Here is a 57,671-nt window from a genome sequence, read left to right on the forward strand (position 1 = left end):
TTCTCAGTGTCAGAGTGCCCGCGCTGAAAACGCCGCCACCGACGCCGGTGGTACTGCCGTTGTTGATGGTCAGGCTGTCGAGCGTGACCGTGCTGCTGGCTGCAATGCTGAAGATCCGGAAGTTCGGGCTGCCGGCCACGCGGGTCACGGTCACGCCGGCGCCGCCGTCGATGGTCAGATTCTTGTTGATGAGCAGTTGCGCGGTGGTCAGGCCGACGCTGGTCACACCGCCGGCGAAGGTGATCGTGCTGCCCACGCACGCATCGGCAATGATCTGCCGCAAGCTGCCAGCCCCACTGTCGTTGCCATTGGTGACCACCGTCGCCGGGCAATTGATGTTGAACGCACTCGACGTCGCGCCGGCAAGGCCCGCGCTCGCGGCCGTCAGCGTGTAGCCGTTGCCGGCATTGTCGATCGATAGATTCGGGAAGCTCGCGACCCCGGCCACCGCGGCGACTGACGCGGTGCCGCCCAAGGTACCCGCGCCCGGATTGGCTCCGAGGGCGATGTCCACGCTGGCCGTCGACGCCGTCTGGTTGCCGAAGGCATCGAGGATGCGCACGCTGACCGGCGGCGCAATCACGGCGCCGGGCACGCCATTGCTCGGCTGCTGCAGGAACGCCAGTTGGCTGGCGGCAGCGGCCGTGATGTTGAAGGGATCGGAGGTATCGCCGGTCAGGCCGACGCTGCTCGCCGCCAGCGTATAGCCGGTTCCTGCCTTGTCGATCGACAGATTGCTGAAGGTGGCGACGCCATTCACGGCGGCGACGGTCGTGGTACCGGCCAGGGTACCGCTGCCCGGGTTGGTCCCAATGGCCAGCGTCACATCGGCATTGGACGTGGTCTGCACGCCGGCCGCATCGAGGATATTGACGGTGATCGCCGGTGTGATGGCTGCGCCCGCCGCGGTGTTGCCCGGCTGGGTGCCGATCGCAAGTTGTGCCGGCGGGCCGGCAGTCGGCTGGAAGCTCGCATTCAACACCACGGTTCCGGCGGATGCCGTCGGCGTGTTCGACCAGCGCGACACGTAGATGGTGTACTGGGTACCGGCGGTCAGCGCCAGGTCGAGGATCTCCGAACGCAGTGTTGCCCCGGGCGCGGGTTCGTCATCGTTGCATGCGACCGCGGTGAAACTCCCGGGGTTGCCGCTGTACACGGTCATTATCGTGTCGGTGAAGCTGCCGCTGCTGGCCAGCGTATCGATGTCCAGCAGGCCATTGGTGGCGGGCGTGAAGGTCCACCACAGGGTGTGCGTGCCGATGCGCGGTCCCAGGATCGAACAACTGTGCGGCAAGTCGGTCGCCGAGACCGTGGCGTTCTGCGCAGCCGTCACCGTGTTGTTGTACGGCATGGCGCCGATCACGCGGGCGTTCGCCACCAGATCGTTGTCCGGCACCACCGGCGGCGCCGACCAGGTGAAGGCCACCGACAGGTTTCCGACCGTGCCCGGCGGTACCTGCACCCATTGCGAGACGAACACGTAGTAGGTGGTGCCAGCGGCGAGGTTGCTGCTGACCGACGAGCGGAAGTTGCTCCCGCTGATGTCGTCGTTGCAGGCGATCTGGGTGAAGGCGGAGCCATCGTGGGTATAGATGGCCGCCAGGGTATCAGGCACACCGGCAGACGGCGCGAAGATCGTGGTCGCGGCCGTGCTGACGGTGACGCGAGTGGCCACCGTCGGGGTGATGCGGTACCAGAGACCCTGGAATCCCGGGCCCGCGCCGCCGAACTTGCAGGAGTAATCCGGATCGGCCGACTCCTCGGACGCGAAGGACACGTTCGCCTCGACATCGGTGATCGTCACGTCCGCGACCACGTTTTCGGCGTTGACGAAGTTGTCGTTGGCCGGCGCGCAGGCGGCGAACTGGACCACATTGGAGGGCGCGGAGCGATCCCCGTTGCGCTCGGCGACGGCGCGGTACTGGTACACGCCGCAGGGCAGCGCGGTCTCGGGATGGGAGAAAGAACTGCCCGCCGGCAGCGTCTGGTAGTCGGCGAAGGCGCCGCTGTTGAGTCGACGCTGCAGGATCTGGCTGGTTTCGTCGGGGTTGGCGTCGCTCCAATCGAGGGTCACCGCCGTCGAACTGACCGGCGTTGCGACCAGGCTGGAGGGCGCCAGCGGGCAGTCGCGCGCGGTGCCGGTGTCCTCATTGGAGGGCAAAGACAGTGATGAGCCGTCCCAGGCGCGCACGAAATAGGTCTGCGGGCCGCAAATGACGCCGCTGTCGGTGAAGCTCACCGTCGGCACGGTCACGCTGCCCACCTGCACCGCCGGCGCGCCCGGGACATTGCGGTAGATCCGGTACTCAGTCGCTTCGGGCACCCCAGTCCAGCTCATGCTGATGCTGGTGCTGGTGGTGCCGGTGATGGTGAATCCGGAGGGCGGCGCGGCGAAACTCAGCGCGCCAACGGTCGCCACCGGGTCGACCCGCGGGTACTGCGGGCTGGCCGGGATGCGGTAGTCCAGGACCGGCTTGCCGGTGAACTCGAGCACATCCTCGAGCTGTGCCGGGGTGTAGACCAGCCCCCGGCCTTGCAGGAACTCGAGCACCACAGCGGCGCTGCCGGCGGCATAGGGCGTGGCCATCGAGGTGCCGCATTTGTCTTCCGCCACCGAACCATTCAGTCCGGTCGACGTGATCAGGCAACCGGGCGCGAGGAGGTCAACCAGTTCGCCCGCCCCCTGCACCGGCGTGGCATTGCTGTAGCAGCTGACTTTGTCCGGTGCGCCGTTGTCGGTGCAACTGCCGAACGACAGCGAGAAGCTGGCATCGCCGGTGGAACCGACGCCAATCGCACCGGTGATGCACGCGGGGCTGCCGACCATGTCGGTTTCGGCATCGTTGCCGGTGGCCACGAAGACCGCCGTTCCCTGGCCGTTGAGCGTCGCGAAGGCGCTGACGTAGGCAGCGCCATCGGCGTCGCAGGCGGCGTTGGTGGCGTAGTTGCCGCCGCCCAGGCTCATGTTCACCAGGTCGACCGCACCCGGCGTGGTCATGTTCAGGCCGATGATGTGGTTCAGCGCATTGAGGATGTTGGTGTCGCTGGTGTCGCCAGTGGTGAACACCTTGAGCGCGTGGAACTGCGCATCGGGAGCGACGCCCTGGGGGCCGGTGATGATGCCGGCCACATGGGTACCGTGGCCGTCCTGGTCCTCGGCGCTGGTGGCGCCGCCGATGCAGTCGTTCTCGGTGCGGAAGCAGGCCTGGCCGACGAGATCGTCGGCGAGAGCCGGATGCACCACGCCGGCATTGCTGTCGACGCCGGTGTCGATGATCGCGACCACCTGGCCGTCGCCGGTGTAGCCACTGGCGTGCAGCAGGGCGACATTGGTGACGGCGTTCGCCTCGACCATCGTCTTGCGCACCACGCGATCGCGGTTGATCGCGACCACCCCCGGAGTGCGCCGCAGGATTTCCAGCGAATTGCTGTTGATCTTGAGTGAGACGGCACGAATGCGATCGAAGCTGGCCACCTGCTCGAACGAGCCGACGGGCAGTCGAGCGAGCACCTGCTCGCGCGCACTGCGAACTTGCGCCGGCTGCGGCACCACATCGCGGGATCCCGGGGTTTCGAAGCTGACAATGACCCTTTCCGTGGGCGGCGTGCCACGCTCCTCGCTGGCGAGTGCCCGCAGCAGGTCCGGTGAAACCCGCGCCAGGGCTGCCTGTGCATTCGCACCGGCATGCGCCAGAAGCAGGGTCAGGGAAAGGGCCAGCGCGACGCAACGACGAAGCACAGGCATGCGGCGTCTCCATTCCAGTCGGACGGGGGCCCGGCGGCACCCGGACAAAGCATGCCGCAAATTCCGGTTCTCGGCATCCAGTGATCGGGCGCAGGCGCCCCTTCCGGTCGCTCCCTCCGCCGTCAGGCTGCCGCGCTTACAACCAGTCCTTCATCCGGAACCACAGCATGGCCAGCACCAGCGCCGGCGTGCGCAGCGCGCGGCCGCCGGGGAACTTGTGGTGCGGAATTCGCGCGTATACGTCCAGGCGCGTAGCCTGGCCGTGGATGGCCTCGGCGATCACCCGTCCCGCCAGGCCCGTGGCCGCGATGCCGTGTCCCGAGAAACCCTGGGCGAAATAGAGGTTGGGCGAGATCCGGCCCCAGTGGGGTGCGCGGCTCATGCTGATGTCGACATAGCCGCCCCAGACGTGGTCGACGTCGAGGTCTTTCAGCTGCGGGAAGACCTGGTGCATGCGCGCACGCATCCGCGGCCCGAGGGCCGGCGGGTCGATGCCCGAGTAGCTGACGCGTCCGCCAAACAGCATCCGGTGATCGGATGACAGGCGGAAATAGTCGAGCACGAAGTTGATATCGGCCACCGCCATGCCGTTGCGGATCAGCGCCTGCGCGCGCTCCGCGCCGAGCGGCTGGCTGGCGCAGATATAGGTGCCGACCGGCATGATGCGGTCTTCCAGCTGCGGCACCAGACCAGTCAGCCAGGCATTGCCGGCGAGAACGCCGAAGCGCGCGCGCACCTCGCCGCCCTCGCAACCGAACACCACCTCGCTGCCTTCGACGATGCGCGTGACGCGGCTGCCCTCGCGGATACGCACGCCCAGCGACAACGCCGCGCGCGCCAGCCCCAGGGTGTAGTTCAACGGGGGGAGGTGGGCGCTGCGTGGGTCATACAGCAGCGCCGCGTAGCGTTCCGTCGACAGCGTCTGCTGCAGCCTGGCGCGGTCCCAGAGCTCGGTGCCGGTGTAGCCGTAGTTCTCCACCAGGTCGTGCTGCCAGTGCTTGAGCTCCTCGACCTGGCGCGGCTTGATCGCCACGTGCGCATGGCCGGGCCGAAGATCGCAGTCGATCGCGTAGCGCCGGCAGCGCTCGGCGATCAGGTCGACGCCCTCGACCGACCAGTCGAACAGCTTGCGCGCATCGTCGATGCCGATCTGGCGGGCGATCTTCCCCATCTCGCAGCCGTAGCCGAAGATCGCCTGTCCGCCGCTGCGCCCGGATGCGCCCCAGCCCACCCGCTCGCCCTCCAGCACCACCACCGAGTAGCCGCGCTCGGCCAGTTCGATCGCGGTGGACAAGCCGCAGATCCCGCCGCCGAGCACCACCACATCCGCGCGCAGGCTGCCCTGCAGCGCCGGGTGATCGGGCGCGGCCTGGGCGGTTGCGGAGTACCAGGAGGGATGTGGGCCTGCGGCATGATCTGCCTCATTCAACGCGGGAACGTGACTCAGGCCCGTCGGACCGGTTAAACGCGGAGACGCTGAGGACGCGGAGAAGAGCAGGAGAAAAGCGGCAGGGATTTAGTGAGTGCGCCGAATCCCTCGCTTCAATGCTTTTCTCCGCGCCCTCCGCGTCTCCGCGTTTAACCGGTCAGTTGGAACCTCAAACCTGCCGCAAGTACCACTCGTATTCGAGGGTCGTGACTTCGCGGTAGAATCTCTGCTGCTCCTTGAGCTTCTGCTGGCCGTAGATGTGGCGGAACTCGGCGCCGAAGGTGTCGGCAATGAACTCGCTGCGCATGAAATCGGCGATGGTGTCGCGCCAGTAGAGTGTGCGCGGCTCGGTCTGTTCGTAGGCGTTGCCGACAATCGGCGGGCCGGGGTCGAAGCCGCCCTCCAGTCCGTGCAGCATGCCGGCGAGCACCGCGGCCGTCACCAGGTAGGGGTTCGCGTCGGCGCCGGCAATGCGGTGTTCGATGCGGGTGTTGGCCGGGTCGCTATGCGGGATGCGCATCGCCACCGTGCGGTTGTTGTAGCCCCAGCAGTCATTCAACGGCACGAAGGCGTTGAGCACGAAGCGGCGGTAGCTGTTGGCATGCGGCGCGAACATCAGCATGCAGTCGCTGGAGGTGCGCTGCAGGCCGCCGATGGCCGCGAGCATCGCCGGGCTTGGCGTCTCCGGCGTGCCGGCGAAGACATTGCGGCCTTCGCGGTCGAGCAGGCTGACATGGATATGCGTGCCGCTGCCGGCCTGGTCCACGAAAGGCTTGGCCATGAAGCTGGCGATCATCTTCTGCTGCCCGGCGACCGCCTTGATCGCGCGCTTGAGGTAGATCGCGTCATCGCATGCGGCCAGCGCGTCGGCGCGGTGCTTGAGGTTGATCTCGAACTGCCCCGGCGCGTACTCGGCCACCGCGGTGTCGGCCGGAATGCCCTGGGCGCGGCAGACGTCGGCGAGCACATCGGTGTAGGCCTGGTAATCGTTCAGGTCTTCCATGTAGTAGACCTGCGTGGTGCGGTTGCGCTGCCCGGTGGCCGGGTTGATCGAGGTCTGCGGGCGGCCGTCCACCAGGAGGTCCGCATCGAGCAGGTAGAACTCCAGTTCCACCGCCACCACCGGCGTCAGCCCCAGCGCCTGGTAACGCAGCAGGACCCGCCGCAGCACCTCGCGCGGGTTGGCGATGAACTGGCCGCCCTGCGCGTCCTCCATCGACAGCAGCACCTGCGCCATCGGCTTGCGCTGCCACGGAATCGGCCGCAGCGTGCCCGGCACCGGGCGGCAGATGCGGTCTTCGTCGCCGATGTCGTAGCCCAGCCCGGTTTCCTCCACCGTGTTGCCGGTGATGTCGGTGGCGATCAGCGACATCGGCAGGCACACCCCGGACTGATAGATCTTGCCGAGCGCATCGCGCGTCACCCGCTTGCCGCGCAGCAGGCCATTCAGATCGGGCAGGATCAGGTCGATCATCTCGCAGCCGGGAATCTGCGTCAGGACCGCCGCATCGGCGGCCGGCAGGGCGTGTTCGGACATGATCGAAGCACCGTCTGGAGGTCGCCCGATGCTAACAGAGCCGGGCGCGGCGTAAAAAATACTCATCAGGGGGAAGAGGCAGGAGCGGGGCTGGGGGCTAGGGGTTGGGGCGTGTGCGCGGAGTGGAGACGCAGACTTGCATGCTCCCCGCACGCGCTTGAAAGCGCACTCCGCGGACCATCGATCTGGCCACGACTCCTCGCGTACACGCCCCAGCCCCCAACCCCCAGCCCCGCTCTTTCTTCCCTCCCCCGTTGAAAAAAAACATCATCCCGCGTACCTTGCGGCAACTCGTAACGGGGCCCTCGCATGGCGGGACCAGCGCTCATTGGCGTGCCTTCCGATCGTCGACAGATCGAACCGCACCCGTTCCAGGCAGTCGGCGAGAAGTACGTCCGCGCGATCATCGACGCCCAGGTCGGCGTGCCGCTGCTGCTTCCCTCGCTGGATCCGCCGCTGGACCTCGAAGCGCTGCTGCCCCGGTTCGACGGGATCTTCCTGACCGGCTCGCCGAGCAACATCGAGCCGCATCACTACAGCGACGAGCCGAGTTGGGAAGGCAACCTGCACGATCCGCACCGCGATGCGACCACGCTGTCGCTGGTGCAAATCGCGGTGCGCCATCGGATTCCGCTGCTGGCCGTGTGCCGCGGGCTGCAGGAGGTCAACGTGGCCTTCGGTGGCACCCTGCTGCAGAAGGTGCACGAGACCATCGGCCACCACGACCACCGCGAGGACAAGACCCAGCCGCTCGATGTGCAGTACGCACCGGCGCATTCGATCACGCTGACGCCGGGCGGCATGCTCCACGCCGTCGCCGGCGCTGATGACGTGATGGTCAACTCGCTGCACGGCCAGGGCATCGCTCGTCTTGGCGATGGTCTGGTCGTCGAGGCGCGCGCGCCGGATGGACTGATTGAAGCAGTGCGCCTCGCCAGCGACGACACTTTCCTGCTGGCAGTGCAGTGGCACCCGGAATGGAAAGTGCGCGAGAACCCCTTCTACCTCGGCATCTTCGAACGCTTCGCTGCGGCGGTGCGAGCGCGGGCCGCATCGAGAAGCTGACATGGCCCGCAAGAAAGCCGCCAAGCGCCAGACCGAAGAGCAGCAGGAAAGCACGCTCAAGCTGTGGCTGAAGGAACGCCGGATCACCGAAGTCGAATGCCTGGTACCGGACCTCACCGGCAACGCGCGCGGCAAGATCATCCCGGCCGCCAAGTTCAGCCACGACTACGGCACCCGGCTGCCGGAAGGCATCTTCGCCACCACCGTCACCGGCGACTATCCGGACGAGTACGACGAGATCGTCGCCCCGAGCGATTCCGACATGTACCTGCGCCCCGACGCGGACACCGTGCGCATGGTGCCGTGGGCGTCGGATCCGACGGCCCAGGTGATCCACGATTGCTACACCCGTGACGGCCGTGCGCACGACCTGGCGCCGCGCAATGTGCTGCGGCGCGTGCTCGCGCTGTACGAGGGCCTGGGACTGAAGCCGGTCGTCGCGCCGGAACTCGAGTTCTTCCTGGTGCAGAAGAACACCGATCCGGACTTCCCGCTGCAGCCGCCTGCGGGCCGCTCCGGGCGCCCGGAGACCGCGCGGCAGTCGTACTCGATCGACGCGGTCAACGAGTTCGACCCGATCCTGGACCTGATGTACGACTACGCCGAGACCATGGAACTGGACGTGGACACGCTGATCCACGAGTCCGGCGCCGGCCAGCTGGAAGTCAATTTCCAGCACGCCGATCCGATGAGCCGCGCCGACAACGTGTTCCTGTTCAAGCGCTGCATGCGCGAAGCGGCGATGCGCCACGGCATCTATGCCACCTTCCTCGCCAAGCCGATGGCCAACGAGCCCGGCAGCGCGATGCACATCCACCAGAGCCTGGTGGATGCCGATGGCGACAATGTGTTCGCCGGCGACAAGAGCGGGCAGCACAGCCAGCTGTTCATGCACTACCTCGGCGGACTGCAGAAGTATGTGCCGATGGCGATGCCCTTCTTCGCGCCGAACGTCAATTCCTACCGCCGCCTGGCCATCGGCCAGGTGGCGCCGATCAATGTCCAATGGGGCTACGACAACCGCACCTGCGGCCTGCGCGTGCCGATGGACAGCCGCGAGAACACCCGCGTCGAGAGCCGCTTCGCCGGATCCGATGCCAACCCTTACCTCGCGATGGCCGCCACCCTGGCCTGCGGCTACCTCGGCATCGTCGAGAAGCTGCAACCGAACGAGCCACTCGCCGGCAGCGCGCAGGACAAGGGCTTCGGCCTGCCGCGTTCGCTCGAGGACGCGCTGATCGCCCTCAATGCCTGCAAGCCCCTGCGCGCGCTGCTCGGAGACCGTTTCGTCAACTGCTACGCCGCCGTCAAGGGCAAGGAGTACGAGACCTACCTGCGCGTCATCAGCTCGTGGGAACGCGAGTTCCTGCTGTTGACGGTTTGAGGGGTGGGAAATCAAGGGGGCTGGGGACTGGGGCTGAGGGCGAGTGCGCGGACGACACCGGAAAGAGAAGTCATCGGCATGCGCCCCCAGCGCTCTCCTTGAGTCCGGCCGCCCAGCCTGGCACCTCGGCGCCCTTGCCCCAGCCCCCAGTCCCCAGCCCCGCTTCTAGTCTCAGGCAAGCCACTACCCGGAGCCCTCCGATGCCCCACCCCGACAACCGCACCCTGCAGCAACTGGATGCCGCCTACCACCTGCATCCCTTCAATGACAACGCGGCGCTGGCCAAGCGCGGCACGCGCCTGCTGACGCGCGGCGAGGGGGTGTATGTCTGGGATGGCGAGGGCAACAAACTGCTGGATGCCTTCGCTGGACTTTGGTGCGTGAACATCGGCTACGGGCGGCCGGAGCTGGGCGCGGTGGCGGCGAAGCAGATGACCGAGCTGGCCTACTACAACAGCTTTTTCCAGTGCACCACCGAACCGACGATCAAGCTGGCCGCGAAGCTGGCCGAGCTGACGCCCTACGATCTGAATCACGCCTTCTTCGCCAACTCGGGCTCCGAGGCGAATGACACGATCCTGCGCATGGTGCGCCACTTCTGGGCGGTGCAGGACCAGCCGCAGAAGAAGATCTTCATCGGCCGCCACAACGGTTACCACGGCTCCACCGTGGCCGGCGCCAGCCTCGGCGGCATGAAGGGCATGCACGGCCAGGGCGGGTTGCCGATCCCGGACATCCACCACATCGATCCGCCGTTCTGGTTTGCCGACGGCGGCGACCTGTCGCCGGAGGAATACGGCCTGGTGGCGGCGCGCCGACTGGAGACCAAGATCCTCGAACTCGGTCCCGAGAAGGTGGCCGCATTCATCGGGGAACCGATCATGGGCGCGATCGGCGTGTACATTCCGCCGATGACCTACTGGCCGGAGATCGAGCGGATCTGCCGCAAGTACGACGTGCTGCTGGTCGCCGATGAAGTGATCTGCGGTTTCGGCCGCACCGGCGAGTGGTTCGGCAGCCAGTATTTCGGCTTCCGCCCGGACATCATGACCATCGCCAAGGGCCTGACCAGCGGCTACATCCCGCTCGGCGCCGCGATGTTCAACGACCGCGTGGCCAGCGTGCTCGCCAACCAGGGAGGCGAACTCGCCCATGGCTACACCTACTCCGGTCACCCGGTGTGTTGCGCGGTGGCGCTGGAGAACCTGCGCATCCTGCAGGAGGAGAAGATCGTCGACACCTGCAAGGCCGACACCGCCGCCTACCTCGGCCAGCGCTGGATGGAACTCGGCGCTCACCCGCTGGTGGGCGAGGCGCGCATCGCCGGCATGGTCGGCGCACTCGAACTGGTACCAAAGAAGGGCGAGCGCAAGTTCTTTGCCGAGCGCGGCAAGGTCGGCGTGCGCTGCCGCGACCTCGCGCTGAAGAACGGCCTGATCCTGCGCGCCACCTACGATTCGATGCTGCTGTCGCCGCCGCTGATCATCAACCGCGCCCAGGTGGATGAACTGGTCGAGAAAGCCTGGCGCGCGCTGGATGAAACGGCGAGGGAGCTGTGAAAAGCGGGGGATTGCAAAGCGGGGCAGGGGGTGAGGGACGCGCACAGCGGCTCCGAAAGAAGCGCTCGCATCCGTGAAGTCCGCGAATCACCTTGCAACAAGCCAGAACCGCGAGCCACTTCCCCTGCCCCTCGCCCCCTGCCCCGCTTTTCCTGGCCACTCGCCGTTGACACACCCTTCCCGCCGTGGGAAAAACGCTGCACTCTGCCACCGGCTCCGGCCGCACCATTCGTAGGAGATCAACGATGACCCTCCGCTTCAGTCTTCTCGCGCTGGCCTGCGCCGGCATCCTCTCCTGCGGCAAGGACGAAGCACCGCAGGCGCCGGCGCCAGCGGCGGACCAGAAGCCCGCCGAGCCGGCAACGCCCGCTGCCGAGGACAAGGTGCTCAACGTCCTGAACTGGTCGGACTACATCGCTGAGGACACCATCGCGAACTTCGAGAAGGAGACCGGGATCAAGGTCACCTACGATGTATTCGACAGCAATGAAGTGCTCGAAGCCAAGCTGATGACCGGGAACTCCGGTTACGACGTGGTGGTGCCGTCGCTGACCTTCCTCGCGCGCCAGATCCAGGCCGGCGTGTTCATGCCGCTGGACAAGTCCAAGTTGCCGAACTACGCCAACCTCGATCCGCAGATCCAGGCGCTGATCGCGCAGAACGACAAGGACAACATGCACTCGGCGAACTACCTGTGGGGCACCACCGGCATCGCCTACAACGAGGACAAGGTCAAGGAGCGCCTGGGCGAAGGTGCGGAGATGAATGACCTCAAGGTCTTCTTCGAGCCCGAGATCGTTTCCAAGTTCACCGACTGCGGCGTCTACGTGCTCGACACGCCGAGCGAGATCCTGCCGATGGCGCTGGATTACCTGGGCGAGGAGCCGAACAGCTTCGACCCGGCGGTGATCCAGAAGGGCGTCGACCTGATGCTCAAGATTCGCCCGCACATCACCCAGTTCCACTCCTCGCAGGTGGTCGACGCACTGGCCAACGGCGACGCCTGCCTCGCGCTGGCCTGGTCCGGCGACGTGCTGCAGGCCGCGGCGCGTGCCGACGAAGCCGGCAAGGGCGTGAAGGTGGGCTACGCCATCCCGAAACAGGGCGCCCCGGTGTGGTTCGACATGATGGCGATTCCGAAGGACGCCAAGCACCCGAACAACGCCCACGTCTTCATCGACTACATCCTGCGCCCGGACGTGATGGCCAACATCCAGAACTACGTGGCCTACGCCAGCGGCAACGCGAAGAGCAAGGAACTGATCAACCCGGAGATCCGCAACGACCCGCGCATCTACCCGACGCCTGAAGTCCAGGCCACGTTGTACAACCTCGCCGTCATCCCGCCGGAAGTGGACCGCATCTTCAACCGCGCGTGGACGACGATCAAGACGAATCAGTGAGGTCATTCCCAGGGAAGTTCGGCTGTCGCGCGGCTCGGTTGTGGGTTGTGGGTTCTGGGTTGTGGGCAGCGCGGCGGTCGATGTTCTTCCGAGGGGCACCATGGGCACGAAGGTCGGCTACCAGGATCTCGTTGTGTGGCAACGCGCGATCGACCTGGTGCCGACCGTTTATGCAGCTATCCGCAATTTCCCGCCGCACGAGAATTTCGCGCTCTCGGCGCAAATACGACGTTCTGCGGTTTCGATCAGCGCGAATATTGCGGAAGGCCAAGGCAGGCAGCATCGAAAGGAGTTCCTGCAACATCTTTCCATCGCCAAGGGCAGCCTGGCGGAATTGCACTCGCTGATGACAGTGGCACATCGTCTTGGATATCTCGACATGACGGCACTTGAAGAGCTGGAAACGGCACTATCCGGCGTCCGCAGGCCATTGACGGGACTCGTGGACACACTCGCCAAGTCACGTCGCTAGCGAGCTGCCTACAACTCACAACCCACAACCCACAACCGGACTCGAAACAGATGCAGCCCTCCAACGCAGCCGCGCTCACACCCAGGCCCGACTACCTGCTGATAGACACGGTCCGCAAGGAATTCGACGGCTTCGTCGCGGTCGACGATGTGTCGATCACGATCCGCCAGGGCGAGATATTCGCGCTGCTGGGGGCCTCGGGTTGCGGCAAGTCGACGCTGCTGCGCTGCCTGGCGGGCTTCGAGAAGCCCACGTCCGGCCGGATCATCCTGGCGGGCCAGGACATGACCGACCTGCCGCCCTACCAGCGGCCGATCAACATGATGTTCCAGTCCTACGCGCTGTTCCCGCACATGACGGTCGAGCAGAACGTGGCTTTCGGCCTGAAGCAGGACAAGGTGCCGAAGGATGCGCTGCAGAAGCGCGTCGACGAGATGCTCGCGCTGGTGCAGATGAGCAAGTACGCCAAGCGCAAACCGCACCAGCTCTCGGGCGGGCAGCAGCAGCGCGTGGCGCTGGCGCGTTCGCTGGCCAAGGGGCCCAAGCTGCTGCTGCTCGACGAGCCGATGGGCGCGCTGGACAAGAAGCTGCGCTCGCAGATGCAACTTGAACTGGTCAGCATCATCGAGAAGGCCGGCGTGACCTGCGTGATGGTCACCCACGACCAGGAAGAAGCGATGACGATGGCCAATCGCATCGCGATCATGGAAGCGGGGCGGATCCGCCAGATCGGCACGCCGGACGAGATCTACGAGCAGCCCAATTCGCGCTACACCGCCGAGTTCATCGGCTCGGTCAACCTGTTCAACGGCAAGATCGACAAGGACGAGAAGGACTTCATCACAATTGCCAGCCCCGCGCTGCCCGATCCGATCTACGTGGCCCACGGGGTCACCGGCTACGAGGGCATGGAGGTCGCCTTCGCCCTGCGCCCGGAGAAGATCAAGATCACCAAGGACGAGCCGGAGATGCCGCACAACAAGGCGCACGGCACGATCGAGGACATTGCCTACTTCGGCAGCCACTCGGTCTTCCACGTGCGGCTGGATGGCGGGATGAAACTGCTTTGCCATTTCGCCAATCGGCGCCGCTGGGACTCGGAAGGCTTCACCTGGAACGACAAGGTCTGGGTGTCTTGGGGTGACCTCGAAGGCGTGGTGCTGACGTCATGAGCGCCCGCACCGCGTGGTGGAAGCGAATCCTGCCGGCGCCGCGCTGGGCGCTGATCCTGGTCCCCTACCTGTGGTTGCTGCTGTTCTTCGCGATCCCCTTCCTGATCGCGCTGAAGATCTCCTTCGCCAAGGCGGCGATCGCGATGCCGCCGTTCACCGACGTGCTTTACTGGGTGGACGGCTTCCCGGTGGTCAAGCTGCGCGGCGAGAACTATCTGTTCCTGCTCGGCGACAGCATCTACCTCAACGCCTATCTCAGCTCGCTGAAGATCGCGGTGGTCTCGACCTTCCTGTGCCTGCTGGTGGGCTATCCGATGGCCTACGCGATCTCGCGGCTGCCGCCGTCCTCGCGCAACATCGCGCTGCTGCTGGTGATCCTGCCGTCCTGGACCTCCTTCCTGATCCGCATCTACGCCTGGGTGGGCATCCTCAAGCCCAACGGGTTGATCAACAACTTCCTGATGAACCTCGGCCTGATCGACAGCCCGATCAAGATGCTGCACACACCGGTGGCGGTCTACATCGGCATCGTCTACGCCTACCTGCCCTTCATGGTTCTGCCGCTGTACACCAATTTGATCAAGCACGACCACCGGTTGCTGGAAGCGGCATCGGACCTCGGTGCGCGGCCCTGGCAGGCCTTCCTGAAGATCACGCTGCCCCTGTCCAAGGCCGGGATCATCGCCGGCTGCATGCTGGTGGCCATTCCGGTCGTCGGCGAATTCGTCATCCCCGAGATGCTCGGCGGCCCCGAGACCCTGATGATCGGGCGCGTGCTGTGGCAGGAGTTCTTCAACAACCGCGACTGGCCGGTCGCTTCCGCCGTCGCGATGGTGATGCTGGCGATCCTGATCATCCCGATCGTCATCTTCCACCGCGCGCAGCAGAAGGAGATGGAGGGGAAGCTGACATGAGCGGGGCGTGGAGTCTGGCTAGAGCGAAAGGCGGGGCAAGGGGCAGGGGGCGAGGGGAATGCCTCGGCGCCACCCTGCGGCGCGAGGTGACTTGCACCAACTTGCAGCCTGGATCGAAGCGCAGGGCTCATCCCCCTGCCCCCTGCCCCCTGCCCCGCTTCAGGAAGCCCACCCCCGCCCGACCGCCTCACGGAGCCACCCCATGAACCAGGCGCGCAACTCCAAGTGGGGCTGGCTGTTTCTCGCGCTCGGCTTCTTTTTCCTGTACGCGCCAATGCTCAGCCTGATCATCTACTCGTTCAACGAGAACCGGCTGGTTACCGTGTGGTCAGGGTTTTCGACCAAGTGGTACGGCGCGCTGATGGAAGACGACCAGATGCTCTCGGCGGCCTGGGTCAGCCTGCGAATCGCCTTCTACACGGCTTGCGCGTCGGTGGTGCTGGGCACCATGGCGGCGATGGTGATGACGCGCATGCGTAGCTTCCGCAGCAAGACGCTGTTCGCGGCGATGGTCACCGCGCCGCTGGTGATGCCCGAAGTGATCACCGGCCTGTCGCTGCTGTTGCTGTTCGTATCGCTGTCGGCGTGGACCGGGCTCGATTTCGCGCGCGGGATGATGACCATCTGGGTGGCGCACGTGACCCTGTGCATGGCCTTCGTCACCGTGGTGATCAGCTCGCGCCTGTCGGAACTGGACCGTTCGCTGGAAGAGGCAGCGATGGACCTCGGTGCCAATCGGATCAAGGTGTTCTTCGTGATCACGCTGCCGATCATCGCGCCGGCGCTGATGTCGGGCTGGCTGCTGGCCTTCACCCTGTCGCTGGACGACCTGGTGCTGGCGAGCTTCGTCTCCGGCCCATCATCGACCACCTTGCCGATGCAGGTGTTCTCGTCCGCGCGCATGGGCGTCAGCCCGAAGATCAACGCGCTGGCGACGATCCTGATCGTGACGGTCTCGGCGGTCGGCGTGATCGGCTGGTATTTCATGGAACGCGCCGAGCGCAAACGCCAGCGCGAGATGCAACTGGCGGCGAAGCAGTAAGCAGCGCCGCTGGTCTTACGCAGTCCCAACGCAGGAATGCAGGCCGGGGTGCGCGCAGCGCGCGCTCCCCGGCGATGACTTTTCGGCCAGACCCAGCCGGGGAACGCGCCTGACGGCGCGTACCGCCGGCCTACATTGCTTCAGCGAGCGCTCGAACGCCCGCCGCCGCTGCGCTGCTGGCCGCCGTTGCCACGCGCGGGGACGCGCTGGCCCTGGCTGCGCAGGTTATGGCCGCGCGCGGCCGGCGCCGCGCCGGCGCGCTGCTGCGGACGGCGCTGGCCCTGCGGCTGGCGCACCTTCTCCACCTCGGCCGCAACGCGCTCGGGCAGCTTGAACTCGCCCAGCGGCTCGCGCTTGAGCGGGGTCTTCAGCAGGCGCTCGATGCCGCGCAGGTAGTTCTGGTCTTCGCGGCCGACCAGCGAGATCGCCAGGCCATTGGCGCCGGCGCGGCCGGTGCGGCCGATGCGGTGCACATAGTCTTCCGGAACGTTCGGCAGGTCGAAGTTGACCACCGCCGGCAGTTCCTTGATGTCGATGCCGCGCGAGGCGATGTCGGTGGCCACCAGGATCTGGATCTCGCCGCTCTTGAAGCCGCCGAGCGCACGGGTGCGCGCGTTCTGGCTCTTGTTGCCGTGCAGCGCGGCCGACTTGAACCCGTAGCTGTCGAGGAAACGCACCACCTTGTCGGCGCCGTGCTTGGTGCGGCTGAACACCAGGGTCTGGCGCGGCTCGTTGTGCAGCAGGTGCAGCAGCGCATCGCGCTTCTTGGCGTCTTCGATCAGGTGCACGCGGTGCTCGACGGTGACCGCCGTGCTGTTGCGCGGGCTGACGTCCACCTCCGCCGGGTTGTGCAGCATGGTCTGCGCCAGCTCGCGCAGTTCCGGCGCGAAGGTGGCAGAGAACATCAGCGTCTGGCGCTGCTTCGGCAGCTTCTGCAGGATGCGCTTGATCGCCGGCAGGAAGCCCATGTCGAGCATGCGGTCGGCTTCGTCGAGCACCAGGTGGCGCACGCCGGACAGCGACACTGCGTTCTGCTGCATCAGATCCATCAGGCGGCCCGGCGTGGCGATCAGCACATCGATCCCGCGCGCCGCCGCGGCGATCTGCGGGCGCTCGCTGACGCCGCCGTAGATCGCGGTGCTGCTGAGCTTGAGTTCATTGCCGTAGCGCTGGACGCTGGCCAGCACCTGGGCGGCGAGCTCACGCGTCGGCACCAGCACCAGGGCGCGCACGCCCTTGGGCACCACGCGCTCGCCAGCCTGCTTGAGCATCTGCAGGATCGGCAGGGCGAAGCCAGCGGTCTTGCCCGTGCCGGTCTGCGCACTGGCCATCAGGTCGTGGCCGGCGAGCACTTCGGGGATGGCCTTCACCTGGATCGGCGTCGGCGTGTCATAACCTGCGGCGGCGAGCGCGCGCAGCAGTTCGGGGCAGAGCCCCAGCGATTCGAACGTCATTGGAACCTCATCGGGAGGGTTGCGATCTCGATGCGGTGCCAAGGCTGCGCGGATCGCGAAAAAGGAGTGTTACGAGAAGCGTGGACTGCAAGACTGAACCACAGAAACACACGAGCGAGGCGGACCTTACAGGAGTCGCGTGGATAAAGCGACCGACGAGCGGTGCGTGGGGTGGCTTGCGTTCAGCGATGGCTTGCGTCAACGCCAGGGTCGATTCCGGATGAGCATCTGTCCGCAAAGGACGCGAAGCAGAGCGATGGTTGCCATACGTGGTCCGTCTGCCACCTCACGACCGGCGATCCCGCCCCTCTTTCCCGCTTTCCTTTGCGTCCTTTGCGTCCTTTGCGGACAACAAATGCGCAGCTCAGGGAGCCAGCCCCGGTTCCTGCATGGACCGCAATCAATCGCAGCGCCCCACCGCCAACGCCCCCGCCTGGTCCTCGCTGCCGTCGGCGAAGATCGTCTCTCCCTGCGCGGGGGCGAACTCGCTGCTGTTGCCGGCGGCATCGACGACGAGCGCGGTCAGCGGCAGCACGTTGGCGCCGTCCGGCGGGGTTAGCGTAAATGTGCGCGGGAGTTGCGCATCCATGGCGGCGATGCTGGTGCTGCCGAGGAACTGGCGGCTGCCGCCGCCGCAGGCTGCACGGTAGAAGTCCACCCGCAGCGGGTAGCCGGCGTTGGCGATCGCGGTGTCGACCTGGAAGTTGATCTGCGCGCTGTTGCCGCCGGCCGGCAGGAAGCCGCCTGGCAAGCTCAGCACCGCGAAGTTCTGCAGTCGGTTGCCGCCCTCATCGGCGTCTCCCGCATCGTTGGGTGTGGCGCCCAGGCCGCCGCCGCCGAAGGTGTTGTCGAACGCGATGCCGCGATTGGCGCGGAAGTGATTCAGCGGCGAGGCCACGCCGGTGCAGGCATCGGCAGTCAGCCCGGCTGCGCCGCCATGGGCGATCAGATTGGCCTGCCCGGGCGCGGTGCCGCCGATGGCGATGCTGCAGTCCAGGCCGCCGCCGATCAGCAGGGTCGGCTGCGGTTGGCTGGGGCTCTGCGGATTGAGCCCGTTGCCGATGGCGCGCAGGCCGCTGACATCGGTGCCGAAGAAGTTGCCCTCGATGCGCGTGCCGGCATAGGGCTGGGCGCCGGCCGAGGACAGCCGCAGCGCGCTGAAGCGGTGGCCGGAGATCACGTTGCGCGCGGCCGCGTCGCTTCCGCCGATGCGCGCGTTGGTCAGCGGCGAACCGGTCGAGATACCGTCGTTGGCGTTGTCGAGCGCCTGGTCCCCGGCGGCGCGCAGACCGATCAGGTTTCCTTCCACCCGCAGCCCGTCCGAGGCGACGAAGGCCGAGATGGCGGTGTTCAGCCCGCTCAGCAGGTTGCGCGCGCCGGGCGTCAGGCCGCCGATGACATAGGGCCCCGGCCCCTGGATGCGCACGCCGATACCGCGGCCGTTGGTCACGGGGATTGCCGGGAGCTGTCCGAGGATGTCGCTGCCCAGGTAACAGCCCTCCAGCCGGTGCGCACTGCTGCCGTGGAACAGCACCTGCGCGCCGAAACTGTTGATGACAAGGCCACGGAAAGTGCTGGCCGGCTGGTTGAATTCGCCGCCGCTGACTTCCAGCCCGTTCTGCTGCGTGCGGAACTGCGAGACACCGCGGATCTCGATCTTCAGGATGCCGTTCAGGCCGCCCTGGACGGGTGTCAGCGTGTTGGCGCTGGCACCGGGCTGGGTGTAGCCATCGATCAGCACCTGCGCCAGCACCGGGGGCAAGGCGACATCGCCGACGCCGATCAGCCAGTGGTCGGTCGCGGCCTGGTAACCGGCGTCACTCGTCGGCAAGGCAAAGGCGATGACATCCGAGTCGGCATTGGCATTCGCCCGCACCAACGCACCGCGCAGGCTGCAGTCGGCGGCTGCGGCGGTGCATGCGCCGAGGTTCGCATCGCTGCTGGTGTCGACGGTGAGGGTCTCGGCATGCAGGGCCGGCGTGACAAGCAGGGTCGACAGGACGGCGAGGCGGCGCATGGCGAATTCCGTGAAGGGGCTTGGGGCGCATACGCCGTTCTGCCCGCGCGCCTGACAAGCTCGCCGAACACGTCGCACTGCATTGGGTGGGGCGGTATCGCGCAGCGATTCACCGCTCAGCGACAGCGCTCAGCCAGTTCCCGCAAAGCCATGGACTCGATGTGCACCCGGCTCGGCAACGGAACCGCCGACTCGGCCGAGGCGAGTTCCGTCGCCTGCGCGCGGGCCACGGCGCAATTGCCCTGGCGCGCAGCAAGCTGCACCGAAACCGCCAGCCACTGCCGCCGCTCGACCGCTGGCAGCACCAACCCATCGCCGGCGCGGCCGGCGGCGTCCATCGCCGCTTGCGCGGCCAGCGGATCGTCCGCCAGCAGCGCAGCGCGCGCGCGCATCAGCCCGAGCGTCACGCGCTCGGCATGCGGCAAGGGGAAAGCCTCGCGATAGATCGGCTCCACGACATCCAGCCAATCGAGTGCCGCCTTCGCATCGCCCGCCTGCAGCGCCCATTCGGCCAGCAGCCAGCCGCCCTCGGCGCGGCGCATGATGCTGAATGCGCCCGGATCGGATTCGATCACCGCGAGCGCCGCCTGCAGCGCGGTCCGCGCCGTGTCCAGGTCGCGCTCGCGCAGGGCCAGCCAGCCGCGCTGGCGCCAGTAATTTTCGCGCTGGGTGGCGTCGACGCCCGCGGCATCGGCCAGCGGCGTTCCCAGCGCTAACAGCCGCCGCCCGGCAGCAAACTCGCCCCTGCGCCCGAGCACGCTGGCGGTGGCGGCCAGCGCGCTCAGCGCTTCGCCGGGCGGCGCATCGGGGCGTCCCGCGATCTCCTCGACCCGCTGCGACAGCCGCTTCAGCGCCTCGCCATCGGCCTGGTCGGCCTGCGCCAGCAGCAGCAGGCGCAGCCCGTCGAGCTGGCGCTGGGCGGCGCCCTCGTCCGACAGCCGTGCGGCGGCCTGCAGCGCCGCTTCCAGCACCGGCACCGCGGCCTCCGGGCGGCCCAGGTTGATCAGGCCCTGCCCGATCTGCGCCTGCGCCTGCCATTGCAGCAGCGGATCGCTGTCGGGCAGCGCCAGCAGTCGGCGTGCGGCTTCGCTGAGGAACTCGCTGGCCTTGGGATCGCGGCCGAGATAGGCCTCCGGGCTGGCGGCGCCGATCACGTCGAGCAGCGCCAGCAGATGACTGCGGGCGCGCTCGGCCTGCGCCTCGGCACGCCGGGCCTGTTGCCAGGTGGCGGCAGCGCCCGCTGCCAGCGCCAGCAGCACGCCAAAGCCCGCCCCCAGCGGCCAGCGCCGCTGCCAGGCCCAGCGGCGCAGGCGCGCGCGCCGGCTGCCTACGCCGCTGCGCAGCTCGCGGCCGGCCAGCCAGTCGCGCAGATCGTCCGCCAGCAGCGCCGCGCTGGCATAGCGGTCCTGCGGGCGCGCCTCGGTGGCGCGCGCGGCCACCGATTGCAGCAGCGGATCGCGATGGCTGCCCAGGCACCAGTCGCGCAGCAGCACACCGAGCGCGTGGATGTCGGCGGCGGTGCCGACGTTCTCGCCGCGCAACTGCTCCGGCGCGGCATAGCGCGGGGTGCAGGCCTGCACCCCGGTCAGGGTCAGCGCCGCATCGCTGTCGTCGAGCAGCCGCGCGATGCCGAAGTCGAGCAGGCGCACGCGCCCGTCGCGGCCCAGCCGCAAGTTGGCCGGCTTGATGTCGCGGTGCAGCACCAGTTGCGAGTGCGCATAGGCCACCGCATCGCTGGCATCGGCCAGCAGCCCGACACGGGCTGCCAGCGACAGGGCCGTGCCGGCCTCTTCGAGCAGCGGCCCGTCGACCAGCTCCATCGCCAGCCAGGGGCGGCCGTCGCTGTCGATGCCGGCATCGATCATCTGCGCAATGTGCGCGTGCTGCAGGCGCGCCAGCACCTGCCATTCGCGGCGGAAGCGGCGCTCCGCCAGGGCGCTGCGTGCCCCGGGGTGCAGCAGCTTGAGCGCGACCCGCTGGCGGAAGCCGGCGTGCTCGCGCTCGGCCAGCCAGACCACCCCCATGCCGCCGCGGCCAAGTTCCTGCAACAGGGTGAAGCCACCCACCGTCCGCGGCGTCGCTGCTGGGCTGGGCGCGGCATCGTGCAGACGCAGCAGCCCGGCCAGTTCCTCGGCCAAATCGGCGTCCTCGGCGCGCAGCGCTTCGAGGTGCGCAGCGCGCTCAGCGGGCGGGCGCTCGCTCAACGCGTCGAACCCCGCGCGCAAGCGCGCGAAGCGCGAGGCCGGGGCGCCCTCCTGCACCAGCTCAGGCGCCATGCGCCAGCCCCGGCGCGCAGCGCGCGCGCAGCCAGGCGCGGGCGAAGGCCCAGTCGCGGTAAATCGTGCGCTCGTCCAGCTCGAGCACGGCCGCCACCTCGGACACCTCCAGGCCGACGAAGCAACGCAGCTCGACCACCTGCGCCATCCGCGGGTCCTCGCGCGCCAGCGCTGCGATCGCCAGGTCCAGGTCGAGCACATCGGTATCGGCGTCGATCGGCAGCCCGACCGCATCGATCAGCTCGACGCGCTGCGCACCGCCACCGCGCTTGTCGCGCTGCTGCGCCCGCGCACGGTCGATCAGGATCTGGCGCATCAGCTTGGCCGCGGTGGCGTACCAGTGATGCGCGCTGTCGAACTGGTGCTGGCCGCCGCCGAGCAGGCGCAGCATGACCTCATGCACCAGCGCGGTGGGCTGCAGCGTCAGATGACCCTGGTGTCGCCGCAGCTGGCTCGCCGCCAGCCGCCGCAGCTCGTCGTAGACCAGCGGCAGCAGGCGGTCGAGCATGCCGGCCTCGCCCGCGCGCCAGCGCTGCAGGCAAGCCTCCACATCGGTCATCGTCGGGTCCTGCAGGTGCATGGCTCGATTATCCCGTTTGTGCGGGGGCGAAGTGCGCATCGCGCGGGACAAGTTTGCGCGGCGCCGGTTGGGGGAGCACGGGGCACGGGGCACGGGGCACGAGAAAGCAGCCCCTCGCGTCGAACTGCTTCTACGTGCCCCGTGCCCCGTGCCCCGCTCTGCTTTGTCCCCTCGGCGTGTTCCTTGCTATGTTGCGGCGCAATGCAAGCTGCCGTGTGAATGCCCGTGTCCGTCGACAGCGCCCGCGTGCGCGCCATAGCCGAGTTGGCCCGGTTGGCCATCCCCGCCGAGCAGGAAGCCGCGCTCGCAACCGAGCTGTCCGCCGTGCTCGATCTGTTCGAGGCCCTGGCCGCCGCGCCGGTGGACGATCTGGCGCCGCTGGCGCACCCGGGCGACCCGACCCTGCGCTTGCGCGCGGACGTGGTGACCGAGGGCGATGCGCGCGAAGCCTTCGCCGCGATCGCGCCGAGCGAGAGCGCCGGCTACTACCTGGTGCCGAAGGTGATCGAATGAGTGCCGAACTGGACACCGTCTGCGGCCAGTTGGCCGCGCTGGAATCCGGCGCCAGCACGGCCCGCGCGCTGGCCGAGCGCGCGCTGGAGCGCGCGGCGCACGCGCAGAACGCACTCAATGCGCTGATCAGCAGCGTCGGCGCCGATCACGCGCTGGCCGCGGCCGATGCGGCGGACTACAACCGCAAGGCCGGCCGCGCCGGCGCGCTGGAGGGCATTCCCTACGCGCACAAGGATCTGTTCTGCACCGCCGGGCATCCCACCACCTGTGGCTCACGGATGCTGGAGCACTTCGTGCCGCCCTACAGCGCGACCATCCACGAACGCATCGGCGCCGCCGGCGGGGTGCTGATCGGCAAGGCCAACATGGATGAGTTCGCGATGGGCTCGTCGAACGAACACAGCCATTTCGGGCCGGCGCACAACCCCTGGGACGTCAGCCGCGTGCCGGGCGGCTCCTCGGGCGGCTCGGCCGCGCTGGTCGCAGCGCGCGTGGTGCCTTTCGCCACCGCCTCGGACACCGGCGGCTCGATCCGCCAGCCGGCCGCGCTGTGCGGCGTCAGCGGCATCAAGCCCACCTATGGGCGGGTGTCGCGCTGGGGCATGGTGGCCTATGCCTCCAGCCTGGACCAGGCCGGCGTGATCGCCACCACGGTGGAAGACTGCGCCCGCGTGCTCGATGTGATGAGTGGCTTCGATCCACGCGACGCCACCAGCGCCGACCGGCCCAAAGTGGACGTCGATGCCGCCCTCGCCCGCCCGCTCGCGGGGCTGCGCATAGGGCGCCCGCGCGAGTGGTTCGGCGCAGGCATCGAAGATGGCGTCGCCGCCGCAGTGGAGGCCGCGCTGGCCGAGTACGCACGCCAGGGCGCCTCCATCGTCGATGTCGAGCTGCCCAGCAGCCCGTACGCGATTCCCGCCTATTACGTGATCGCGCCGGCTGAGGCCTCGTCGAACCTCTCGCGCTTCGACGGCGTGCGCTACGGTCACCGCTGCGCGGACCCGAAGGACCTGGCCGATCTCTACAAGCGTTCGCGCGCCGAGGGCTTCGGCCACGAGGTGCAGCGGCGCATCCTGACCGGCACCTACGCGCTGAGCACCGGCTACTACGACGCCTACTACCTGCGCGCGCAGAAGGTGCGCCGGCTGATCGCCAACGACTACGCGCGGGTGTTCGCGGACGTTGACGTGCTCGCCGGGCCGACCAGCCCGACCGTGGCCTTCAAACTCGGCGAAAAGCTCGCCGATCCGTTGGCGCTCTACCTCGCCGACATCAACACGGTGGGCGTCAACCTGGCCGGCCTGCCAGCCCTGTCGGTGCCCTGCGGGTTTTCGCAGGGCCTGCCGGTGGGCCTGCAACTGGTCGCGCCGCATTGGCGAGAAGACCTGTTGTACACCGCCGGGCATGGCTACCAGCAGGCGAGCGAGTGGCACCGCATGGCTCCGGAGATGGCGCGATGAGCAACTGGGAAGCCGTGATCGGCCTGGAAGTGCATGTGCAGCTCCAGACCGCCAGCAAGATCTTCTCCGGCGCCTCGACCGCCTATGGCGCCGAGCCCAATTCGCAGGCTTGCGCGATCGACCTCGGCATGCCGGGCACGCTGCCGGTGATGAACGCGGGCGCGGTCGAAATGGCCATCCGCTTCGGCTTGGCGATCGGCGCCACGGTGGCGCAGCGCAGCGTGTTCGCGCGCAAGAACTACTTCTACCCGGACCTGCCGAAGGGCTACCAGATCAGCCAGTACGAGCTGCCGGTGGTGGTCGGCGGCGGTCTGCAGGTGCGCCAGGACGACGGCAGCCACAAGTTCGTGCAGCTGACCCGCGCGCACCTGGAAGAGGATGCCGGCAAGAGCGTGCACGACGCCTTCCACGCCGAGACCGGCGTGGACTTGAACCGCGCCGGCACGCCGCTGCTGGAGATCGTCAGCGAGCCGGTGCTTTCTTCCGCGGCCGAAGCGGTGGCCTACCTCAAGACCCTGCACACCCTGGTGCGCTGGCTGGGCGTGTCCGATGGCAACATGCAGGAGGGCTCGTTCCGCTGCGACGCGAATGTCTCGGTGCGCCGCCGCGGCGAGCCGCTCGGCACGCGCGCCGAGATCAAGAACGTCAATTCCTTCCGCTTCGTCGAGAAGGCCATCGATTACGAGATCGAGCGCCAGATCCGGCTGATCGAGGCCGGCGGCAAGGTGGTCCAGGAGACCCGATTGTTCGACGCCAACAAGGGCGAGACGCGCAGCATGCGCGGCAAGGAATCCGCGCACGACTACCGCTATTTCCCGGATCCCGACCTGCCGCCATTGGTGATCGCAGCCGAGGACATCGAGCGCGTGCGCACGGCAATGCCGGAACTGCCTGCCGCGCGCCGCCAGCGCTACATCGACAGCCTGGGCCTGCCCGAGTACGACGCCACGCTGCTGACCGCCGACCGCACCGTCAGCGACTACTTCGAGACCCTCAACGCCGCGGTGCCCGCGCAGGCCAAGCTGTGCGCCAACTGGGTGCTGGGCGAATGGACCGGCGCGCTCAATGCCAATGGCCTGGCGCCGGAGCAGTCGCCCGTCGGCGCCGCGCGGCTTGCAGGGCTGCTGGCGCGCATCGTCGACGGCAGTCTGTCGAGCAAAATGGGCAAGCAGGTGTTCGAGGCGCTGTGGAACGGCGATGAGAGCGCCGATGCGGTGATCGAGCGGCTGGGGCTGAAGCAGGTCTCCGACACCGGCGCGCTCGCCGCGGTGGTCGACGAGATCATCGCCGCGAACCCGAAGCAGGTGGAACAGTACCGCGGCGGCAACGACAAGCTGCTGCAGTTCTTCGTCGGCCAGGCGATGAAGGCCACCAAGGGCCAGGCCAATCCGGCGCAACTGAACGAGCTGCTGAAGGCCAAACTGGGCTGACCCATGGACCCGATCCACCTGCGGGCCTGCGGCACCGGAATCCTGGTGCACCGCGACTTGTCCGGCCTGCCGGACATGCCCGACGCACTGGCGCCAGCGGTTCGCACGGTGGATGCCGAGCTGGCCGAAACCGGTGTGCGCCTGGCAGTGACCGACCATCTGCCGCTGACGGACCTGGACATTGGCGACTTCGGCGCCTATCGCTTCGATGCCAGCTGCGGCGCGGCCTGGATCCTGCGCCCCGCCGTGCGCCCCGAATGGCAGGACGAAGCGCTTTGGGGCCCGCTGTTGTTGCACGCCCTGGCCCACCGCGGCATCTATGTGCTGCACGCCAGCGCGGCGATCACGCCCGCTGGCCAACTCGTCGCCTTTGTCGCCGACAGCGGCGTGGGTAAATCGACCTTGGCGCGGATTGCCCGTGGGCTGGGCTGGCGGCGGGTCAGCGATGACCTTCTGCCGGTGGCGCAAATCCACGGAGAGATCGTGGCCCTGCCGCAGTTGCACCAGCCGAAACTGGCTGCGGCGGACCAGTATCCGCTGGATGCGCCCGCGGCCCTGCCGCTGCGGATGCTGGTCCACCTGAAGCGCGGCGATGCCTGCGCGCTGCAGCCCGCCGCGCCGCGCGATGCGCTCGACATCCTGCTGGCCAACACCGTCGCCACACGCACCTACGCCGCACAGACGCTCGCCGAGCACCTGGCCTTTGCGCGCGCCATGACCATCGCCGCCGACGGACCTGGGCTGAAGATCTGTCGCGGACGAATCGCCAGCCGGCCTGCAGACATCGAGGGAGCGGCAGGCGAGTTCCTGCGCCTCGCCGCGCAGGCCGTCGCCAGCGCTTAGGGCAGCTTGCGCTGGGGCATCGGCGCTGGCTCGATGTCCAGCATCAGATGCCAGTAGGCCCAGGAACGCGGATCGATGATGCCCGGCGGCGCGTGCCGCAGGGCAAAGCGCAACTCGTCGTCGGTCAACAGTCCGCGCAGGATCTGCATGTCCGCGGCCCGGGCGTAGCGGAAGGCGTAGGCCAGGAAACGGACCGGATCTGCCAGTGCCTGTTCCGGTGGTTCGAACCAGACCAGGCGTTGGGCAAGCTCCCGGGTCCGGTCATCTAGCGCCAGTGGGCCGATCATGGCGGCGGCAGCCGCGCAGGATCGCAAGCCCTGACCGCGAGCGCGAGATCGCGCCGCACCGCCTGCGGCAGGGTAGAGAGATTGCCGTCGTCGAAGTAGCACAAACTCTTCAGGGCAATCTCGGGAGCAAAACTCGGCTGGTAAAGCGCCCGTCCGGCACTCAGCAACTGGCCCAGGCTGAACCCGCCGAGGGTGATCAAGGCGTGGATATCGAGGTAATCCTTCGCCTCGGCTCGTTTTTGCACCACCATCGTCTTCATCCCGCCCAGTTCCAGCAAGTGGCCGAGTCGGAGGCGCGGCCGGAGAAGCATGCGGGGCGGATGGAGCTTCGGAAGGCGCGGCACTCCGAAGAACGAAACCAGGACTGGTCCCTGCCGCTCTACGCGGACAGTGAGTGTGTTGCGCTCGATCTGCAGCGGCTCGCACCCGGAAAGAAGGCTCACCTTCTCGACCAAGTCCGTGGGATCAAACTCGGTTCGGGCGAAAAAGTCGAAGTCGACACTCTGCCGATGGCCCAACTGCAGGGCGATCGCCGTGCCGCCATACAGAACGAACTCATCCGGGACGGCGGAAAGCTCATCCCACAGCTGGCGCTGAGACGCGGGCAGGACGGACAGATGGAGATCCGACATCGACCTGGGCGGACTTGCGCCTGTCAGTTCGTGGAGCGCGCAGCCTACGTCATGGGCTGGCGCCGCTCAATCGATCGCCACGACGCGGCTGCGCAGACGGCACGGTCGCGATGCAGGCTGGCCGCAGCCAGCCCGCACGCTCCATGCCATCAGTTGCGGCTCAGGCCGCCGCGGACTCCGCATCCAGGTCCGCCAAGCGATAGCCGGCGCTGTGGATGGTGTGCAGCAACTGGCGCTGGAAGGGCTTGTCGATCACCTCATCGACTTGCAGGTAAACCCTACCCCCATAGCGCGGCTCCGGCGCGCGTGGAAAACGGCATTGCAGCAAGACCGATCGCGCCGGCAGCCGCGGCTTTTCGCGGCAGGCTGCTGGCTGATGAGGCGATCCGCGTCGCTGTTTCCACCCGCCATCAATCGCCCCAAGGGTTGACCACATCAATGCCACAGTCTTCGAAATCCCTCACGTTGCGCGTCGCCAGGCCCGCACCTCGCGACCTGGCGATTGCAGCGATCATGGCGTCGAACTGGCTGATGGGTTTGCCCGCCTGACGCCTGGCCGCGGAGATCTCTGCGAACGCGTCGGCCGCGCCGCTATCGAAATCCAAGGTCTGGCCGGAAAAATCCACGTCGAAGATGGCAAGCGCGGCGCTCCAAAGGCCTTGCCTGCGCAAGCCCTCCGGCAGCAGTCGCAACCCGAAAAGCACTTCGCCGCGCGTCACCGACGTCGTGAAAAGCGATGACCGTGGCCGCGAACTCAGCCAGGCCAACACTCTGGGTTCCGGCACAGGCCGCAGAACCTCCGACAACACATTCGTGTCGATAACGATCATCGGTCAAGAATCAGCGGTTCCCGCGACGGTTCCCGCGACGCAATCTCCAGGTTCACCCCACCCAAAGGCTCGATCCTGGCGCGGATAGCATCGACGATCGACGGGGTCCGTGCAGGTTCGGCCGACAATGCAGCACGCAAGATATCGCGTGCCTCGTCTTCCATCGACCGACCATGCTGCGCGGCCTGCACACGCAAACGCGCCTTGAGTCGATCATCGATGTTCCGAATCGTCATACTCGCCATGGACACCCCCATGCATCATTGATGCAATGTTAAGCATTGCCTGCATCACGAGCAAGTCGAGTGAGCGAGTTCACGCCCGCTGCCGTCCACGCGTTTGATCGCGTCGCCTCACTCGACGCGACGCGTGCGGGAGCCCCGCTACGAGAGCCATGCGACGGACGCAACCCGGGCACGGGCGTCCGCCGGGTTCAACAGTGCTGAAGTGTCGCTCCGCGCGACGCCCGGCGGGCCCCGTCGCGAGCCTCCGAGTCCATCCACGCGACCAACCTGACCGCACCTATTGCCACCGCGCGCGCATGCCGCAATGCGTCCTGAAGCGGGTCGTCGGAGAGGAAACTGCACGGAAACGCCATGTCCGCCACACGCACCAATCGGAAGGCACGAGCCAAGGAATCGAATGGGCTCCGCGAACGCCTGTTCCGCCGAGGACGAACTCACCGGGGACACCGGAGATCTCGTGACACAGGACCCGCCGCGACGGCGGCGTCAAAGACAGAGGTCTCGGTCATTCGTTGACTCCAGCCTGTTTGCTGGACCAATCGAGGGAAATCAGCCTAACCCAAGGCCGATCCCCCTCAACGGACGTCATGACCAACTCAAGTCGAGCGTGTTGAACGCGAGCGTCACACGGTGCCTACGCCGCCGCGGACTCCGCGTCCAGGTCAGCCAGGCGATAGCCGGCGCTGTGGATGGTGTGCAGCAACTGGCGCTGGAAGGGCTTGTCGATCACCTTGCGCAGGTTGTAGAGGTGCGAGCGCAGGGTGTCGCTGTCCGGCAACATGTCGCCCCAGACCTCACGCTCGATGTCGCGGCGCGAGACCACGCGTGGCGATTCGCGCATCAGGATTGTCAGCAGCTTGAGGCCGATCGGCGACACCTGCAGGTCCTTGCCGCCACGGGTCAGGCGCAGAGTTGCCGTGTCGAGCACCAGATCCCCCACGCGCAGCACGCCCTGGCTGACCTGGCGGCGGTCGCGCCGGATCAATGCACGGACGCGCGCCTCCATTTCCTTGATCTCGAACGGCTTGACCAGGTAGTCGTCCGCACCCGCATCGAGGCCAGTGACCTTGTCCTCCAGTGTGTCGCGCGCGGTCAGCATCAGCACCGGCGTCGACTTTTTGGCTTCCTGGCGCAGCCGGCGGCACACATCCAGCCCGTCCATGCCCGGCAGCATCAGGTCCAGCACGACCACGTCGTAGCTGTTGCTGGTCGCCAGGCGCAACCCACTGACGCCATCCGCAGCGTAGTCAACCGAGTAGCCCCGGCGCTCCAGGAACTCACCCACCGTCTCCGAGATCGCCCGGTTGTCCTCGATCAGCAGAACCAGGCCCGATTGCTCTTCACGCTTGCTCATGTCGGCTCTCCGCACCCGACCACCGGGTGTCTTCACGGATGTGAAGATACGTGGCCAAACATCGTGAAGACGTGAATGCCGGCGCATCCATCATCGTTCATTGGCGAACAATCGCACGCGAGAGTTCAGCCTGCGGGCGCACGAAAACCACGGCCGGCCGTTTCGGCGCCGCGGGACGCCTGCGCAGGTGATGGGCCTTACAGGGGGTTGTCGGCAATTCTTTTGCGAGTCGCAGCCGGGACGTCCGATGCGCCGGACCTGGCGAGCAGGGGAATCCAGGGGCGAGGGGACGCTGCGTCAGGTGCGGAAAGTGTTCGGCAGGCCGCTCTCGTCAACGCCCACAGAGCGCCCCAAAGTCATCAGACGCAAATCACCGAGGTAAGACAGCAGCGGTGGCTGGTATGGAACCAAACGTCGCTCGCTCTGTACCTCACCGCCAAGTTGCTGATCCTTGAGCTCGCTCATTCTAAACCTGCCATTTGGTCAGTGATTCTGTCGCTTATCCTAGCGAGACACCGCGCCGCGGGCGATCGTGTACGAGGCGGTCTGCTAACGGGCGTAAAGGTAACACGGGTGAAGCGAACAGTGCCATTGCCGATGGCGCAATCAAAGTCTCATCGGTCGGGAGCGTCGTGGGCACCCACCTCGAGCCCACGCATCCACGCGCCCAGGCAAGCCAGGCGAAAGAGCAGGAAGTCCTGACGTCTCGTGGGTTGACCTGCTGCCAGCCGGGCACGCACCTGGTCAGGATCGACAAGGCTCCCCCAGATGGATTCGGAATCGATGACTGCGCTTGCAAACGCAGCCGATTCACGTCCGTGAATGTGCTCGTGAAACAGGGGTAACAGGCTGCCCTGCTTCGGTCGTTCAGCCCAGCGGGCGGGGAGAACCCGGGAGACAGCGCGCCGGGCGATCCACTTGTCCACGCGACCGCGGACGTGCTGGTACGCGGGCAGGCTGAGCGCGAAACGGATCAGTCTCCAGTCGCGATAGGGATGGCGCATCTGGAACCCGTAGCGATCCGAGTGCACGCCCTCACAGGCGGCGTCGATCGCCGAATAGGTTCCCAGCACGTAACTGGCACGCTCGGGGATGGCCACTGCGCGAATCGTGCGATATCGGCGGCCAAGGCTTCGCGCGCATAACTCCGCCAACGGGGTTGCATCCAGTCGGCATCGAGAGGAGGCACGGGCCAGCGCAATAGCCGGCGTGTCAGGTGGCGCCAGCCCGGCTCGCGCCACAGGCCCCGCCATCCCCGGCTGCGAATGACGTCGCGGTAAACCCAGAACACGACGTCCCATCGCCGGTTCTGCAGGGCGTGCGCCAGCCAGCGCACCGGTCCCGGGTTCCAGTGATCAGCATAGTGTCCGGTCAGCACCACATCGACTTGATTGGCGGCCAGAGCCTCATACAACCTGGTCTTCAGCGGATGGTAGGGGTTGACGAACGGGTAGCCAGGGTCGATGCCCTGGCGGGTCGGGTCCAGCGTGGGCGCAGGTTCACTGCTGTCGAAAGTGGTGCACGCCATGCCCAAGGTCTCGCACAGCTCGGTTGCGAGGGCGCGCTCGTCGATGCTCCCGCCGAATCCGGTCCCATAGGTCACGGCCAGCGCAGTGATCCGGATTCCAGGAGGCAGCAAGGCGGCAATGGACGAGGAGCCAGGCCTCCTGAGTGTCAGTCCGATCCGTCCGGCGCCAACGACGTTGCGCGATACCGAGGTGGCGAGCAAATGTCCGAATTCCGACGCAGCCTCGTCGTCGGGCATCGCGAATGCCGCCGTGTCAGGGTCGAAGGACAACTCGGTACGGCGTGTGCCGGAAAGGTCAATATCGACCCGCTGGCCCGGGTCGACGGAATGTATCGACCGATACAGGGTGCGACCGCGGGGAGGATCGACGAGGGCCAGATGGGCCGCCAGGTACTCGTCGTCGAAGCGCCTGTCGAGTCCTGGCAGCGCGAGGAGAACGAACTCCCTGGAAGCGATCAGGACGCCCGACTGGAGGCGGGTCCACACGAGAGGTTGATGACCCAGTCGGTCTCGCAACAAGCGCACGGACTGCCTCTGCGGGTCCAGTCGCACCAGCGCCGATGGCAGGTCCGACGGAACTTCCCAGTCCTGGAACTGCGGATGTTGATGCGCGTCGACCAGGCTGATGCAGCCATCGTCCGAACGATGCAATGGATCCGGCTCGCCACGCCGCACTTTCGCCGCGTGTACCTTCCAGCCATCACCTTCGGCATCGAAGCGGTCGTGTGCGGGAGCCATGAAGCCGCCCGCGGCGCTCACAAGCCTGCGCCAGGTACAGCCGTCGATAGTGGCTCCGGCAAAGCCGAGCCAAGCAAGCAATGTCGCCAGTCTGCTTCCCTCAGCTCAGGGGATTGGGCCTCAGGAATACTGGCGCCCCGGAGACATCCGGGGCGCCAGCTCATTCCGCGGCCGGCGTCATGCGCGCTGTCGGATCGCCAAACAGCGACATGCCCAAGATCACGTCAGTCATTTCCGGCGCCGTCGACCACACCTCGGCCTTGGCTTCGTTCAGCGCATCACCGAGCCGCATGCCCGGAATGGCCAGACGCGGCAACAGCGCCTTTGCAATTGCCTCGTCACTGGCGGTTTCAGTAAGTGAGCTCGACGCGAGCATGGCGCGAGCACCCTTGCCCAACGGCAGAAGCCACGCCTGATTCATGGTCGTGTAAGTCGGCTCAACGAAGTAACCGCCCCAACAACCGAACTCCGCCACAACCGGCGAGAAGCTGCCACCGGTCAAAATGGTGGGCAAAGACGCAGCTTCAATCAGGTTTTCGCGTGACCAAATGGACGGCGAGGCGTGACCGATAAAGACCGCCAAATTGCGTCCGCTGTTAACGTGGCTGGCGAAGTCCGCGCGAGCAGCCTGCGTGCCCGCTGACGTTGCCGCGTAGTCGTCGAGATAGACACGGCTTGCACCAGCCTGCCAAGGCGGACCAAGGGTGGCGAGCAAGGACTCGGCGGTATCCCGATAGACAATGCGCTCGGCTGGATTGCTTCGTTCGGCTGCAATCACGACCGATCGTGCACCGGCAGGGGTGGCTTCGAGAACCTTGGCCAGCATGCTTTCCAGCTCGGCGCTGGTCCGTGCCGGCAGCCTACCGACCGCAACTTCGGGCAAGCCGTCGCGGTCGACGTCTCCGAACTCGCTGTCCACCGGGGCGAAGTTGACCCGGGCATGCGTTGCGCGATAGATCGTCGGAACGTCGCTAATGCTGCCGAGACCCAGCCGGTCGAAATAGTCATAAGTGTCGCCGCCAACGATCAACAGATAACGAGTCCCCAACTGGGCGTGGGCATCTGCCACGAAGCGACGGATGCCGTCCGGATCGACGATGCCGCCGCTGTAGTGCTCATAAATCTGTTTCACTTCGACGACGCGAACGGTGAGCCCTTCCGCGATGCGTGCTGACACCAGCGCATCCACCGATTGGGCGAATCGCGCGCTCACAATCAAGAGCAGTTCAGCATTGCCACCCTGCAGGGGATGTGGCAGATGCAATGCCGGAACGACTTGCGGCTGGGCCGCGCGGCTGCGCTCGGCGATGAGAACTGGGTAATGCAACGGTTCTCCATTCGGATTGAAGCGCAATCCAGGCCTTACATGGGCTGTGTAATGCCCCCCCTGCGCCGATACTTCGAAATCCACGAGTTCGATTGGGGAACCATCGACGATCTGCATCGCCACCAGATCGGCGCTCTGGAAGCCGCCTGCCACAAATTGTTCGCATCCACTTCCGCAAGCAGGTGACTCGACTGGATCGCCAATGCCATCGGCAAAAATCGCCTCTGGTCGGCCCTCCATTTGCGCGATATCCACCAACGCCACGCCGTCGCGGGCAGAATGCTCCGAGCGGAAGGACAGCTCGACGGATTCCACATGAATTCGGTCGATTGAGCGGCCCGTCGCCAGCAGCTCCAAGCGCACGGTATTGCTACCCGGCTGAAGAAGTCCGGCCGGCACGAGGAAAGGTGCCCACATGGCCGCTAATACCATCGAATGAGCCCTCGCCGATTGGACTACCGTTGATCAGAGCACGATAACGATGATCCGGCGAGATTTCGACATAGGCCGACCCACCCCACAACTCAATGCGCAATTGTGCGGTCTCGGCAATCACTGCAGTAGATGGTAAGTCAATAGACCATTGGCTTGCCCCGCTGGCACCATTGCGCGCCACGAGATCGAAGTACCAAGGATCGCCGATAGGAGATGCGGTGCCGTAAAATCGGTTGCCATCGAGTCGAGACGTCGCGGGGCCGCGCACTGACGAGAGACCGGCAATTGGGGTACCCGGTTCGGTTGCCCAAGCCGATCCGCCGGCAGCGACTTCCAGGTGATAGGGCCGGACGTTGGTGTAGTAGCTGTCCTCAACCGCTTCGCCGTAAAATTCGAGCACGGTATCACCACCCACCGTAGCTGGGTTGCCCAGCGCGCGAACGGGAACAATTCGATCACCGTGGCGGAGCTTGATTGCGGCAACTGTCTGGCCCACGAGATTGACGCCTGCGGCGGCGATATCGGAAGCGCGGACTTGTTGCAGACCGGTCTTCGTCACACGGATCTCAGCCGAGGGCGCACCCGCGCCACGTCCGAGTCGCTGGCGACGATCGAAACCCTCGTGGGTGGCGGCCTGCAGCCTGGCCTGTGCCCATGGCGCCGGCTCCAAGCGCGGCTTGCTGCCGAGCGTCTGCCCGATGGCATAGGGACCGAAACGTTCACGCATGCCATCAACCGACCACTCTTCGAGGTAGATCGGCGCATCGGAGCTAGTGGTGAATTCCTTCAGATACGACTGAGGGCGTGTTGTGTTGCCGAGGACACTGGCAACCGGATCACGGCCCAAGGGCTCGATAGAACCATCAGCCTGTCGCTGCAGGACCTGGAAGCCAAGCGTGCCAGTCTCCGTCGCAGTGGTCCAGTCAACAGCAATACGCGAGGTATCGAGGCGGGCCACGCGAACTTCTGCCAATGTCACCGGGAGCGTCCCGGGCGGCGCCTGCCAATCCTCCACTTCGCCGTCGCGCGCATACCCCCCCGAAGCGGGGCCACTCACACTGACGAACGAAGGATCGGTGGAGAGCCGGAGACGAATTGCATCGGCGTTAGGCACCGTCACACTCGGCACGTTCCAGACAAGCACAACGTTGCCGCTGAAGCCGCTGGCTAGATTGGGGGTAGCGAAGCTGCCGCCGGAACCGCCAAGCGTTGGCTCAGATCGTTCGTTGCTGTCGAATGCACCGTTATCGTTCCAGTCGATCCACCCGACCAAATTGGCTCCGGTACCTGCATTGTTCGTCGCACTGACTTGCAGGCAATATTGACCGGGGCCAACGGTGACCGGTCCGCAAGTCATGCTTGTCGCGTTGTAGGCTTGAATTCCGCCAGTGCCACCGACGATGGCATCCTCGTCGGCACCAACACCGTCGTCGCTGTCGAAGGCGGTGCTGGCAGTCCCAGAGGACTCGCCGTCGGGTGGATTTGCTCCGAGGTGAAGCAACCGACTGCCGAGCAAGTGGCGTGGCCCGCCCGCGGCAAAGGTTGTGCCGTAGGTCGACGGCGCGTCGCCGTAGTCGACGGCGCAGAAGCTCAATGGACTCAGCCAGACGGCATGCAAAAACCCCTCCCTGGTCTTGTCGCCGTGACCGAAAGTCACGCGTACCCGGTCTACCGGACTGAGGAACCGGTAGGTTGCCTCACCGGGTGCAAGCGCGTTGTCAGCAACAAGTGCGTCTGATTCTAGCCAATTGCCGTAGAAAGCAAGATTCGTATCGATCGTATTGACGAAACTGACGAACACGGGCACTGGCTGTGTGGAGGCACCCAAGAAGCCTTCCATCTTGGCGATGTCTTCGTAACCAGCTGTAGTACTCGGTGGAGTGCTGGTGTGGATGTCGCGGATACTCATTTGGAAATCGCGAACGGCCAGCGGCTGATCAGCGCTATCGCGAAGAACGAAATCTGCAAATTCGATGTCGTTTTCTCCGCCACCAGGTGCCGGAATGGCGCCGCCCGTACCCGCGGTTGTCCTATATCGGTAATGCCGACTATTAGCGGGCACGTTGACACCCGCGTCCGCCCGTAACGTAAAGCTTGCAATAGTGTCAGTATCCCCCGGCGCCTGACCGCTATTGCTGAGTTCGCGGAAGCGCACGTCATCGCGTGTGACTGTGAAGTTGAACGTGGCATCCTCGGTACCCCCGGTCCAGTCATAGGAGGCGGTCGTCGAGCAGACCTGGGCCGGAGGAGACGGATTGACTTGACGCAGCACCAACTGGGCCGACTGTAGACTCCCGCTGTTGAGGCCAGGACCCACATCGTCGCAAACGCGCAATTCCCAATTCGTGTTGGCAACGTTGCCGGTATATGCATTGATGGTAGCCGCGGGGACGCTGACAAGCCGCCGATAAGGCAGCCTGAAATTTGCGTCTGCTGCCTCGTGATCATTATCACCGTCGTCAAGCGGTGCTGGCCCTGCTAAGCCTGCGCGCGAACCGTCCTGGTTCTCCGTGAACGTGACATTGTAATGGTTGTCAGTGTCGCCGCTACTGGCTGCCACCAGATTCGTGTCCCCACCCGGTCTGACCAAGCGTATTCGCAGATCACCCCGGTTGTTGTGCCTTGCCAATACCCCAACGCTGATCGAAGCGTTCGTGAAACTCACCGAGCTTGGTACGTTAATCGTCCCGGCAGTAGCGAAGGCCGTGAAATCACCATTACAGAGCGGTATCGCTTGATTGGTGTTCGGGAAGTTGAACACGTGCACGATGGAGGGAACCTGTGCTTCCGCACGCAGGCCCACGAGGCCCACACATAGCGCGAGCAGGGCGCCAAAAAGGTGCGATCGCCAGATTGCCAAGCTCATAAAACGTCCTCACTTGTCAAAGTTGCCGCTGCACTGGGGGCGACAAAGCCCTACGCTCAATTGTGCCCCCGCCAGCGCGCCGTTGTCCATCACCCACACAGCCCACTTGGCGCAATCTCGCAAGACTGCAACCGCTGCGCGCCTTTCAGGATAGGCGAAAGGCGGCAGGTGGTGCGCTTTGGATTTGCGATCGTCTCCCATCCGGATGCCGGCAAGACCACGCTGACGGAGAAGCTGCTGCTGTTCGGCGGGGCGATCCAGATGGCGGGGTCGGTGAAGTCGCGCAAGGCGGCGCGGCATGCCACCTCTGACTGGATGGCGCTGGAGAAGGAGCGCGGGATCTCGGTGACGTCCTCGGTGATGCAGTTCCTACGCCGGGCGGATCGTCAACCTGCTGGACACGCCGGGCCACGCGGACTTCTCGGAGGACACCTAGCGCGTGCTGACTTCGGTGGACTCGGCGCTGATGGTGATCGACTGCGCCAAGGGCGTGGAGGAGCGCACGATCAAGCTGATGGACGTGCGCCGGCTGCGCGACACGCCGGTCATGAGCTTCATCAACAAGCTGGACCGCGAGGGCCGCTCGCCATTCGCAGCGTCGTGCGCGCAGGCGTTGCATGGGATGATCGTGCCGGCGGCTTTGGCAGTGGCACAAGCGCCCGGCGTCGCATGGAGGTGGCTTTGTAACCGAAGCTCAAGGCCCCGCGTGCCCGGCGGGCTGGACCTCATCGCCGGTACGCGGAGGCTGTCCGCCCTCGCGCGCCATGATCGCGTCGAACCTGGCCAGATCTGCGCGGCTCTGTCGCTCCAGGAAAAACTGCTCGGCGGTCATGAAAGCCAGCTTTTCAGCCACGGCGGTCGCGACAAACTGGTTGGCGCTGGTGCCGTCCTGCTTGCTGACCCTTTCGACCGCGGCCTTGATCGAGCGTGGAAGACGCAAGGGAAAAGTTGAACTCGTTTTCATCGCAATCTCGTCAACGCCTCCGACGGTAGCAACAGTTCGATTCCAAACCTGGCCGGGGCTTTCGCGAAATCGCGCTGATTGAACGTGATCAACGCGTCTGCGCTGCCGTTGACTGCCGCCTCCAGGACCATTTCGTCGGCCGGATCACGCAGCTGCGGGCGCCACGAGTAGTGGATCGCAACCGGTCGCACGATCACAGCCAGTGCATCGAGGAAGGCCTGTGCATCCTCCCGAGGCTCGCCGCCAAAAGGCGTTCGTCCTCGCTGCACTTCGCTTCGTACTCGAGAAACAATGGGACACTGACCAGGAGAATCAGGCGTCCATGCCGGGCCATGCGCAACAGTTCTGCCGAAGCGCCGGCCGGGCTTCGCAGGCACGCGATGAGGCCCACAAACGCAGAGTCAGAACAACACGAGCCCGAACTTCTCGAACGGCGCGAAATCCCCACGGTTGAGCGTCACGAATTCGGCGCCGACGTTGATCGCGCAGGCGGCGATCAGGGCGTCGGTTCGGGTTCTGCGGTTGCGGCCGGTTGCGTTGTACATCCTTCCGGCAAGATCGGCGGCGGCTTCTGTGACCGGCTCGATTCGGCCAGCAAGGACGGCACGGGCTAGCTCCTTGTGTTCGTCGCTGACCGGGCCGCAGACGAATTCGTACCAGACCAGCGCGCAAGCGGCGGCTGGCTGGCCCTGCTGAATGCGTTTGATCGCCGGATGATCCTCGCGCACCCAGACTGGCAAAGCAATCAGGCCGTTGGTATCGAACTGGATCCGGCTCACGAGCGGCGCTCATCGGCTTCGAGGCGTGCCGCGCGCGCCTCCGTGGTGAGAATCCGAAGTTGACCCGCGTCCATCGGCACTGCGCCCGCCCGAAAACAATCGAGGGCCTGCTGAGGCGTCAGGCGAACCGCGGCCCGCTCCACCGCGGCGCGCACCGCGCGCCGGACAACTCCGGCTTGGGACGTGCCCCACAGTTCCGCCAGTCGACGCAGGGCTTCGATGGTGTCGCTGTCGAGGCTGAAAGTCGTGCGATGGGCCATGGCCGCAATCCGATGTGATGGCATATTGCGATGGTATGCGCTCAGATCCTGGGCGAGCAACCCGAGAAAGACGAAAATGGTCGATTCAGGAGCGCCTGACTCGACCAAGACAGTCTGTTCGGCGCCCGTTGACCCTTCGACGGGCTCAGGGGATTAGCAGCGGAGCGACCTCCGCTACAGGAATGCGACAAGGACCATCATGGACTGGTCGCGACGTGCGTGTCGCTCCTACAATGCGCGCCCTTTTTGTATCTCCTGCCGAGTCCATGTCCGAACACCTGCGCGAAACCCGGCGCCGCCGCACCTTCGCGATCATTTCGCATCCGGACGCCGGCAAGACCACGCTGACGGAGAAGCTGCTGCTGTTCGGCGGGGCGATCCAGATGGCGGGGTCGGTGAAGTCGCGCAAGGCGGCGCGGCACGCGACGTCCGACTGGATGGCGCTGGAGAAGGAGCGCGGGATCTCGGTGACGTCCTCGGTGATGCAGTTCCCGTACGCGGGGCGAATCGTCAACCTGCTGGACACGCCGGGCCACGCGGACTTCTCGGAGGACACCTACCGCGTGCTGACGGCGGTGGACTCGGCGCTGATGGTGATCGACTGCGCCAAGGGCGTGGAGGAGCGCACGATCAAGCTGATGGACGTGTGCCGACTGCGCGACACGCCGATCATGACCTTCATCAACAAGCTGGACCGGGAAGGCCGCTCGCCGATCGACCTGCTGGACGAGATCGAGAGCGTGCTCGGCATCCAGTGCGCGCCGGTGACCTGGCCGATCGGCATGGGCTCGCGCCTCAAGGGCGTGTACCACCTGCTGTTGGACGAGGTGCATATATATGAGTCGGGGCGCAATTTCACGCGCCAGGACTCGACCATCTTCAAGGGCCTCGATGCGCCGGGCCTGGAAGAACGCCTGGGCAGCGATGTGCTGCGCGAATTGCGCGATGAACTGGAACTGGTGCAGGGCGCCTCGCACCCCTTCGACCGCGAGGCCTACCTGTCCGGCAAGCAGGCGCCGGTGTTCTTCGGTTCGGGCATCAACAATTTCGGCGTGCAGTTGCTGCTGGATTTCTTCGTGGAGCACGCGCCGCCGCCGCGCCCGCGCGCCACCGAGACCCGCACGGTAGATCCGCTGGAGGAGAAGTTCAGCGGCTTCGTGTTCAAGATCCAGGCGAACATGGATCCGCAGCACCGTGACCGCGTGGCTTTCCTCCGCGTCTGCTCGGGGCGCTACGAGTCCGGCATGAAGGCCTGGCATGTGCGCGCCGGCAAGGAGTTCAAGCTGGCAAATGCGCTGACCTTCATGGCCAGCGACCGCGAGATCGCGCAGAGCGCGTATCCGGGCGACATCCTGGGCATCCACAACCACGGCACGATCTCGATCGGCGACACCTTCACCGAGGGCGAGGTGCTGAAGTACACCGGCATCCCGAACTTCGCGCCGGAACTGTTCCGCCGCGCGCGCCTGCGCGATCCGCTCAAGCTCAAGCAGTTGCAGAAGGGCCTGACGCAGTTGTCCGAGGAAGGCGCGACGCAGTTCTTCAAGCCGCTGCTGGGCCACGACTTGATCCTGGGCGCGGTGGGCACGCTGCAGTTCGACGTGGTCGCCTACCGGCTCAAGGACGAGTACGGCGTGGAAGCGGTGTTCGAGAACGTGCAGATCCATACGGCGCGCTGGATCGGCGGCGACGACGCGAAATCGCTGGAGGACCTGGAGTCCAAGGCGATGCAGAACATGGCGAAGGATGCCTCCGGCGCGCTGGTGTACCTGGCGCCGACCCGCGTGAACCTGCAGCTGACCGAAGAGCGCTATCCGAAGCTCCGGTTTGCCGCGACCAAGGAGCATGCGCAGCCGGTGGAGATGTAGGCGCATTTGTGGGTTCGAACTTTGTTCGAACGCTTCTGCCCCGGATGGCACGACCAGCCCTGAGCGTCCGGACAAGGTCCGGACCCACGGGGGCTCATCGCCGCGTTGCCCCGCGGATGTGAGGGCATTTGTGGGTTCGAACCTTGTTCGAACGCTTCTGCCTCGGATGGCGACCAGCCCGAAGCGTCCGGACAAGGTCCGGACCCACGAGGGCTCATCGCCGCGTCGCCCTCGCGGATGTGGGGGCATTTGTGGGTTCGAACCTTGTTCGAACGCTTCTGCCTCGGATGGCACGACCAGCCCTGAGCGTCCGGACAAGGTCCGGACCCACGAGGGCTCATCGCCGCTTCGCCCTCGCGGATGTGGGGCATTTGTGGGTTCGAACCTTGTTCGAACGCTTCTGCCTCGGATGGCACGACCAGCCCGAAGCGTCCGGACTAGGTCCGGACCCACGAGGGCTCATCGCCGCGTCGCCCTCGCGGATGTAGGCGCATTTGTGGGTTCGAACCTTGTTCGAACGCTTCTGCCTCGGATGGCACGACCAGCCCTGAGCGTGCGGACAAGGTCCGGACCCTCGAGGGCTCATCGCCGCGTCGGCCTCGCGGATGTGGGGGCATTTGTGGGTTCGAACCTTGTTCGAACGCTTCTGCCTCGGATGGCACGACCAGCCCTGAGCGTGCGGACAAGGTCCGGACCCTCGAGGGCTCATCGCCGCGTCGCCCTCGCGGATGTGGGGCATTTGTGGGTTCGAACCTTGTTCGAACGCTTCGGCCTCGGATGGCACGACCAGCCCGAAGCGTCCGGACAAGGTCCGGACCCACGAGGGCTCATCGCCGCTTCGCGGCCGCATACATCAACGCACTGACCGCCAGCGCCACGCCGATCGCGATCCACTCCTGGGCACTCAGGGAGGCCAGGATGACGCCCATCGCGGCGACGCCGATCAGCGGAATCAGGGGCCCGCCCGGCAGATGCATCGGCTCCTCGTGGGTACGCGAGTCGACGCGCTGCAGGCGCCACGCGGCGAGGCAGACGAACAGGTAGAGCAAGCCGACGGCACCACCCGACACCAGCGCCAGCGTCGCGAAATCGCCGGTCAGCGCCAACGCCAGCGCGACCGCGGCGTGCACGATCACGGCAACGTGCGGTACGCGCGTGCGCGGATGCACCGCGCCCAGCGCTGCCGGCAGCAGGCCGTCCCGGCCCAGCGCGTACAGCAGCCGCGAGTTGCCGAGGATGTTGCCGTGCAGGTAGCCGAGCATCGACAGGCCGGCGCCGAGCAGCAACAGGGTGAAGCCGGGCGTCCACAGCGCGCCGGCGGTGCTGGCCAGCGGCGTCTTGTCGCCTGCCAGCGCAGCGCCGAGAACGCCCTGCGCCGACAGCTGCAGGCCGACATACAACAGGATCACGAATACGATGGCCACCAGCGCCGCGCGCGGCACGGTGCGGCCTGGATCGCGCACTTCGCCGGTCGGCACCAGCGCGCTCTCCATCCCGGCGTAGGCAAACAGCACCAGCACCATCGCCTGGCCCCAGTGCTGCCACGCCGGCCATGCGGGCACCGTGAGCTGCGCCGGCTCGATGAACCAGATGCCGAGCAGGACCAGCAGCACCAGCGGGGTGAGTTTGGCAGCGGCCAGCACTCCAATCGCGCGCGCGCCGAGGCTCACGCCGCGCAGGTTGAGCGTCGCGAACAGCCCGAACAGCAGCACCAGCAGCAGCGCCCGCGCGCCGCCCTCGCCCGCCGCCGGCCAGACACGCGCGGATTGGTCGACCAGCGCTGCGGCGACGCCCGCGCAACCGGTGACATTCGAGATCCAGGTCAGCGCGCCGAAAGAGAATCCGGCGAAGGGCCCGAAGGCATCACGACCATAGCTGTAAGGGCCGCCGGTGGCGGTCGCACGGCTGCCGGCGGCGGCGAAACACAGGACCACCGGCACCATCAACAGAGCGCCAAGCACGAATGCGTACGGCGCCGCGGGGCCCAGGGTATCCGCCAGGCGCCCCGGCAGCGCGAAGATGCCGCCGCCGACAATGATGTTGACGATGGCCGCCGCCAGCAGGGTGGTGCCGAAGGCGCGGACCAGGAGTTGTTCGCTGGCGGTTTGGGTCATGCGTCGACGGCCACGGCTGGGGGTCGCGCAGCATCGCACGGCGCGGGTCCAGGCTGCGTCGTTCCCGTCTGGGCCGTCGTGCACCTGGGGATGGCAGGCGCAGCTTCAGCGGCCGAAAAACCAGCAACCCGGCCGGTCCGGCACGCCGCCACAGGAATCCCGGGAGGAATTCACTCCGACCAGGGCCGCGCGCTGGTGTTCCGGCAGCGGCGGCAACGCGGCAACCAGGGCCAGCCACAAGCCGGCGGCCAGCAGCAGCGTGGAAGCGATTCGGGCAGCGGTGCGCATGACACGGAGTCCTCGGTACGTGCGACGGTCTTTCAGCGCGGGGCGCGGTCGATGACAGCGCCTGCTACCCCCGCAATCAGAAACTGTCGACTGGGTCCGCCTTTCAGAGCAGCACGCGCGTGCCGAGTTCCACGATCTGGTTCGGCGGCAGCCTGAACCAGGAGCCGACATCGTCGGCCTGCCGGCTCATCGCCGAGTACAGCCCCGCACGCCAGCCCGGCAGCTTGCCCGGACCGTCGGCGATGGTCGAGCGGCCGACCACCCAGGTGATCGCGATGTCGTCCGCCAGCAAGTCCGTATCGTGCCCGCGCAGGGCCACCGGCAGGTCGGGCTCCTCGCGGAAGCCGTAACGCACGCGCACGTCATAGAGGCCATTGCCCAGCGCTTGCACGGTCACCCGCTCGGGCCTGGAAACATAGGGCACCTCGAGGAAATCGGTGTGCACGAACAGCACCCGCTCGTGCAGCACCTTGAAATGCTTGAGGCAGTGCAAAAGCGCGCTCGGCACGCGGTCCGGATCGGAGTTGAGGTAGACCGCGGTGCCTGGCACCCGCGGCACGCCGGCTGCCAGCGTGACCGGGCATTCGGCCATCGGCAGGTCCAGCCGCTGGCGCTCGCGCGCGACCAGGGCGCTGCCGCGGCGCCAGGTGGTCAGCAGCACGAAGATCGCCGCGCCCAGCGCCAGCGGGAACCAGCCGCCGTGCATGAACTTGCTGGCGTTCGAGGCGAAGAACACGCACTCGAGCAGCAGCACCGGCAGCAGGAAGGCGATCAGGCGACGCCGCCCGGCGCCCGGGCGCTGCGCCGCGATCGCCACGGTCAGCAGCGAGGTCACGATCATCGTGCCCGACACCGCGACGCCATAGGCCGCCGCCAGCGCGCTCGATGAGCCGAAGGCGAGCACCAGCAGCAGCACCGCGACCAGCATCGCCCGGTTGACCGCCGGCACGTAGATCTGGCCGCGCTCGGTGTCCGAGGTGTGCAGCAGGCGGATGCGTGGCAGGTAGCCCAGGCGCGAAGCCTGCAGGGTGATCGAGTAGGCACCGGAGATGGTCGCCTGCGAGGCGATCACGGTGGCGGCGGTGGCCAGTGCGACCAGCGGCCACAGGAACCAGTCCGGCGCCAGCGCGTAGAAGGGATTGGCTGCCGCAACCGGGTCGCGCATCACCAGCGCGCCCTGGCCGAAGTAGTTCAGCAGCAGCGCCGGGCACACCAGGCCGTACCAGGCCACCCGCACCGGCCAGGGCCCGAAGTGGCCCATGTCGGCATACAGCGCCTCGCCGCCGGTCAGCGCCAGGAACACCGCCGCCATCAACACGAAGGCGGCGTGCGGGTGCTCCAGCGCAAAGCCCAGCGCATGGCGCGGGTCGATCGCCCACAGCACTTCGGGCGTCTGCGCGATGCTGGCGACGCCGAGCATCGCCAGGGTGCCGAACCAGACCAGCGTGATCGGGCCGAAGGAGGCGCCAACCCGCCCGGTGCCATGGCGCTGCACCAGGAACAGTCCGAGCAGGATGCCGAGGGTGATCGGGATCACCCAGTGCGCCAGCGACGGCGCGGCCAGCGCCACACCCTCTACCGCCGAGAGCACCGAGATCGCCGGGGGGATGAGCGCATCGCCATAGAACAGCGCGGCGGCGAACACGCCGAGCACCGTCACCACCGCGGCCAGGCGCCGCCGCCCGGCGCTCGCCCGGTGCGCCAGCGCGGTCAGCGCGAGCACCCCGCCTTCGCCCTCGTTGTCGTGGCGCAACACGATCCACACATACTTCAGCGAGATCACCAGGGTCACCGCCCAGAACAACGCCGAGAGCGTGACCAGCACGTTCTCGGGCGTGGGCGCGAGGCCGTGACCAGGGGTGAAAGCCTCCTTGAAGGCGTACAGCGGGCTGGTGCCGATGTCGCCGTAGACGATGCCGAGGGCGGCCAGGACCAGCGCGGGTTTTTTCGATTGCATGCGGATCGCGAGCAGTTGAACGCGCCGCGCAGGCTGGGCGCGCGGGCACGTGCACGCAACCCACGCCACGCGGTTTTTACGCGGCGTTTACGGCCGGGCCTGCGCTTGCGCATCGCGCCGCTACGCCCGCCTGGCGCACTGTGGCGATGTCGGTGCCAGGTGCACTTTGTGGAGTAGCCACGATGAATCTGCTGATCCTGTTGCTGGCCGTGGCGTTCGCGGCCTACCTGCTGGCCGCCGTGTGGTGGCCGGAGCGCTTCTGACATGGCCACCCTGCTGCTGACCTACCTGGTCGCGATCGCCGCCGCGCTGCCGCTCGGCTGGTGGCTGGCGCGCACACTGATGACCGCGCCGATGCCCGGCGAGGCGCTGTTCGCAGCCATCGAGAAACCGCTCTGGCGCGCGCTCGGCATCGATCCTGCCCGCGGCATGAGCTGGCAGGGCTACGCCCGTGCCTTCCTGCTCAGCAATGCGGTACTCGGCATCGCGGTGTTCGCGCTGCTGCTGGCGCAGGGCTCGCTGCCGCTGAATCCGGATGGCATTCCCGGCATGTCCTGGGACCTGGCCTTGCACACGATGGTCAGTTTCCTGACCAACACCAACCAGCAGCACTACTCCGGCCAGGCGCAGCTGTCCTACCTGTTGCAACTGGCCGGCATCGTCACGCTGCAGGTGGTGACTCCGATGATGGGCCTGGCCATCGCCGCGGCGATGCTGCGCGCGCTGACCGGCGGCCGCAACGCCGCCAGCGCGAAGGAGGGCGAGCCGCGCGATGTCGGCAACTTCTACGTCGACGTGGTGCGCCTGACCCTGCGCGCCTTCCTGCCGGTCGCACTGGCACTGTCGCTGGCACTGTCCTGGCAGGGCGTGCCGAGCACTTTCGAGGGCGCCGCGAAGGCCACCCCGGTGGACGCCAGTGCCGGCCTGGGCGAGCAGTTGATCCCGGTTGGCCCGGTCGCACCGATGGTCGCGGTCAAGCAGCTCGGCACCAACGGCGGCGGCTGGTACGGGCCGAACTCTTCGGTGCCGCTGGAGAACCCGACACCCTTGTCGAACCTGCTGCAGACCGTCGCGATCATCGTGTTCCCGATCGCGATCGCCCTGATGATCGGCCCGCTGACTGGGCGTCGGCGGCTGGCCGCGATGGTCTTCGGCAGCATGCTGCTGATGTCGCTCGCGCTCGCGGGCGCTGCGCTGTGGCTGGAGCAGGCGCCGAATGCCGCCGCCAGCGGACTTGCGGCCGCGACACCCAACCTCGAGGGCAAGGAGGTGCGCTTCGGTGCCGATGCCTCGGCGCTGTGGGCGACCCTGACCACCCAGACCTCGAACGGCTCGGTCAATGCGATGCACGACTCGCTGAACCCGCTGACCGGCGTGATCACGCTGTCCGGCATGCTGGTCAACGCGGTCTGGGGCGGCGTCGGCTGCGGTCTGGTCAATTTCCTGGTCTACGTGTTGCTGGCGGTGTTCCTGTCCGGGCTGATGATCGGGCGCACGCCGGAGCTGTTCGGGCGCAAGCTCGAGGTTCCGGAGATCCGCCTGCTCTCGCTGGTGGTGATGCTGCAACCGCTGCTGGTGCTCGGCCTGACCGCGTACACGCTGGCGACGCCGGCGATCACCGGCAACAGCAACCCCGGCTTCCACGGCATCTCGCAGGTCTTCTACGAGTACACCTCGGCCTTCGCCAACAACGGCTCCGGCTTCGAGGGCCTCGGCGACGCCACGGTCTGGTGGAACCTCTCCTGCGTGCTCGCATTGCTGGTCGGGCGCTACGCCTGCCTGCTAATTCCCCTCGCGATCGCCGGTTCGCTGGCGGTCAAGCGCGTCGCGCCGACCACGCGCGCCTCGTTGAATGTCGAAGGCCCGGTGTTCGCCGCCACCCTGATCGCGGTGATCGTACTCATGACCCTGTTGTGCTTCCTGCCGGTGCTGGCGCTCGGGCCGATCGCCGAGCACCTCTCGCTGGCCGCCACGGGAGCCATTCAATGAATACCCAGGTGATCAAGCGTCAACGCCATTCCAGCGGGCACACGCCGCTGCTGCCGGCCTTCGTGGACGCGCTGCGCAAACTCGACCCGCGCGTGCAGTGGCGCAACCCGGTGATGTTCGTGGTTCTCGCCGGCACCGTGCTGACGCTGCTGCTGGCCTTCGCCGCCGGACCGTCCGATGCGCGCTTCGGCTTCACCCTCGCGGTGGCCGCGATCCTGCTCGCCACCGTGGTCTTCGCGAACTTCGCCGAGAGCATCGCCGAGGCGCGCGGACGCGGCCAGGCGGCCAGCCTGCGCGCCACCCGCAGCGAGCTGACCGGGGTGCGCATCGTGGACGGCCGCGAAGAGCGCGTGCCGGCCTCGGCGCTGCGCCGCGGCGACCAGGTGCGCGTGACTGCCGGCGAGCTGATCCCTGCCGATGGCGAAATCATCGAAGGCCTGGCCACGATCAACGAGGCCGCGGTCACTGGCGAGTCCGCGCCGGTGCTGCGCGAGGCCGGCACCGACAAGAGCGGCGTGATCGCCGGCACCAAGGTGCTGACCGACAGCATCCTGGTCGAGGTCAGCGCCGACCCCGGCGACAGCTTCCTCGACCGCATGATCCGCCTGGTCGAGGGCGCGCAGCGCCAGAAGACCCCGAACGAACTGGCGCTGACCGTTCTGCTGTCGGCGATGACCCTGGTGTTCCTGATCGTCTGCGTCAGCTTGCCGCCGATGGCGGGCTTCCTCGGCGTCGAACTTGACCTCGTGATGCTGGTCGCGCTGCTGGTGTGCCTGATCCCGACCACGATCGGCGGCCTGCTGCCGGCGATCGGCATCGCCGGCATGGACCGCGCGATGCGTGCGAACGTGATCGCCAAGTCGGGCAAGGCGGTGGAACTGGCCGGCGACATCGACACCCTGCTGCTCGACAAGACCGGCACGATCACGCACGGCGATCGCCAGGCGACCACTTTCCACCCGATGCCGGGCGTGGCAGAGGGCCATCTCGCGCGCGCTGCCGCGCTTGCCTCGCTGGCCGACCCGACCCCGGAGGGCAAGTCGATCGTACGCCTGGCCGAGCGCCAGGGCGTGCGCGAGGCGCTGCCCGCAGACAGCACGGTGATCGAGTTCTCGGCGCGCCTGCGCATGTCCGGCATCGACATTCCCGGGCGTGCGCCGCTACGCAAGGGCGCGCCCGACGCGGTCGCCCGCTGGGTCACGCAGGCCGGTGGGCATGCGCATGCCGCGCTGCAGATGACCGTCGAGCAGGTCGCGCGCGGCGGCGCCACCCCGCTGGTCGTCTCGGGGGGCAAGGAAGTGCTCGGCGTCGTCGCGCTCTCTGACATCGTCAAGTCCGGCGTGCGCGAACGTTTCGCGCGGCTGCGCGGCCTTGGCGTGCGCACGGTGATGATCACCGGCGACAACCCGCTGACCGCCGCGGCGATCGCCGCGCAGGCCGGCGTCGATGACTTTCTCGCCGAAGCCACGCCCGAGGACAAGCTCGCGCGCATCCGCGCCGAACAGGCGCAGGGACGCCTGGTGGCGATGGTCGGCGACGGCACCAACGATGCGCCGGCGCTGGCGCAGGCCGACATCGGCCTGGCCATGAACGCGGGCACCCAGGCGGCCAAGGAAGCCGGCAACATGGTCGACCTCGACTCCGATCCGTCCAAGCTGGTGGACGTGGTCGAGATCGGCAAGCAGTTGCTGGTCACGCGCGGTGCGCTGACCACCTTCTCGCTCGCCAACGACGTGTCCAAGTACTTCGCGATCATCCCGGCGATCTTCGTCGCCGGCATCCCGTCGCTGGCGGCGCTGAATGTCATGGGGCTGTCGAGTGCGACCAACGCAGTCCTCTCGGCGCTGATCTTCAACGCCCTGATCATCCCGGCGCTGATCCCGCTGGCGCTGCGCGGCATCCGCGTGGCCGCCGCCAGCGGCGACGCGCTGCTCGCGCGCAACCTGTTGCTGTGGGGCGTCGGCGGCGTGATCCTGCCGTTCCCGGCAATCAAGCTGATCGACATGCTGCTCGCCGCCGTCCTCGGCGCCTGATGCGCGCCATCGCCACGCTGTCGCACCAGCAAACCAGAAGCGTTGACGCAAAGGACGCAAAGGGGAGAAGAAAGGACGCAAAGGAAAGCAGGCGGGAAGCCGATCGGACCAGCCGCTCGCTGCATCTGCTTCCCTTGCTGCAACTGCTCCCCCGCTCCAATGGCTTCCTTCGTGTCCTTGCTTGCTGTTTTTTGCGTCCTTTGCGTCCCACGCTCTTCAATTAACCGATCACGAGGCAACCCGATGAACACTCAAGCAGTACTCGACACCCGCGGCGGCGGCCTGCGCGCGGCGCTGGTGTTTGCCGCGCTGGCGATCGCGCTGACGGGCCTCGCCTACCCGGTCGGCGCCACCCTGCTCGGTGGCTGGCTGTTCTCGCAGCAGGCGCGCGGCAGCCTGATCGAGCGGGATGGCCGCGTGGTCGGCTCGGCTCTGGTCGCGCAGCCCTTCGCCGATGCGCGCTACTTCGCGCCGCGCCCTTCGGCCGCCGGCTACAACCCGGTGGGTGCCGCCGGCAGCAACTGGGGCGCGTCCAACCCGGCTTTGCGTGAGCGCATGGCCGCCGAGGCCGCGGCGATCGCCGCGCGCGAAGGCGTGATCGCGAGCGAACTGCCGGCAGACCTCGTCAGCGCCTCCGGATCCGGCCTCGATCCGCACATCACCCCGGCCGGCGCACAGGCGCAGGCGCCGCGGGTGGCGCGGGCACGCGGGATTCCCGAGGACCAGGTGCTGGCACTGATCGACGCGCATACCGAGCCGCCGATGCTCGGCTTCTACGGTGGCGCGCGCGTCAACGTGCTGCAACTGAACCTGGCGCTGGACGCGCGCTGACCGTGCCCGACGCGCGCAGCGCCCAGGCGGACGCCCTGCTCGAGGGCATCGCGCGCGAGCGCCGCGGCGCGGCGCTGAAGGTCTTCCTCGGCGCCGCGCCGGGCGTCGGCAAGACCTACGCGATGCTCTCGGCGGCGCGCGAGCTGAAGCGGCGCGGCATCGACGTCGTGGTCGGCATCGTCGAGACCCACGGCCGCGCCGAGACCGCGGCGCTTCTCGAAGGCCTGGAAGTGCTGCCGCGAAGGCGCGTCGAGTATCGCGATCGCACCCTCGAGGAACTCGACCTCGATGCGCTGCTGGCGCGCAAACCCAAGGTCGCGCTGATCGACGAACTCGCGCACAGCAACGCGCCCGGCAGCCGCCACCCATATCGCTACCAGGACGTGCTGGAACTGCTCGACGCCGGGATCGAGGTCTACACCACGGTCAACATCCAGCACCTTGAGAGCCAGAACGACCTGGTCGAGCGCCTGACCCAGGTGCGGGTGCGCGAAACCGTGCCGGACGCGGTGTTCGACCGCGCGCGCGACATCGTGCTGGTCGACCTGCCCCCGCGCGAACTGATCGAGCGCCTGCAGCAAGGCAAGGTCTACGTGCCCGAACTGGCCAGTTCGGCGCTGCAGCGTTTCTTCAATCCCTCCAACCTGTCTGCCCTGCGCGAACTCGCGCTGCAGCAGATCTCCGACCGCGTCGACGCCGACCTGCGCGAGACCCTGACCGCGCGCGGCCAGCAAGTCGTGCCGATCCGGCGGCGCCTGCTGGTCGCGGTCGACGGCAGCGAGAACAGCGAATACCTTGTGCGGGTCGCGCGCAAGCTTGCCGAGCGCCGCGGCGCGCCTTGGACCGTGGCCTTCGTCGACACCGGGGATATCTCCGCGGAACGCCGGCACGCGGTCGACCAGGTGTTCGCGCTCGCACGCCGCCTGGGCGCCGAAACCGACTGGCTGCGTGGGGCCGATGTCGCCGACACCCTGCTCGACCACGCCGCGCAGCAGGCGGTGTCCGGGATCGTGCTCGGCCGTACCCGCGAGCGTCCCTTCGCGCGCATGTTCAACCGCACCCTGACGCAGCGCCTGCTGCAACACGGCGCGCACCTGGAGCTCACCATCCTGGCGACCCCGCAGGCGCGCCGCCGCGCCCGCCGGCGTCCGCGCGTCGGCGTGTGGCGCTGGAGCGATGTCGCGCTCGCCGCCGGCGGCGTGGTCGCCTCCCTGCTGCTGGCCTTGCTTGCAGAGCGCTGGCTGGCGCTGAAAGACCTGTCGCCGATCTTCCTGCTGGCGGTGCTGGTGGTGGCGGTGCGCACCCGCGGCAGCATCGCGGTACTGACCGCGGTGAGCTGCTTCCTCGGCTGGAACTTCTTCTTCACCGAGCCACGCTACACCCTCGCGGTGTGGGCGCACCGCGATTTCGTCAACCTGTTCCTGTTCCTGGTGGCTGCCCTGATCAGCGGTCGCCTGGCCGGCCACCTGCGGCGCCAGGTACTGAACCTGCGCGCCGCCAACGCCAGCATCCAGGCGCTGCAGTCGCTCGGACGCGAGCTGGCCACGGCAGCGGACGCCGAGAGCGTGCTCGCGGTCGCGCAACGCGCCCTCGCGCGCGCCGGCGGCTGCGATGTGGTGCTGTTCCTGCGTGAGAGCGGCGGGCAGCTGCGCCAGGCGGCCGGCAGCGCCACGCCGGGCCTGACCGAGCAGGCCGCAGCGGACTGGACCGGCACCCATGGCAAACCGGCTGGGCGCGGTACCGACACCCTGCAGGCCTCGGCCTGGTGGTTCCTGCCCTTGAAGAGCAAGGACAGCGTGCTCGGCGTGGCCGGGTTGCGGCCGGCCAGCGAGGCCGGCTTCGGCAGCGAGCAGGAGGAACTGCTGCAGACCATGGTCGACGACCTCGCGGACGCGCTCGCGCGCACCCGGCTCAACGATGCGCTGGAAGCCGCCCGCATGCAGAGCGAGACCGAGAACCTGCGCGCGGCGCTGCTGTCCTCGGTCTCGCACGATCTGCGCTCGCCGCTGTCGGCGATCGTCGGCGCCGCCGAGAGCCTGACGGCCTACGGCGATGCGATGCCGCCGGAGGACCGCCGCAGCCTGCAGGAGTCGATCCTCGGCGAGGGCCAGCGGTTGGACCGCTACATCCAGAACCTGCTCGACATGACCCGCCTCGGCCACGGCGAGCTGAAGATCCAGCGCGACTGGATCGCGCCGGCGGAACTGCTGGGCGCGGCCGCGCGGCGCGTGCGCAAGCAGTTCCCTGGGATCGAGTTCGCGCTCGATGTGCCGCCCGACCTGCCCTTGCTATGGGTCCATCCGGCGCTGGTCGAACAAGCGGTGTTCAACATCCTGGAGAACGCCGCGCGCTTCTCGCCGCCCGGTGGGCCGGTGTCGCTGCGGGCGCGCGCCGATGCCGGCGAGCTGCGCATCGAAGTGGCCGATCGCGGCCCGGGGATCCCGGAAGAGGAGCGCGCGCGCATCTTCGACATGTTCTATTCGGTCGCGCGCGGCGACCGTGGCAAGGGTGGTACCGGCCTCGGACTCAGCATCTGCCAGGGGCTCATCGGTGCCCACGGCGGCCGCGTCGAGGCCTTGCCCGGTGCCGATGGATGCGGCACGCTGATCGTGGTGACCCTGCCGCTGACCTCTCCGCCCGAAGCGCCCGGATGATCGAAGCCAAGCCGCGCATCCTGGTGGTCGACGACGAGCCGCAGATCCGCAAGCTGCTCGACATCAGCCTGCGCGCGCAGGGCTACCAGGTGGAACAGGCCGGCAACGGCGCCGCGGCGCTGGCGGCGCTGGCCGCGCACGGCGCCGACCTGGTGATCCTCGACATCGGCCTGCCCGACCGCGACGGCCACAGCGTGCTGCGCGAGATCCGAGGCTGGACCGAGGTGCCGGTGATCATGCTCTCGGTGCGCGCTTCGGAGGCCGAGAAGGTGCGCGCCCTGGACCTCGGCGCGAACGACTACGTGACCAAGCCCTTCGGCGTGCAGGAACTCTCGGCGCGCATCCGCGCGTTGTTGCGCACGCGCCCAGCGCTCGCCGGCGAGACCGGCTGGGACGATGGCCACCTGCACGTAGACCCGCTGCGCCGGCGCGCCGATCTCGACGGCCAGACCTTGCGCCTGACGCCGAAGGAGTGGTCGCTGTTGCTGTTGCTGCTGCGCCACCGCGGCAAGGTCCTGACCCAGCCGCAACTGCTGCGCGAGCTGTGGGGCCCCGACCATGACGAGGACAGCCACTACCTGCGCATCCTGGTAGGCAAGCTGCGGCGCAAGCTGGGCGACGACCCGGTCTCACCCCAATACATCGAGACCGAGCCCGGGGTGGGCTTGCGCTGGCGCGCCGAGTAGCGCGCCTTGCAGGGGTCAGCGCGATCTGCCGCCGCGGCCACGGAGCCACGGCGCCGGGAAAGGACTCCGGTGCGCCTTTGCAGCCCGGGTGCGCGAGCTGTGGGGCCCCGACGATGACGAGGACAGCCACTACCTGCGCATCCTGGTAGGCAAGCTGCGGCGCAAGCTGGGCGACGACCCGGTCTCACCCCAATACATCGAGACCGAGCCCGGGGTGGGCTTGCGCTGGCGCGCCGAGTAGCGCGCGGTCCCGGCCGCTACCTCAACCGCACTTCGAATAGCCGCAATTCAGGCAGGTCTGACAGCCATCCATCAGGACCACGGCCTTGGTGTTGCACTTGCCGCACATCGTCGCGCTGGGCGGGAAGGACAGGCTCTGCTCGGTGGCAACCACCACGAGCGGAGCCTTGGCTTCCGGCTCGCGGCTCACTTCAGCGTTTTTTTTTCCGCCGTCCGCGCTTTGCGCCTCGTACTGCGCGCGCTTCTTCGCGATCGCCTCGCGCTGCTCGATGCTGAGCTCGTCGCCGACGATCATGCCGATGCTCTTCAGGTGGTCCTCGACCACGAAGCCGAGTTCGGCGACGATCGACGGCATGTACACGCCACCGGCCTTGAAGTAGCCGCCGCGCGGATCGAACACCGCCTTCAGCTCCTCGACGATGAAGGTCACGTCGCCGCCCTTGCGGAACACCGCGCTCATGATGCGCGTGAGGGCCACGGCCCACTGGAAGTGGTCCATGTTCTTGCTGTTGATGAACACTTCGAAGGGCCGGCGAGACTCATGCGCGGTACCTTCGTTGAGCACGATGTCGTTGATCGTCACGTACAGGGCGTGCTCGAACAGCGGCGACTTGATCTTGTAAGTGCTGCCGTCGAGTCGCTCGGGGCGCTCGACGCGCTCGTGCATGTGAATCACTTCGGCGCTCGGGGCCTCCACCACGGCGGGCTCGGCGGCGGCAACGCGCGCAGCCTCGGCGGCTTCCGCCTTCGCCTTGTCTTCCGGGGTCTGCACCGCGTAGCCGGTGATCTTCTTGCTGATCTTGATGGTCATCGTCAGGTCCTGCGGGCGACGCCTGCATGGCGCCGCCGGATCAATGCTTGCCCGCACTGCGTCGGGAGATTCAAAAAATCGCTGGCAGCCGCTCGCGCACGCGCGGCCGCCAGCGGCTCACTTCGCTGAGATCAGCTTCAACTCCCCACCCTGCTGATAGGCGGTGGTGACTTCAAGATCCCGCCCGATGCGGGCGAGTTCGAGCAGATGGTCGATCTGGATGGTGCGGTCCTCGCTGCTGAGCAGGACAATCTGGTCGATCACGTAGGCGCGGGCTACGCCGGCCAGCGCGTCCTCCAGGCTCAAAGAGTCGAAGACCTCGTCCTGGAACAGGAACTGGTTGTCCCCGTGCGGCAGCAGTTCCACCTTGAGTCGCTGACCGGGCACCAGGTCTGCCGGCAGGGCAACCTTGTTTGCCGGCGAACCTGACTCGACCTTCGCCGGCAAGCCGTTCGCGGACAGCACGGCGTCTTTCAGCGCCTGCTGCGACTTGTCCGCGCCGTACTTGGCGTTCAGCTCGGCCAGGTGCTTCTCGTAGGCCGCGCGGCCGCGCGGCGCGAGCATGGTGTCGCCGTTCTGCGCTTGCGCCCACAGCCCCTGCGGCGAGAGCAGCGCCAGTGCCAGGACCATCGCCATCCGGTATTTCATTGCAACTCCTTGCGGCACCCTACGCACGGCTGTGCCTGCGCAACTTGCGGGCCCGGCAAACCGGGCCCGCCGAACGGATCAAGACTTCTTGGCGGCTGGCTTCTTTGCCGGCGCCTTGGTGGCAGGCGCCTTCTTGGCCGGAGCCGCCTTCGCTGCAGGCTTCTTCGCCGGCGCCGCCTTGGCGGCCGGCTTCGCTGCAGCCTTGGCAGGCGCCTTGGCTGCGGGCTTCTTCGCCGGAGCCGCCTGCTTCGCCGGGGCCTTGGCTGCTGGCGCTGCCTTCTTCGCCGGGGCCTTGGCCGCTGGCGCTGCCTTCTTCGCCGGGGCCTTGGCCGCTGGCGCTGCCTTCTTCGCCGGAGCCTTGGCTGCCGGCGCCGCCTTCTTGGCCGGGGCCTTGGCCGGCTGTCCGGTCACCTTGGCAGCTGCGGCCTTGGCCTTGTCCACCGCCTTACCCACTTCCGCCTTGGCCTTTGCAACGGCCTTCTTCACCGCCTTGACCTTCGGCGCGGCGGCCTTCTCGGCTTTGGCCACGGTCTTCTTGGCAGCCTTCTTGACGTCAGCCACCTCCTTCTTGACCGCCTTGGTCACTTCGGCAGCCTTGGCTTCGACCGCCTTCTTGGCCGCACCGACTTTCTTCGCCGCAGCCTTCTTCACCGCCGCCACCTTGGATTCGGCCGCTGCAACCGCTTCCTTGCCTTCCGCGATCAGCTTCTCGCCAATTGCCTCGGCCTTGTCTTTCAGCTCTTCGATCTTGCCCGCAATACCCTGATCACCGCTCATGACGACCACTCCCTCGCTCAAGTCAGCGCCCGCCATGGGCGCGGTTCCTAGAACTTGCCGTAATAGCCTTCCTTCAGCGCATCGAACAGATTGGCGGCGGTATGGATCTCGCCGTCGTACTCGATTTCCTCGTTGCCCTTGACTTCGACCACGCTGCCGTCTTCGAGTTCGAAGCGGTAGAGGGTGTTCTCCAGATCCTGCTCCTTGACCAGCACGCCCTGGAAGGCGGCCGGATTGAAGCGGAACGTGGTGCAGCCCTTCAGCCCCTGCTTGTGCGCGTAGAGGTAGATGTCCTTGAAGTCCGCGTAAGGGTAGTCGGTGGGCACATTGGCGGTCTTGCTGATCGAGGAATCCACCCACTTCTGTGCCGCAGCCTGGATGTCGACGTGTTCTTTCGGGCTGATGTCGTCGGCGGCGACGAAATAATCCGGCAGCTTTTCGTCGGCCTTCTCGCTGTAGGGCATCGCCTTCGGGTTGACCAGGTGACGGTAGGCCAGCAGCTCAAAGCTGTAGACCTCGACCTTTTCCTTGGACTTCTTGCCCTCGCGGATCACGTTGCGCGAGTAATGGTGCGCGAACGAGGGCTCGATGCCGTTGCTGGCGTTGTTGCCGATCGACAGCGAGATGGTGCCGGTCGGCGCGATCGAGCTGTGGTGGGTGAAGCGCGCGCCGGCCTCGGTCAGATCCTGGCACAGCTCCGGCGCAACGGTGGCCAGGCGCTGCATGTAGCGCGAGTACTTGCCGTGCAGCACGCGGCCGGGGATGCGGTCGCCCATCTGGTAGCCGTCGGCCACCATTTCCGGGCGCTTGCGCAGCATGTCGCCGGTCACCTCGAAGTCCTCGAGCATGATCGGGGCCGGGCCCTTTTCCTGCGACAGCGCGAGCGCTTCCTCCCAGCCGGCGACCGCCATGTCGCGCGCCACCTGCTCGGTGAACTCGCAGGATTCGGGCGTGCCGTAACGCATCTTCAGCATCGTCAGGGTGGAGCCGAGGCCGAGGAAACCCATGCCGTGGCGGCGCTTGCGCATGATCTCGTTGCGCTGGCCTTCCAACGGCAGGCCGTTGACCTCGACCACGTTGTCCAGCATGCGCGTGAACACGCGCACCACTTCCTTGTATTCCTCCCAGTCGAAGCGCGCGCGGCTGGTGAAGGGCTCGCGCACGAACTTGGTCAGGTTGACCGAGCCGAGCAGGCAGGAACCATAAGGCGGCAACGGCTGCTCGCCGCAGGGATTGGTCGCGCGGATCTGCTCGCACCACCAGTTGTTGTTCATCTCGTTGACGCGGTCGATCAGGATGAACCCCGGCTCGGCGAAGTCGTAGGTCGAGGTCATGATCATTTCCCACAGACCTTTCGCCCGGATCTTGCCGTAGATCTTGCAGGCGACCAGGCCATCGTCACGGCTGACGTAGTTGTGCTTCGTCGGCCACTCGCGCCAGACCACCTGCCTGGGATCGGTGACGTCGATCTCGTGCTGTTCCTTGACGTGCACCGGGAACACCAGCGGCCAGTCGCCATCGGTCTCCACCGCGTGGATGAACTCGTCGGTGATCAGCAGCGACAGGTTGAACTGGCGCAGGCGACCGTCCTCGCGCTTGGCCTTGATGAACTCCTTGACGTCCGGATGCGAGACATCGAAGGTGCCCATCTGCGCGCCGCGGCGGCCGCCGGCGCTGGACACGGTGAAACACATCTTGTCGTAGATATCCATGAAGGACAGCGGTCCGGAGGTATAGGCGCCGGCACCCGACACGTAGGCGCCGCGCGGGCGCAGCGTCGAGAATTCGTAGCCGATGCCGCAGCCGGCCTTGAGCGTCAGCCCGGCCTCGTGCACCTTGGCCAGGATGTCGTCCATCGAGTCGCCGATGGTACCGGACACGGTGCAGTTGATCGTGCTGGTGGCCGGCTTGTGCTCGAGCGCGCCGGCATTGGAGGTGATGCGGCCGGCGGGAATGGCGCCACGACGCAGCGCCCAGAGGAAGCGCTCGTACCAGTAGGCACGCTTTTCCGGCGTGGCTTCGGCATCCGCGAGCGCCCGCGCGACACGCTTGAAGCTGTCGTCCATGGTGCGGTCGATCGGATCGCCCAACTTGCTCTTCAGGCGGTACTTCTTGTCCCAGATGTCCTGGGATGCAGGCTGCAACGGGATGTCCACAATGTCATTGCGTACCGCTTCGAGACGAACGGTGCTCATCAAAACTGCCTCCCCAGGCATCAGGCGCGTTTTTCTTGTG

Annotated in this window: 46 protein-coding genes and 3 pseudogenes (1 of these 49 running past the window's edge); 21 read left to right on the top strand and 28 right to left on the bottom strand. The window is 67.0% G+C overall.

Annotated features, from left to right (window positions below; translation table 11 throughout):
- From IPK27_22560 to IPK27_22570, 3 genes are all read right to left on the bottom strand, one after another.
- Positions 1-3,745, bottom strand: partial view of a S8 family serine peptidase gene (locus tag IPK27_22560; protein MBK8070287.1) — the 5' portion only. It extends 3,458 nt beyond the left edge of the window; 3,745 of the gene's 7,203 nt are visible here — the first part of the coding sequence; the start codon lies at positions 3,743-3,745; its stop codon lies off the left edge, out of view.
- A 136-nt stretch (positions 3,746-3,881) separates the two neighbouring features.
- Positions 3,882-5,192, bottom strand: a complete 1,311-nt coding sequence (locus IPK27_22565; GenBank protein MBK8070288.1) for an FAD-binding oxidoreductase — start codon at positions 5,190-5,192, stop codon at positions 3,882-3,884.
- Positions 5,193-5,343: 151 nt separating this feature from the next.
- Entirely contained in the window at positions 5,344-6,711 is a 1,368-nt protein-coding gene (locus IPK27_22570; protein ID MBK8070289.1) for a glutamine synthetase, read from the bottom strand.
- A gap of 309 nt (positions 6,712-7,020) precedes the next feature.
- Between IPK27_22570 and IPK27_22575 the strand changes: the two genes are divergently transcribed.
- From IPK27_22575 to IPK27_22610, 8 genes are all read left to right on the top strand, one after another.
- Complete coding sequence (locus IPK27_22575) at positions 7,021-7,776, top strand: gamma-glutamyl-gamma-aminobutyrate hydrolase family protein (protein ID MBK8070290.1); 756 nt, start codon at positions 7,021-7,023, stop codon at positions 7,774-7,776.
- Between the two features lies 1 nt (position 7,777).
- Complete coding sequence (locus IPK27_22580) at positions 7,778-9,160, top strand: glutamine synthetase (GenBank protein MBK8070291.1); 1,383 nt, start codon at positions 7,778-7,780, stop codon at positions 9,158-9,160.
- 200 nt (positions 9,161-9,360) lie between these two features.
- Positions 9,361-10,719, top strand: coding sequence for an aspartate aminotransferase family protein (locus tag IPK27_22585; protein MBK8070292.1), 1,359 nt, complete (start codon positions 9,361-9,363; stop codon positions 10,717-10,719).
- 245 nt (positions 10,720-10,964) lie between these two features.
- Complete coding sequence (locus IPK27_22590; protein MBK8070293.1) at positions 10,965-12,122, top strand: polyamine ABC transporter substrate-binding protein; 1,158 nt, start codon at positions 10,965-10,967, stop codon at positions 12,120-12,122.
- Positions 12,123-12,222: 100 nt separating this feature from the next.
- Positions 12,223-12,594 carry a four helix bundle protein gene (locus IPK27_22595; protein ID MBK8070294.1) on the top strand — a complete coding sequence of 124 codons (372 nt, stop codon included), beginning with the start codon at positions 12,223-12,225 and terminating at the stop codon, positions 12,592-12,594.
- A gap of 50 nt (positions 12,595-12,644) precedes the next feature.
- Entirely contained in the window at positions 12,645-13,766 is a 1,122-nt protein-coding gene (gene potA / locus IPK27_22600; GenBank protein MBK8070295.1) for a polyamine ABC transporter ATP-binding protein, read from the top strand.
- Complete coding sequence (locus IPK27_22605) at positions 13,763-14,680, top strand: ABC transporter permease subunit (GenBank protein MBK8070296.1); 918 nt, start codon at positions 13,763-13,765, stop codon at positions 14,678-14,680. Before potA ends, IPK27_22605 begins: the two co-directional genes overlap by 4 nt.
- Positions 14,681-14,882: 202 nt before the next feature.
- Positions 14,883-15,722 carry an ABC transporter permease subunit gene (locus IPK27_22610; GenBank protein ID MBK8070297.1) on the top strand — a complete coding sequence of 280 codons (840 nt, stop codon included), beginning with the start codon at positions 14,883-14,885 and terminating at the stop codon, positions 15,720-15,722.
- A gap of 140 nt (positions 15,723-15,862) precedes the next feature.
- On the opposite strand, the gene IPK27_22615 is transcribed toward IPK27_22610, so the two are convergent.
- The 4 genes from IPK27_22615 to IPK27_22630 form a co-directional block, all read right to left on the bottom strand.
- Complete coding sequence (locus IPK27_22615; GenBank protein MBK8070298.1) at positions 15,863-17,176, bottom strand: DEAD/DEAH box helicase; 1,314 nt, start codon at positions 17,174-17,176, stop codon at positions 15,863-15,865.
- A 400-nt stretch (positions 17,177-17,576) separates the two neighbouring features.
- Positions 17,577-19,193: a hypothetical protein gene (locus IPK27_22620; protein MBK8070299.1), complete on the bottom strand. Its 1,617-nt coding sequence runs from the start codon at positions 19,191-19,193 to the stop codon at positions 17,577-17,579.
- 116 nt (positions 19,194-19,309) lie between these two features.
- The gene (locus IPK27_22625; protein ID MBK8070300.1) at positions 19,310-21,469 is read right to left on the bottom strand and encodes a serine/threonine protein kinase; all 2,160 of its coding nucleotides are present in this window, start codon (positions 21,467-21,469) and stop codon (positions 19,310-19,312) included.
- Positions 21,459-22,049 (bottom strand): sigma-70 family RNA polymerase sigma factor, encoded by a 591-nt coding sequence (locus IPK27_22630; GenBank protein MBK8070301.1) that lies wholly within the window; start codon positions 22,047-22,049, stop codon positions 21,459-21,461. The genes IPK27_22625 and IPK27_22630 overlap by 11 nt, the downstream gene beginning before the upstream one ends.
- A 219-nt stretch (positions 22,050-22,268) precedes the next feature.
- Between IPK27_22630 and gatC the strand changes: the two genes are divergently transcribed.
- The 4 genes from gatC to IPK27_22650 are packed head-to-tail and all read left to right on the top strand — an operon-like array spanning position 22,269 to position 26,295.
- A complete protein-coding gene (gene gatC / locus IPK27_22635; GenBank protein ID MBK8070302.1) occupies positions 22,269-22,562 on the top strand; it encodes an Asp-tRNA(Asn)/Glu-tRNA(Gln) amidotransferase subunit GatC in 294 nt (97 codons plus the stop codon).
- Positions 22,559-24,022, top strand: coding sequence for an Asp-tRNA(Asn)/Glu-tRNA(Gln) amidotransferase subunit GatA (gene gatA, locus IPK27_22640; GenBank protein ID MBK8070303.1), 1,464 nt, complete (start codon positions 22,559-22,561; stop codon positions 24,020-24,022). Before gatC ends, gatA begins: the two co-directional genes overlap by 4 nt.
- Positions 24,019-25,452 carry an Asp-tRNA(Asn)/Glu-tRNA(Gln) amidotransferase subunit GatB gene (gene gatB, locus IPK27_22645; GenBank protein MBK8070304.1) on the top strand — a complete coding sequence of 478 codons (1,434 nt, stop codon included), beginning with the start codon at positions 24,019-24,021 and terminating at the stop codon, positions 25,450-25,452. The genes gatA and gatB overlap by 4 nt, the downstream gene beginning before the upstream one ends.
- 3 nt (positions 25,453-25,455) lie before the next feature.
- The gene (locus tag IPK27_22650; protein MBK8070305.1) at positions 25,456-26,295 is read left to right on the top strand and encodes a hypothetical protein; all 840 of its coding nucleotides are present in this window, start codon (positions 25,456-25,458) and stop codon (positions 26,293-26,295) included.
- Here IPK27_22650 and IPK27_22655 read toward each other — a convergent pair.
- The 11 genes and pseudogenes from IPK27_22655 to IPK27_22705 all read right to left on the bottom strand — a co-directional run bounded on the left by IPK27_22655 (position 26,292) and on the right by IPK27_22705 (position 36,537).
- The gene (locus tag IPK27_22655) at positions 26,292-26,582 is read right to left on the bottom strand and encodes a hypothetical protein (protein ID MBK8070306.1); all 291 of its coding nucleotides are present in this window, start codon (positions 26,580-26,582) and stop codon (positions 26,292-26,294) included. The two genes, IPK27_22650 and IPK27_22655, sit on opposite strands and share 4 nt — an antisense overlap.
- Positions 26,579-27,214: a nucleotidyl transferase AbiEii/AbiGii toxin family protein gene (locus tag IPK27_22660; protein MBK8070307.1), complete on the bottom strand. Its 636-nt coding sequence runs from the start codon at positions 27,212-27,214 to the stop codon at positions 26,579-26,581. The genes IPK27_22655 and IPK27_22660 overlap by 4 nt, the downstream gene beginning before the upstream one ends.
- Before the next feature lie 160 nt (positions 27,215-27,374).
- Positions 27,375-27,470 (bottom strand): annotated as a pseudogene (locus tag IPK27_22665) (DNA-binding response regulator).
- A gap of 154 nt (positions 27,471-27,624) precedes the next feature.
- Complete coding sequence (locus IPK27_22670; GenBank protein ID MBK8070308.1) at positions 27,625-28,044, bottom strand: type II toxin-antitoxin system VapC family toxin; 420 nt, start codon at positions 28,042-28,044, stop codon at positions 27,625-27,627.
- Positions 28,041-28,289 (bottom strand): plasmid stabilization protein, encoded by a 249-nt coding sequence (locus tag IPK27_22675; GenBank protein ID MBK8070309.1) that lies wholly within the window; start codon positions 28,287-28,289, stop codon positions 28,041-28,043. Before IPK27_22675 ends, IPK27_22670 begins: the two co-directional genes overlap by 4 nt.
- A gap of 634 nt (positions 28,290-28,923) precedes the next feature.
- Complete coding sequence (locus IPK27_22680) at positions 28,924-29,643, bottom strand: response regulator transcription factor (protein ID MBK8070310.1); 720 nt, start codon at positions 29,641-29,643, stop codon at positions 28,924-28,926.
- Positions 29,644-29,940: 297 nt separating this feature from the next.
- Complete coding sequence (locus IPK27_22685) at positions 29,941-30,108, bottom strand: hypothetical protein (GenBank protein MBK8070311.1); 168 nt, start codon at positions 30,106-30,108, stop codon at positions 29,941-29,943.
- 149 nt (positions 30,109-30,257) lie between these two features.
- The gene (locus IPK27_22690; protein MBK8070312.1) at positions 30,258-30,647 is read right to left on the bottom strand and encodes a hypothetical protein; all 390 of its coding nucleotides are present in this window, start codon (positions 30,645-30,647) and stop codon (positions 30,258-30,260) included.
- Positions 30,617-31,990: a hypothetical protein gene (locus IPK27_22695; protein MBK8070313.1), complete on the bottom strand. Its 1,374-nt coding sequence runs from the start codon at positions 31,988-31,990 to the stop codon at positions 30,617-30,619. The genes IPK27_22690 and IPK27_22695 overlap by 31 nt, the downstream gene beginning before the upstream one ends.
- A 79-nt stretch (positions 31,991-32,069) precedes the next feature.
- Complete coding sequence (locus IPK27_22700) at positions 32,070-33,653, bottom strand: hypothetical protein (protein MBK8070314.1); 1,584 nt, start codon at positions 33,651-33,653, stop codon at positions 32,070-32,072.
- A complete protein-coding gene (locus IPK27_22705; GenBank protein ID MBK8070315.1) occupies positions 33,607-36,537 on the bottom strand; it encodes a proprotein convertase P-domain-containing protein in 2,931 nt (976 codons plus the stop codon). The genes IPK27_22700 and IPK27_22705 overlap by 47 nt, the downstream gene beginning before the upstream one ends.
- A gap of 150 nt (positions 36,538-36,687) precedes the next feature.
- Here IPK27_22705 and IPK27_22710 point away from each other — a divergent pair.
- Positions 36,688-37,126: pseudogene (locus IPK27_22710) on the top strand (GTP-binding protein).
- Between the two features lie 371 nt (positions 37,127-37,497).
- Here the strand turns inward: IPK27_22710 and IPK27_22715 are convergent.
- The 3 genes and pseudogenes from IPK27_22715 to IPK27_22725 form a co-directional block, all read right to left on the bottom strand.
- A pseudogene (locus IPK27_22715) lies at positions 37,498-37,835 on the bottom strand (PIN domain-containing protein).
- 67 nt (positions 37,836-37,902) lie between these two features.
- Entirely contained in the window at positions 37,903-38,280 is a 378-nt protein-coding gene (locus tag IPK27_22720) for a PIN domain-containing protein (protein MBK8070316.1), read from the bottom strand.
- Complete coding sequence (locus tag IPK27_22725) at positions 38,277-38,540, bottom strand: ribbon-helix-helix protein, CopG family (GenBank protein MBK8070317.1); 264 nt, start codon at positions 38,538-38,540, stop codon at positions 38,277-38,279. The genes IPK27_22720 and IPK27_22725 overlap by 4 nt, the downstream gene beginning before the upstream one ends.
- Positions 38,541-38,806: 266 nt before the next feature.
- Here IPK27_22725 and IPK27_22730 point away from each other — a divergent pair, with 266 nt between their 5' ends.
- Positions 38,807-40,408, top strand: coding sequence for a peptide chain release factor 3 (locus IPK27_22730; GenBank protein MBK8070318.1), 1,602 nt, complete (start codon positions 38,807-38,809; stop codon positions 40,406-40,408).
- Between the two features lie 827 nt (positions 40,409-41,235).
- On the opposite strand, the gene IPK27_22735 is transcribed toward IPK27_22730, so the two are convergent.
- The 3 genes from IPK27_22735 to IPK27_22745 all read right to left on the bottom strand — a co-directional run bounded on the left by IPK27_22735 (position 41,236) and on the right by IPK27_22745 (position 44,767).
- Positions 41,236-42,522 carry an APC family permease gene (locus IPK27_22735; GenBank protein ID MBK8070319.1) on the bottom strand — a complete coding sequence of 429 codons (1,287 nt, stop codon included), beginning with the start codon at positions 42,520-42,522 and terminating at the stop codon, positions 41,236-41,238.
- Between the two features lie 105 nt (positions 42,523-42,627).
- Complete coding sequence (locus IPK27_22740; GenBank protein ID MBK8070320.1) at positions 42,628-42,810, bottom strand: hypothetical protein; 183 nt, start codon at positions 42,808-42,810, stop codon at positions 42,628-42,630.
- A 103-nt stretch (positions 42,811-42,913) separates the two neighbouring features.
- The gene (locus IPK27_22745) at positions 42,914-44,767 is read right to left on the bottom strand and encodes a potassium transporter Kup (protein ID MBK8070321.1); all 1,854 of its coding nucleotides are present in this window, start codon (positions 44,765-44,767) and stop codon (positions 42,914-42,916) included.
- 152 nt (positions 44,768-44,919) lie between these two features.
- Between IPK27_22745 and IPK27_22750 the strand changes: the two genes are divergently transcribed.
- The 7 genes from IPK27_22750 (at position 44,920) to IPK27_22780 (ending at position 53,201) form a co-directional block, all read left to right on the top strand.
- A complete protein-coding gene (locus IPK27_22750; protein MBK8070322.1) occupies positions 44,920-45,030 on the top strand; it encodes a potassium-transporting ATPase subunit F in 111 nt (36 codons plus the stop codon).
- 1 nt (position 45,031) lies between these two features.
- Positions 45,032-46,756, top strand: coding sequence for a potassium-transporting ATPase subunit KdpA (kdpA, locus tag IPK27_22755; GenBank protein MBK8070323.1), 1,725 nt, complete (start codon positions 45,032-45,034; stop codon positions 46,754-46,756).
- Positions 46,753-48,789, top strand: coding sequence for a potassium-transporting ATPase subunit KdpB (kdpB, locus tag IPK27_22760; protein ID MBK8070324.1), 2,037 nt, complete (start codon positions 46,753-46,755; stop codon positions 48,787-48,789). The genes kdpA and kdpB overlap by 4 nt, the downstream gene beginning before the upstream one ends.
- Before the next feature lie 243 nt (positions 48,790-49,032).
- On the top strand, positions 49,033-49,620 hold the full coding sequence (gene kdpC / locus IPK27_22765; protein ID MBK8070325.1) for a potassium-transporting ATPase subunit KdpC: 588 nt from the start codon (positions 49,033-49,035) through the stop codon (positions 49,618-49,620).
- A gap of 2 nt (positions 49,621-49,622) precedes the next feature.
- A complete protein-coding gene (locus IPK27_22770; GenBank protein ID MBK8070326.1) occupies positions 49,623-52,274 on the top strand; it encodes a sensor histidine kinase KdpD in 2,652 nt (883 codons plus the stop codon).
- Positions 52,271-52,960, top strand: coding sequence for a response regulator transcription factor (locus IPK27_22775; protein ID MBK8070327.1), 690 nt, complete (start codon positions 52,271-52,273; stop codon positions 52,958-52,960). Before IPK27_22770 ends, IPK27_22775 begins: the two co-directional genes overlap by 4 nt.
- A 25-nt stretch (positions 52,961-52,985) precedes the next feature.
- Positions 52,986-53,201: a winged helix-turn-helix domain-containing protein gene (locus IPK27_22780; protein ID MBK8070328.1), complete on the top strand. Its 216-nt coding sequence runs from the start codon at positions 52,986-52,988 to the stop codon at positions 53,199-53,201.
- Between the two features lie 21 nt (positions 53,202-53,222).
- On the opposite strand, the gene IPK27_22785 is transcribed toward IPK27_22780, so the two are convergent.
- The 4 genes from IPK27_22785 to IPK27_22800 form a co-directional block, all read right to left on the bottom strand.
- A complete protein-coding gene (locus tag IPK27_22785) occupies positions 53,223-54,011 on the bottom strand; it encodes an NrdJb (GenBank protein MBK8070329.1) in 789 nt (262 codons plus the stop codon).
- 117 nt (positions 54,012-54,128) lie between these two features.
- Positions 54,129-54,659: a hypothetical protein gene (locus IPK27_22790; protein MBK8070330.1), complete on the bottom strand. Its 531-nt coding sequence runs from the start codon at positions 54,657-54,659 to the stop codon at positions 54,129-54,131.
- A gap of 78 nt (positions 54,660-54,737) precedes the next feature.
- Entirely contained in the window at positions 54,738-55,472 is a 735-nt protein-coding gene (locus IPK27_22795; protein ID MBK8070331.1) for a hypothetical protein, read from the bottom strand.
- A gap of 11 nt (positions 55,473-55,483) precedes the next feature.
- Positions 55,484-57,631: an adenosylcobalamin-dependent ribonucleoside-diphosphate reductase gene (locus tag IPK27_22800; protein ID MBK8070332.1), complete on the bottom strand. Its 2,148-nt coding sequence runs from the start codon at positions 57,629-57,631 to the stop codon at positions 55,484-55,486.
- Positions 57,632-57,671 lie beyond the last annotated feature (40 nt).

It is taken from the genome of Rhodanobacteraceae bacterium (genome assembly GCA_016713135.1).
GTDB lineage: Bacteria > Pseudomonadota > Gammaproteobacteria > Xanthomonadales > SZUA-5 > JADKFD01.

What these genes read in the sequence shown, in the direction of transcription:
- IPK27_22700 (MBK8070314.1), bottom strand. Translation starts at nt 33,653, where the DNA reads ATGTGGGCACCTTTCCTCGTGCCGGCCGGACTTCTTCAGCCGGGTAGC.
- kdpB (MBK8070324.1), top strand. Translation starts at nt 46,753, where the DNA reads ATGAATACCCAGGTGATCAAGCGTCAACGCCATTCCAGCGGGCACACG.
- IPK27_22675 (MBK8070309.1), bottom strand. Translation starts at nt 28,289, where the DNA reads ATGGCGAGTATGACGATTCGGAACATCGATGATCGACTCAAGGCGCGT.
- gatC (MBK8070302.1), top strand. Translation starts at nt 22,269, where the DNA reads ATGCCCGTGTCCGTCGACAGCGCCCGCGTGCGCGCCATAGCCGAGTTG.
- IPK27_22655 (MBK8070306.1), bottom strand. Translation starts at nt 26,582, where the DNA reads ATGATCGGCCCACTGGCGCTAGATGACCGGACCCGGGAGCTTGCCCAA.
- IPK27_22660 (MBK8070307.1), bottom strand. Translation starts at nt 27,214, where the DNA reads ATGTCGGATCTCCATCTGTCCGTCCTGCCCGCGTCTCAGCGCCAGCTG.
- IPK27_22740 (MBK8070320.1), bottom strand. Translation starts at nt 42,810, where the DNA reads ATGCGCACCGCTGCCCGAATCGCTTCCACGCTGCTGCTGGCCGCCGGC.
- IPK27_22605 (MBK8070296.1), top strand. Translation starts at nt 13,763, where the DNA reads ATGAGCGCCCGCACCGCGTGGTGGAAGCGAATCCTGCCGGCGCCGCGC.
- IPK27_22685 (MBK8070311.1), bottom strand. Translation starts at nt 30,108, where the DNA reads ATGAGCGAGCTCAAGGATCAGCAACTTGGCGGTGAGGTACAGAGCGAG.
- IPK27_22575 (MBK8070290.1), top strand. Translation starts at nt 7,021, where the DNA reads ATGGCGGGACCAGCGCTCATTGGCGTGCCTTCCGATCGTCGACAGATC.
- IPK27_22615 (MBK8070298.1), bottom strand. Translation starts at nt 17,176, where the DNA reads ATGACGTTCGAATCGCTGGGGCTCTGCCCCGAACTGCTGCGCGCGCTC.
- IPK27_22795 (MBK8070331.1), bottom strand. Translation starts at nt 55,472, where the DNA reads ATGGCGGGCGCTGACTTGAGCGAGGGAGTGGTCGTCATGAGCGGTGAT.
- kdpC (MBK8070325.1), top strand. Translation starts at nt 49,033, where the DNA reads ATGAACACTCAAGCAGTACTCGACACCCGCGGCGGCGGCCTGCGCGCG.
- IPK27_22590 (MBK8070293.1), top strand. Translation starts at nt 10,965, where the DNA reads ATGACCCTCCGCTTCAGTCTTCTCGCGCTGGCCTGCGCCGGCATCCTC.
- IPK27_22625 (MBK8070300.1), bottom strand. Translation starts at nt 21,469, where the DNA reads ATGGCGCCTGAGCTGGTGCAGGAGGGCGCCCCGGCCTCGCGCTTCGCG.
- kdpA (MBK8070323.1), top strand. Translation starts at nt 45,032, where the DNA reads ATGGCCACCCTGCTGCTGACCTACCTGGTCGCGATCGCCGCCGCGCTG.
- IPK27_22670 (MBK8070308.1), bottom strand. Translation starts at nt 28,044, where the DNA reads ATGATCGTTATCGACACGAATGTGTTGTCGGAGGTTCTGCGGCCTGTG.
- IPK27_22570 (MBK8070289.1), bottom strand. Translation starts at nt 6,711, where the DNA reads ATGTCCGAACACGCCCTGCCGGCCGCCGATGCGGCGGTCCTGACGCAG.
- IPK27_22800 (MBK8070332.1), bottom strand. Translation starts at nt 57,631, where the DNA reads ATGAGCACCGTTCGTCTCGAAGCGGTACGCAATGACATTGTGGACATC.
- IPK27_22595 (MBK8070294.1), top strand. Translation starts at nt 12,223, where the DNA reads ATGGGCACGAAGGTCGGCTACCAGGATCTCGTTGTGTGGCAACGCGCG.
- gatA (MBK8070303.1), top strand. Translation starts at nt 22,559, where the DNA reads ATGAGTGCCGAACTGGACACCGTCTGCGGCCAGTTGGCCGCGCTGGAA.
- IPK27_22630 (MBK8070301.1), bottom strand. Translation starts at nt 22,049, where the DNA reads ATGCACCTGCAGGACCCGACGATGACCGATGTGGAGGCTTGCCTGCAG.
- IPK27_22680 (MBK8070310.1), bottom strand. Translation starts at nt 29,643, where the DNA reads ATGAGCAAGCGTGAAGAGCAATCGGGCCTGGTTCTGCTGATCGAGGAC.
- IPK27_22650 (MBK8070305.1), top strand. Translation starts at nt 25,456, where the DNA reads ATGGACCCGATCCACCTGCGGGCCTGCGGCACCGGAATCCTGGTGCAC.
- IPK27_22620 (MBK8070299.1), bottom strand. Translation starts at nt 19,193, where the DNA reads ATGCGCCGCCTCGCCGTCCTGTCGACCCTGCTTGTCACGCCGGCCCTG.
- gatB (MBK8070304.1), top strand. Translation starts at nt 24,019, where the DNA reads ATGAGCAACTGGGAAGCCGTGATCGGCCTGGAAGTGCATGTGCAGCTC.
- IPK27_22730 (MBK8070318.1), top strand. Translation starts at nt 38,807, where the DNA reads ATGTCCGAACACCTGCGCGAAACCCGGCGCCGCCGCACCTTCGCGATC.
- IPK27_22725 (MBK8070317.1), bottom strand. Translation starts at nt 38,540, where the DNA reads ATGGCCCATCGCACGACTTTCAGCCTCGACAGCGACACCATCGAAGCC.
- IPK27_22610 (MBK8070297.1), top strand. Translation starts at nt 14,883, where the DNA reads ATGAACCAGGCGCGCAACTCCAAGTGGGGCTGGCTGTTTCTCGCGCTC.
- IPK27_22705 (MBK8070315.1), bottom strand. Translation starts at nt 36,537, where the DNA reads ATGAGCTTGGCAATCTGGCGATCGCACCTTTTTGGCGCCCTGCTCGCG.
- IPK27_22585 (MBK8070292.1), top strand. Translation starts at nt 9,361, where the DNA reads ATGCCCCACCCCGACAACCGCACCCTGCAGCAACTGGATGCCGCCTAC.
- IPK27_22790 (MBK8070330.1), bottom strand. Translation starts at nt 54,659, where the DNA reads ATGAAATACCGGATGGCGATGGTCCTGGCACTGGCGCTGCTCTCGCCG.
- potA (MBK8070295.1), top strand. Translation starts at nt 12,645, where the DNA reads ATGCAGCCCTCCAACGCAGCCGCGCTCACACCCAGGCCCGACTACCTG.
- IPK27_22580 (MBK8070291.1), top strand. Translation starts at nt 7,778, where the DNA reads ATGGCCCGCAAGAAAGCCGCCAAGCGCCAGACCGAAGAGCAGCAGGAA.
- IPK27_22785 (MBK8070329.1), bottom strand. Translation starts at nt 54,011, where the DNA reads ATGACCATCAAGATCAGCAAGAAGATCACCGGCTACGCGGTGCAGACC.
- IPK27_22735 (MBK8070319.1), bottom strand. Translation starts at nt 42,522, where the DNA reads ATGACCCAAACCGCCAGCGAACAACTCCTGGTCCGCGCCTTCGGCACC.
- IPK27_22690 (MBK8070312.1), bottom strand. Translation starts at nt 30,647, where the DNA reads ATGCGCCATCCCTATCGCGACTGGAGACTGATCCGTTTCGCGCTCAGC.
- IPK27_22745 (MBK8070321.1), bottom strand. Translation starts at nt 44,767, where the DNA reads ATGCAATCGAAAAAACCCGCGCTGGTCCTGGCCGCCCTCGGCATCGTC.
- IPK27_22775 (MBK8070327.1), top strand. Translation starts at nt 52,271, where the DNA reads ATGATCGAAGCCAAGCCGCGCATCCTGGTGGTCGACGACGAGCCGCAG.